This is a genomic window from Isoptericola luteus, from assembly GCF_020297055.1.
Classification (GTDB): domain Bacteria; phylum Actinomycetota; class Actinomycetes; order Actinomycetales; family Cellulomonadaceae; genus Isoptericola; species Isoptericola luteus.
Map to the genome: position 1 here is coordinate 182,911 of NZ_JAIXCQ010000003.1, position 56,214 is coordinate 239,124.

The window sequence follows — 56,214 nt, forward strand, 5'->3', positions numbered from 1 at the left end:
CTGACGACGGGCGCGGCGCTGGCGTTCCAGCTCTACGCGCGCGGCCTGCTCGTGCTGCACGCGAGCGCCGTCCAGGTGGGCGACGCCAGCGTGGGCTTCGTGGGGCGCTCCGGGATGGGCAAGTCGACGATGGCGGCCCTGCTGTGCAGCGAGGGCGCGGGCTCCCTCATCACGGACGACGTGCTGCGGGTCGACGTCCACGACGGCGAGCACGTGTCGCGTCTCGGGGCGACGGAGCTCCGCCTGCGCAAGGGCGCCGACGAGCTGAGCTCGCGCTTCGCCACGGGCACCCCGAACCGCCGCACCAGCGCCGACGCGCGACAGATCCTCGCCCCGGGCGCCGGTGCCCGGGACCGGGCCCCGCTGGCCGCCCTGGTCGTCCCCCTGCCCGACCGGGAGACGCACGAGCTCCGGCTCGAGCCGCTGACGGGCAAGGACGCCCTGCTGACCCTGCTGTCCTACCCGCGGCTGGTCGGCGTCGTCGACCCGGCGATCTCCACGGCGCAGCTGGCGCTCACCGCCGCCCTCGTCCGGGACGTCCCGGTCGTCGCCGCGCACGTGCCGTGGGGCCCGCCCTTCGCGCCCGACCTCGGCTCCCGGCTCGCCGAGGGCCTGGAGGCGATCACCGGGCGCCCGCTCGGGCAGCCCGCGCCGGCCCGCGCCGGGGCCGCGGCCTCACTGGCCTGACGTGAGGTAGGCGCTCGCCTGGAGTGTGAACATCTCGGCGTACTCGCCGCCGAGGGCCATGAGCTCGTCGTGGGTGCCCGACTCCACCACGCGGCCGCCGGCCATGACGTAGATCCGGTCCGCCGACCGCACGGTCGAGAACCGGTGCGAGATGAACAGGGCGGCCCGGCCCTCGAGCGTGGACCGCAGGGACTCGAAGAGCGCATGCTCCGCGCGCGGGTCGAGCGCCGCCGACGGCTCGTCGAGGATGACGAGGGCGGCGTCGCGGTAGAAGGCCCGCGCGATGGCGATGCGCTGCCACTGCCCGCCGGACAGGTCGCTGCTCTCGGCGAAGAGCTTCGACAGACGGGTGTCGTAGCCGTGCGCGAGGCCGCCGAGCGCGTCGTCGATCCCCGCTGCCGCCGCGGCCCGGCGCACCCGGGCGTCGACCTGGGCCGCCCCGCCCGCTCCCCCCGCTGTGTCGGCGTCGCCCAGCGCGATGTTCTCCCGTGCGGAGAACGCGTACCGCACGATGTCCTGGAAGATCACCGCGATGCGCGCACGCAGGTCGGACGGCCGCACGTCGCGGTAGTCCACCCCGCTCCACGTCACGGTCCCGTCCGACGCCTCGTAGAGCCCGGCGAGCACCTTGGCCGCCGTCGTCTTGCCGGAGCCGTTCTCGCCGACGAGCGCCACGACCTCGCCGGGACCGACCCGGACGGAGACGTCGTGCAGCGCGTCCCGTTCCGCCCCGGGGTAGCGGAACGCGACCGTGTCGCAGGCGACCCCCTCGAAGCGGTCGGGCAGCTCGCCGGTGCCCTCCTGGCTCCGGTCCGACCGGCCGAGCGCCATGAAGGCGTCCACGTCGTCCAGGTAGAGCCCGGACTCGAAGACCTGCTGGACGCCGCCGAGCATCGCCTGGATCTGGCCCTGCAGCATCCGGATCGCCACGATGGCGGCGCCCGCTCCGGCGACGCTCACGTCGCCGGACGCGATGAACCACACGAGGACCAGCATCGTGAGGGTCAGGGTGAGGCCGCTGACCACCTGGCCCAGCACCGTGAGCCGGGCGCGGCGGCCGAGGTGCGCCCGCAGGTCGACGAGGTAGCGGTCGTAGAGGTCGCGGTAACGGCGGTACAGCCAGCCGGCCGTCTCGAAGGCGCGGACCTCCTTCGCCTCGTCCCTGCCCGTCGCGACCATGTTCACGTAGAACCGCTCGCGCTGGTTGGGCGTCTGGTCGAGGCTGAACGCGAACTCGAGCCTGCTCTCCCGCCGGCTCGTGAGGAGCAGGGGCGCCGCGCCGACGGCGAGCAGCGGGAGCAGCAGCGGGTGGATCGCGACGAGTGACGCGCCGACCCCGATGCCGGCGGCCACCGCACCGAAGAACGTGAACAGGCCCTGCGTCACCTGGAACGGGCGGGACAGCGCGTTCGACTTGACCCGTTGCAGCCGGTCGAAGAACGCCGGCGACTCGAACCGGTGCAGAGGGACGCCTGTCGCGACCTCCTGGACCTCCTCGGTCATCACGCGCGCGACCCGCTCGCCCAGGAGCCGCCGCACCATCCCCTGGAGCGCCGTGATGATCGACGTCAGGGCCATGAGGCCGGCGAGCGCGGCCACGGGCCACACCAGGGTGGTGAACGACTCCCCGCTGCCCGGCAGCGCGATGATGGCGTCGAGCAGGCGGGCGACCACCAGCACCTGGCCCGCGAGCGCGGCCGCCGCGACGAGCTGCAGCACGACCATCGCGACGAACAGCCCGCGCCCGCTCTGCCACACCAGGGAGGTCGACCGCACGACGAGGCGCCGGAGCCTCCCGAGCGACTTGCGCTGCGACCTGGCGGCGCGGGCGATCACCGCGGGATCGCTCGGGTCGACCCGGTCGACCGGCTCGGACGTGCGGTGCTGCGCCATCGTCGCTCCATCACTTGCTGCGGACCGCCATGCTCGCTGACCACGGTATCCGCGCACGGCGCGGCGCGAGCCGTGCGAGCGGGCGATCCTGCGCCACCGGCGGGTGAAAGTCGCCGCACGGCCCACGCGCGCTCGACGGCGTGGCGCACGAACGGTCATCATCGAGCCACGGACCCTCGGAGGCGAAGGAGGCCCTCGTGCACGCTGCATGGCCTCGCTCGGTCCACTACCGCGGCGCGCACTGGGCGCTGGTGGCCGCCGGCAGCGTGGCCGCCGTCGCCGTCCTGTACCTCGGGCTGGTCGTCTGGGAGACGGGCCAGCGGATCGACCACGGCGTCTACCTCGCCGTCCTGCGGACCGGGCCCGTGCTGGGACCCGTGGCCGGCGTCGTGCGGCCGTACGCCCCGCAGGTGCTGCTGGTCGCCGCAGCGGTGCTCACGGTGCTCGCCCTGCGCCGCGGCCGCGTGCGCGCCGTGGTCGCGAGCGTGCTCGTGGTGCTGCTGTCGGTGCTGGCGACCTGGACCGTGCGCGACCTGCTGCCGCGCCCCGCCTACGGCCTCGACACCTTCGCCGAGAACGGCTTCCCCAGCGGCCACGTCGCGGCCGCGCTGTCGCTCGCGGTCGCGTGCGTCCTGATGTGGCCGTCGCCCGACCGTCGGCTCCCCGCAGTGGTGGGCGGCGGCGTGGCGGGCGCGACGGCGCTGGCGTCCGTCGTCGTGCACGCCCACCTGCCCGTGGACGTGGTCGGCGCCCCGTTCGTGGTGGTCGCGGTGTGCTGCGCGGTGCTCTGGGTGGTGCGACCGCTCGAGGCGACCGCGGAGCTCAGCCGCCCGGGCCCGGGGCGAGCCGGGCGAAGTACTCCGCCCGGGCGGTGACGTCCGCGACGTCGCGCTGCAGCGGCCGCTCGGGGCTCCCGTCGGTGCCGCGCGCACGGTGCTGCCGCCCGACGCGGCGAGCACGCAGCGTGTACGCGAGGAGGCAGGCGGCGCTGGCCGCGGTGCCGGGCCGTGCCGCGCCGTAGACGTTCCCGCCGAGCCGGTCGTCCCCCGGCAGCCCGGGGAACGGGTGGTCGCGGTCCCGCCGTCGGGCGAGCGAGCCCCAGGCTCCGCGGCGCGCGCGGTCGAACGACGTGCCGTGCGGCAGCTCGAGCCCGACCGTCCGCACCGCGCGGTCCAGGACGAGGGCGACCGGGACGGTCGTCCGGGCGGCCGCGGCACGGCGCGCGAGCTCGTCCCAGTCGAACCCCGGGTCCTGGACGGCGTAGCGGACGTCGGCGAGCCACATGAGCCGGTTCGCGCCGTCCTGGGCCGCGTGGAACGCGACGTGGTGCACGGTGTCCACAGGGTCGAACGTCGGCATCGTGACCCCTGGCGCGATCGTCACGGGACGCGCCCGGCGCAGCATCCCGGCCATGTCCACCGGGAACTGACGGCGCAGCCGCTCGGGCACCGCGACGTGCCAGTGCAGGTCCAGGTGGGTGCCGTGCCGCGCCGTCATGGCGATCTCGGCGCGCATGCTCCTGCGGAGCTCGGGCCAGTTGCGGTCGAGCTGCTCGCCGCCGGTGGACAGCACCACCCGGATCGCCTCCTCGAACCGCGCGGCGTCCACGAAGAGGTCCAGGTCGTAGTACTCGCGCATGTCGGGCGAGGGCCAGACGACGGAGGCCAGGACGGGTCCCTTGGCCACCGCCCACGGGATGCCGGCCGCGTCGAGCGCGGCACCGGTGACCTTGAGGTCCTCGACGGCGCGCAGGTGACGCAGGGTCTGCGCGTGGCGTGCGGCGCCGAGCCCGGCGAGCCAGGGGTCCGGCGCGTCCGCCGCCGCGAGCGACCTCGCCATCGCCGGGGTGACCCGGTGCAGCACCCCGGCGGCGAGGACCCGGCCCAGGTCCTCGGCGAACAGCTCGTCCGGGGCGTCGTGCGGCCGGCCCGCCGCGGCGTCCACCAGCAGGCGCGCGAGCGGACGCAGCCCGAGGGGGGCCGTGGCGCGGCCGGCACGGGTGGGAGCGCGCAGGGACATGGGACGAGCATGCCCCGTCCCGTGGACGGCCGACCGCCGTCGCGCGGGTTTTCACCCTGGCGTCACCCGGCCGGGGCGGCGTCACCGGGCGGGGACGCCCGCTGCCCCGTAGAGCTTCGCGTAGCGGTCGCCGACGGCTCGCCAGGTGTAGGCCCCGACGGCCTGCCCGCCGGTCTCGCCCAGGCGACGGGCGAGGGCGTCGTCATCGAGCACCCGGCAGATCGCGGCGGCAAGTGCCGGCGTGTCCGCCGGGTCGACGAGCAGGCCGTTCTCGCCGTCGGCGACGAACTCCGGCGGGCCGCCGCGGGTGGTCGCGACGACGGGCACCCCGGCGCGCCAGGCCTCCAGCACGACGATGCCGAACGACTCGACACGGCTCGGCACGACGACGAGCGCGGCGGACCGCATCGCGGTCACCACCTCGGGGCGGGAGAGCCGCCCCGGCAGCACGACCCGCTCGCGCAGGCCGAGCTCGTCGGCACGACGGCGCAGGCCCTCGCGGTCGGGGCCGTCGCCGGCGATCACGAGCGAGACCCCGCCGGGGTCGGCGTGCGCGTACGCGTCGACGAGCAGGTCGAACCCCTTGACCCCCACCATGCGGCCCACGGCGAGCACGTAGCGCCCGGGCAGCCAGGCGGGCCGCGGGGCGGCCGGTTCCGCGGGGTCGATGCCGTTGGGCACGACGACGCCGCCCCCCGGCGTGAGACCGAAGCGGCGCACCAGGTCGTCGAGGGTGTACCGCGACGGCCCGGTCACGGCGGCGGCGCGGCGCAGCGAGCGCCGCAGCGCGGACGCGAGCAGCCGCGAGCGGTCGAAGACGCCGTGCGCGTCGGCGAACGTCTCGCCGTGCGAGCTGAGCACGAGCGGCACACCCGCGCGCCGGGCGGCCAGGTCCGCCCAGGGCCCGTTGGGCCCGTAGCAGTGCACGTGCACGACGTCGGGCCGGTCCGCGCGCGCGGCGGCCCGCCAGGCGCGCAGGGCGCCCGGGGCACCGGCGGCGAACCGGGCGAGCGCGCCGAGGTCGCGCGCCGGCATCGGGCACGGGAGGTAGCGCAGCCCGATGCCGTCGACCTCGTCGGGCGTCTCGTCCCCCTGGTCGACGGCCCACACGACCACGTGGTGCCCGCGGCGGCGCAGGTCGCGGGCCACGTGGAGCACGTGCTCCTCGACCCCGCCGAAGCGCGGCAGGAAGCTGCTCGTCACGAGCGCGACGCGGACCATGCAGCCCCCCTCCTGACCGGTGCACGGCCCGCAGATCATACGTAGCCCGGCGGCGGACCCGCCGGGTGAAGTCCGCCCGGTTCACCCGCCGCTCGCCCTGGCCGTGGCGGGCCGCCGGGTCAGAATGGCCGGACGACCGGGCACCACGGTGGGACCGCACGACGGACGGAGCAGCATGGCACGACTGACGCTGGCGACGGTCGCCGTGGGCACGCCGATGGGTCAGCAGGTGTACGAGCGCGAGGTCGCGGCCCGGGCCGCGGGCGCACTGGGCGGCGACGTCGAGGTGACCCGCTCGGTCACGCGGTCGCTGCGCTCACCGCTGCCGGGGACGGCGCGCCTGCCGCACCGGCTGCTGCACGACGCCCCCACGGGGCTGCGCCGGGTCGTGGGCGCCGCCATGTACCGCGGCGCCGACGTGGTGCACCGGATGGGCCTGTCCCTGCCGCCGGCCCGCGTGCCGGAGATCGTGACCGTGCACGACACGGTGGCGTGGCGGTTCCCGGACGAGTCCCGGCCCGAGACGTTCGCCGCGGCGGAGCTGCGGCGGGCGCGGGCGGTGGTCTCGGTGTCGCAGTTCGCGGCGGACGACGTCGCCGAGCGCCTGGGCCTGGAGCACGTGCACGTCATCCACAACGGTGTGGACGAGCGCCTGCTGGGTGCCCGCCCGGCGACGGCGGAACGGCTGCGCGAGCTGGGGGTCGAGGGCCCGTACGTGCTGCACGCCGGCGGCTCCTCGACGCGGAAGAACCTCGAAGCGCTGGCCGCCGCGTGGCCCAAGGTGCGCTCCCGCTTCCCCGACGTGTCGCTGGTGCTCGCCGGGCCGCCGTCGCCGCGGCGCGACCGGCTCTTCGGCCCCCTCGACGGCGCGGTCCGCGTCGGGCGCGTCCCGGACGAGGACGTCGCGGGCCTGCTCGCCGCGGCGTCCGCCGTCGTGGTGCCGTCCGTGTACGAGGGGTTCGGCCTCCCAGCCCTGGAGGGCCTCGCCGTCGGGACGCCGGTGGTCGCGGCGGCCCGGTCGTCGCTGCCCGAGGTGTGCGGGGACGCCGCGGTGCTCGTGGAGCCCGACGGCCCCTCGATCGCGGAGGGCCTCGAGCACGTGCTCACCGGCGGCGCCGAGGTGGACCTCCTCGTCGCGCGCGGCCGCGAACGCGCCGCACGCTTCACCTGGGACGCGACGGCCGCCGCGCACGCCCGCCTGTGGCGTGCCGTGCTCGACGGCCGCCAGTGAACAGTTCCGGTGACACGACCATCGCCGGGGGATCGGCGATTTCAGGGCTGGCCCTTGTACCAGCACGGTTCTAGATTGTCCAACAAGCGAAAGCCCGTCAGACGGGACGAGAGTTGTTGGAGGGCCGATGGCCGTTGACGTGGTGGATCTCTTGCGGGAGCTCGACTTCACCATCGCCGAAGGAGCCTCACCTGACTCCTGGTTGCTTCGTGCACCCGACGGCGCGTCTTTCGAGGTCTCGCTGCCATCACCGGTACCGCGCCTCGACGCCCACGCAACACGCCACCTCGTCGCTCACCAACGGGCCGGACGAAGGATCCTCGCCGTCGGCGAGTCCGTCACCGAGAGGGTGTTGCAGCGCGCGGTGAAAGGACAGATCGACATCCTCACCGCAAGCCCCGCCAGGCTCGTCCACGCCGGTGTCACCTATACGGCGGAGGAAGACCCCGACCTGCAGCAAGCCAGACCGGCGACGAAACGACCGGCCTGGACGCGCTGGGCGGTCGAGCGCTATCTTCTGCTTGCTGCGGAGCCAGCGCGCCAGTCGCTTATCGCGAGCGTCCTCGGCACCAGCCAGCAGTCCGTCTCCAACGCCGCCCGCCATCTCGCGGGTCTGGTCGCCGATCACGGCGACGGACTCATCGTCACGGATCGGGCCGGCCTGCTGGAGCACTGGCGCGACGAATACGCGGGCCCCGGGGGCCAGGAGTTCGGGTGGTACAGCCTGGATCCCGTCACCGATCAGGTCATCAGCGCCGTCCGAGCGGCAACCCTCCTCGACGTCAGGCCGTTGGTGAGCGGAGATGTCGCGGCTGACCTGCTCGCGCCGTGGAAGCTCCCGACCCAGGGAAGGATCTATGTCGACGGCCCCGTCGACCTCGCCGAGGAGGGATTCGTCCCTGCACCGGTCGACGACGCGACGCTTGTCACCTGCGTCCCGCGCGACCCGAGCATCTGGCGACTTGCAGACCCCCCTGCTGTGACACCGTCGACGCACGGGGAGGTGCGACTGGCTGATGCGGCGATCATCTACTGGGACGTGGCGGAAAGCACGGATCTCGACAGCGGGCCGGCCGCCGAGCAGCTCGCCCTCCTCGTTGCGCAGGGGAAGCGATGAACGATGCGACCGAGATCCATGTCCACGCGCTGAGCAACGCTGATTCCCTGGGCTATCTCGGGCAGCAGGCAGTCGCGAAGGCGACGGGCGATCATGAATACCGGATCGTCGGCGGCCACATGGTCCGGCTCCTGTTGCAGGTTTACCCGACGCGCAATGCCACGCTGCGCTCCACCCTGGATGCCGACGCAGCCGTCGGCGACGTCGAGGTCATCGGACCCATCCGCGACCAGTTGATCGCACAGGACTCCGAGCAGGAGGGCGGCAACGTCTTTTCCAAAGTGCTGGACACCGATCAACGCGTCGAGATCAACCTGTTGCTCGCCAGGCACGGGAGTTCGCAGGGCATCCGGCCTCAGGACGTGCCCGGCGTCGGGCAGGTCGACACACTCCCTTCGTTCTGGCTTCACCAGGCCTTGCCCTGGCCGTGACTGCCGAGCCCAGGGACGGCCGAACCATCGAGTACTCAGCCCGTATCCCCGACGTGGAAGCCGCGGTCGCCCTCAAGGCGCACAGCTGGAGGGGACGCTACTTCGAGAACGACCTTGCTGACCTGCATTCGCTGCTGGAGATCCGAGACGCCCATCCGGACACCTCGTGGCGTCTCGAAGAGCAGAACCTTGCCGGGTTCCGAAAGGACGCCGCGCAGATCCTTCACGAGCTCGCCAAAGGAATCGTCCGGAAGAACTTCCGGGCTCCCGGCAATCTCGACCGGCGGAGGATGGCCGCTCTGATCACGCGGCACGTCTCCAGGCCATGGCGTGTCAGCCCACGGGACCCCACGCCCGGATCGCGCTGATGGCGACCTGGTAGTCGCTCGCGGTCTCGAGGTCCATGAAGGACGGGTGCGGCCCGCCCAGGACGCCGGAGTAGTTGAGCGCCAGCACCGGCACGTCGCGCTCGGTGGTCATCGGCACGGACACCCGCACGGCGGTCGCCGTGACGGGCTCGACGTCGAACAGCACGACCCGGTCGTAGAGCTGGGCGGCCTGCTCGGCGACGACGGACCAGTCGCCCGCCTCGTCCCGCACCTCCACGGTGTAGTCGCGCAGGCCCGCGGTGCAGCACCGGATGCCTGCCGTGGCCACCGCGATCCTGTCGATCTCCACCGGCCCGTCCGTCTCGACGGTCAGCGCGGGCGCCTCGTCCGTCGACCCGTCGGCGAGCAGGCCGGAGTGCCAGGGGTCGCGCACGTCGAAGGTCCCGGAGGTCACGACGGACGCGTCCGCCGCTCCGTCGGCCTCGTGCGTGGACGTCGCGGTGACCGGCCGACCCTCCAGGAGGTCCGGCCCGAACTCCCGCGTCGCCCGGGCCGTCAGAGAGGTCCCTGCGGGCGCGACGACGAACGTGGGCGCCCCGCCCACGGGGACCTCGACGCCGCCGGCGGGCACGTCGAGCGCGCGCCGGTCCCCGTACTGGTCCACCACCTCGACGGTGACGTCGCCGTCCGGGCTCGCCAGCGTCAGCGAGGTGGCGAGGTCGTCCGTCCACAGGGCGAGCAGGGTGCCGTCCGGTCCGGTGCCGTCGACGGCGTACGTGCCGGGGGCGGGAGGGTCGCGCAGCTCCAGCTCGGTGAACCCGTCGAGGAGCGCGCTGGTGGCCGCGGCCGCCGCGCCGAGGGGCTTGACGTAGCCGTCGTGCTGCACGGCCGACCACGAGTTGCCGGTCTCGCCCCACCCGCCCTCGGAGAAGAAGTACGTCCACTCGTCGATGCCCTCGAGCCGGTACCACAGGAGCTTGCGCGCGACGTCGGAGCCGCCCGACCAGAAGTTCACGACGCCGTCGGACCACCAGCCGGTCTCCGTGTCCCACAGCGGCAGGTCCCCGCACGCCGCGAGGGTGTCGCGCAGCGCCTCCAGCTCGTGGCCGGGCAGGGAGAACCCCTCCTCCTCCCACGACCGGTTGAGGCCCGTGTAGGGGTGGATGCCGACGACGTCCATCGTGTCGCACGCACCCGCCGCGACGGCCTGCTCCCACCAGTCGAGGGCGAACCCCAGGGAGTTGCCGCCGATGACGCGCGCGTCCGGGTCGGCGGCGCGGGCCGCGGCGGCGAAGGGCACGGCGACGTCGCGCACGTAGTCGGCGCCGTCGTCGAAGCCGGTGGCGTTCGGCTCGTTCCACGGCTCCCAGTCGGTGATCTCGGGGGCGGACCGCGCGAACTCGGCGACGATCTCGCGCACCCAGCCCTCCCACGTCCCCGCCTCGACGGCCGTCTTCTCCGAGCCGCCGGACCCGACCTGCACCACCAGGACCACCCCGAGCTCCCGGGCCAGCTCCCCAGCCTCGCGCAGCTCCGTGAACGGGTCGGCGGGCGCCGTCCCGTCCTCGGCGAGCACCCCGGCGTGGGGCAGCGAGCTCCAGTCGAGCGCGGCCGCGTCGGGCTCGGCGGCAGGGTCCGGCACGATCTTGGCGAAGTCGAGCTGCACGCGGTGGCTGCCGAAGCCGAGCGCGGCAGCCAGCTGGACGCCACGCAGCGCGCTCGCGCCGCCCCACCCCGCGCCGTCGGCCATCGCGTCGAACCCGAGGTCCACGCCCTGGGCCCCGACGGTGTACCGCAGGCAGTCCCCCGACAGCGCCTCGCCCGTGGCCGCGTCCACGAGGTGCGCGTCCACCTCGTACACCCCGGGGCGAGCATCGGGCAGCATGAGCGGCACCTGCCCGCCCTGCGACGGCAGCGGCACCTCGCGCCAGTCCGTCACGACGGGCCCGCGCACCCGCGGGTCGCCGCGCACCTGGTACCGCACGGCGTACCGGTCCGCCGACGCCGACCACGCGTCGTCGACCGAGAGCGCGACGTGCGGGTCGGTCCCGGCGGCGAAGTAGCCGAGCTCGACGCCGGTCTCCAGCCCCAGCCCGACGCCCATCCCCGACAGCATCGACTCGGTGCCCGCGTTGTACTTCACCGGGGCACGGAGCTGGTACGCGAGGCGGTCGTCCGAGATCCGCACCAGGGACGTGCCCGCCTGCGTGCCGGCCAGCACGTACGTGGCGTCGTCGGCCCGGACGACCCCGGCCTCGACCTCGAACGTGACGTCCTGGTCCAGGTCGCCGCGCGCCGCCGGCCAGATGCCGAGACGCACGCCCGAGGTGTCGAACCACTCGAGCCCGGTCCCCTTCTCGGCGACAAGCAGCCCGTGGCCCCCGGGGCCGCTGGTCACCGCGGTGACGTCCCCCGGGGCGCGCTGGCCGCCGTGGCCCAGCCCGCCACCGCCGCTCGTGGCGCCCAGGCCGAACGTGGCGGCCCCGTCCACCGTGCGGCCCACCACGTCGACGGCGTGCCCGTCGGGGCCGTCCTCGTCGTGGACCAGCACGACGGATCCGTCGTCGGTCTGCCCCACGATCCCGCCCGGGAACGCGTCGCTCATCGGCTGGACCGTCCCGTCGGCGGCGACCTCGTGGAGTCCCGACGGCCCCTCGTGGACCCCGATCACCGGCTCGCCGCCCGGCTCCTGCCACAGCACGGTGCCGTACAGGTCCAGCAGCCGGCCCTCGGTCTGGTCCGACTCCGGCAGCGTCGCCGTCCAGACCTGCTCGCCGTCGCGGTCCAGCCGCACCAGGTCGCGCCGCCCCATGAGGGTGTCCAGCAGGTAGACGTTCCCGTCGTCGTCGACCTCGAAGTCCCCCACCCCGAACGACTCCGCCCCCTCGACCAGCCGCAGCTCGACGTCGAACCCGCCGTCGTCCGAGCCGTCGGCCAGGTCGTAGCGGTCCACGCGGTAGGTGGACTCCCGGTCGAACGAGAGCACGTACGCCGTGCCGTCCCGGACCACGAAGTCCACGAGCAGGCGGTCGCCGGGCGGGGCGACGTCCGGCACGACCACCGAGAGCCCACCGAGCTCTTCGGCCTGCCGCCCGTCCGCGCTGATCGGGCCGACGTCCGGGAACCCGCACACCGCCGTCGGCCCCGGGCCCACGCCCCCGACGGCGGCGAGCGGCGCGTTGGCGCCGTCCGCTCCCGCGACCTCGCCCGGCACGGCCCCCGAGACCGCGAGCATCGTGGTGACCACCACCGCGGCGCCGGCGACCGCGGCCACCACAACCGTCCGCACGCTCCGCGCGCGCACCCCACGACCCGTCTGCTGCTCGCTCATGGGGCACCTCGCGGCTCGACGACGGCTGGTCCTCCCATCGTGGCGAGCATCCGCCGGAACGCGGGGGGCCGGCCCGGGTGAACCGGGCCGCCGAGGGGCAATTCACCCGCTGACGCGCGGGCCGCCAGGCGCCGTCAGACGAACCGCTTGGCGTAGCCCAGACGGTAGGTGAGGTCCCGGTTGCGCTCGCGGACGAACCTCGCGGGGTTCCCCGCCACCATCGCGAACGGCGGCACGTCCTTGGTCACGACGGCCCCCGCCGCCACGACCGCCCCCTCGCCGACGGTCACCCCGGGCAGGACGATCGCGTGGCTCGCGACCCACGCGTGGTCACCGATCTCGACGGGCGCGCCGACCTCCGCGAAGTCGGGCGAGTCGACGTCGTGCTGCCGGGTGTAGACGCTCACGTGGCTGCCGAGGTTCACCGCGTCGCCGATCACCAGGCCCGACCGTCCGTCGAGGAACGCCGAGTCGCCGATCGTGCAGTGCTCGCCCACGACGATGCGCTCGGGCGCGTAGAACTCGGCGCGCCAGTGGATGCTCGACGTCGGCGGCAGCGTCAGCCCGGCGCGCCGGTAGAAGAACCCGCGGACCGCGTGCGACGGCACGTGGCCGACGTCGGCGAGCAGCCGCAGGCGCAGGTCCTGCCACATGTCGCGACGCCAGCGCACCGCCCCGACCAGCGCCGGCGGCGCCAGACCCTTGACCCGGTCCCGGACCACGACCACCACGTCCCTCTCGCCGATCCCGCACCCGAGGGGCGGTGCTCCGTCATCCCACGGGTTGCTCCTCGCGACGATACGGCGAGGGCGACCGAGCCGGGGAGCCCAGGGCACCGATTCACCCGCTGACGCGCGATCTCACCCGTCGACGGAGCGATTTCCTCCTGTCGCGGGCACCGGTGCCCCCAGATACTGGCGTGGTGACCCACCGCACCTACGGGGCCTACGTGCTGCCCGGCGATCCCACCTGGCTCGAGCGGACCCTGCCGCGGTACTACCCCCTGCTCGACGACCTGGTCGTGCCCGTCCCCCGGGACGGCCGCGGCTGGACCGGGACGCCGATCCAGGTCGCCGAGTGCCTGGAGATCGTGCGCCGGGTGGACACCCGCGGCCTGCTGCGGGTCGTGGAGGGGTCGTGGACCGACCCGGCCGACCCGCTCGCCGCCGACACCGCCCAGCGCCAGGCCGCGCTCGACGCCCTGTCGGGCTCCGTCGACTGGATCGTGCAGATCGACAACGACGAGTTCCTCCCGGAGGCGAGCACCCTCGTCGAGGCGATCGACCTGGCCGAGGAGCGCGGGCTCGGAATCGTGGAGCTGCCGATGCGCGTGCTGTTCCGCCGCACGGGGCGCACGGTCCTCGAGGTGGTCGCGTCCGACGGCGGCCCGCGGTACGAGTACCCGGGCCCCGTCGCCGTGCGCGCCGGGTCCACGACCGTCAACGCCCGGCGGGCGGTCGGGCCGTTCCTGCGGATGGTCGTCGCCGGCGACGAGCGGTCGCTGCAGGTCAACCGGCCTGCTGAGCCGGGCGAGACCCGGCTCGCGACGCTGCGGCCCGACCAGGCGATCGTGCACAACTCCTGGGCGCGCACGCCCGCACAGATCCGCGCCAAGGTGAGCTCGTGGGGGCACGCCGACGCCTCGCTGGGCCGCTACTACTGGACGGTCTGGTGGCCGGCACCGCTCACGTGGTGGCTGCTGCGCGACTTCCACCCGTTCTCCCGCGGCCTGTGGCCGCGCCTCGCGCGCCGACCGGTGGCGGACACCGAGCCGGCCCCCGCACCCGCGAGCTCCACCGTGGGACCGGCCGATGCCTGAGCACCCGCGCAGCCTGGTCGTCGTCCTGAACTACCGCGGACGCGCGGACACCCTCGAGTGCGTCGCCTCGCTGGTCGAGGGCTCGCCCGCGCACACCGTGCTCGTGGTCGACAACGGGTCCCACGACGGCGTCCTGGACGCCGTGCGCGACCGGTGGCCCGCCACGGTGGCGACCCTGCAGAACGGGACGAACCTGGGGTTCGCCGGCGGTATGAACAGCGGGCTGCGCTGGGCGCGGGAGCACGGCTACGACGTGGTGACGGTGCTCAACAACGACACCGTCGTGCGGCCGGGCACCCTCGACCTGCTGGTCGCCCGCGCGCTGGCCGGCCAGGTGGCCGTGAGCCCCGCGGTCCGCTACCGCGACGGCGTGCGCGTGTGGTTCGCCGGGGGCGGCCTGGACCCGGAGGACGGGCTCCCCCACCACCTGTCGGACGACGCCGTCGCACGACTGCACGGCACCGACCCCGACGGCCCCTACGCGACCGACCTCCTCGCCGGGTGCTGCGTCACCGCGAGCGCCGCCACGTGGGCGACGGTCGGGGACTTCGACGAGCGCTTCTTCCTCAACTTCGAGGACTCCGAGTGGAGCGTGCGGGCGCGGCGGCTCGGCACCCGGCTGGAGGTGGAGCCGCGCGCCACGGTCCTGCACAGCGTGTCGGCCTCGTTCGTCGGGGCGTACTCGTACCTCGGCGCGTTCTACTACGCGCGCAACAGCCTGCTGTACACGCGGCTCGTGGGCGGGGGGCGCACCCGCACGCTGCGGCTCCTGCGCCGCCGCGTGCTGCCCTCGCCGGTACGGATCGCCCGTGCCGAGGGCTGGCGCGAGGGCGCCCGCAAGGGCGCGATGGTCGTCGCGGGGATCGCGGCCCACTCCACCCGGCGGTACGGGCGCGCCCCCCGCTGGGTCGAGGCGCGGGCGGGTCGATGGACCCGCGGGTGAAGCCCGCCCCCGCGGCGGGTGAATTGCGCTCCGGACCGTCCTGAGGCGCGGTGGCCCCGGTCTACTGTGACGAGGCCTGAACAAAGGGGGGGACGAACGAATGAACGGTGCCATCCGGGTCTCCGGGCTCGGCAAGACGTACCGCATCGCGCGCTCAGGGCAGCACGTCAACCGGGCGACCGAGGCGGTGCTGCAGCGGTTGCGTCACCCCCTGCAGCGCACCGAGTACGAGGAGTTCGAGGCCCTGCGGGACATCGACCTCCAGATCGGCTGGGGCGAGGCCGTCGGCATCGTCGGCCGCAACGGCGCGGGCAAGAGCACGCTGCTCAAGGTGCTCACCCGCATCACCGCGCCGTCCACCGGGCGGATCGAGCTCGGCGGCCGCGTCGGCAGCCTGCTCGAGGTCGGCACCGGGTTCCACCCCGAGCTCACCGGGCGGGAGAACGTTTACCTCAACGGCACGCTCCTGGGGATGCGGCGCAAGGAGATCCAGCGCCGGTTCGACGAGATCGTCGACTTCGCCGGGGTCGATCGCTTCCTCGACACCCCCGTGAAGCGCTACTCGTCCGGCATGTACGTGCGGCTCGCGTTCTCCGTCGCCGCGCACCTGGAGACGGAGATCCTCGCGATCGACGAGGTGCTCGCCGTCGGCGACGCCGAGTTCCAGGCGAAGTCCATCGCGAAGATGCGCGAGGCCGCCCGGTCGGGCCGCACCGTGCTGTACGTGAGCCACCAGGCGCAGACGGTGTCCGCGCTCTGCGACTCGGCCCTGTTCCTCGACCGTGGCACCGTCACGTTCCAGGGGCCGGTGGAGGACGCCCTCGCGGAGTACCGCCGCACGTTCTCGTCGTTCCAGGCGTCCCAGCAGGACCCGTCCCGGCGGTCGGGCACCGGTGAGCTCCGGTTCACGCGGGCCCAGATCACCGAGGAGACGATGGACCCCACGGCCGACAAGGTCGTGGAGTTCGACGTCGACGCGAACGACGAGGTCGTGGGCAGCTACTTCGTCTCCTGCCACGTCAACGACGCCGACGGCAACGTCGTCGTGCAGTGCGACTCGCGGCTGGTCGGCATGTGGCTCGACCCGTCGACGCCGCAGAGCGCCGCGCTGCGGATCAAGGACCTGTGGCTCAAGCCGGGTCGGTACACGTACGACCTGTACCTCTGCAAGGCCGGGATCCTCGACGCGTGGGAGGGCGCGGGCGCGTTCGAGGTGCTGCCCAAGGCCCCCTACCCGGCGGTGACCTCCGACGAGGCGCTGACGCACGGCCAGGTGCTGGCCGACTTCGAGTACGAGAGGCGCTGAACCGGATGTCCACGATCGTCATCACCCCGCCCGGACGCCTCAACCTGCCCGCCTGGCGCGAGCTGTGGGAGTCCCGCGAGGTGCTCTACCGGTTCGGGGTGCGGGACATCGTCCTGCGCTACCGGCAGACCGCCGTCGGCGTCGCCTGGGTGATCCTGCAGCCCCTGGCCGCGGCGGGCATCTTCGCCATCGTCTTCGGGCAGGTCGCGAACCTGTCCAGCGGCAACGTGCCGTACTTCGTGTTCAGCCTGGCCGGCATGCTCGTGTGGAACCTGTTCAACGGCATCGTCGGGCGGTCGTCGTCCTCGCTGGTGGCGAACCAGGCGCTCGTGTCCAAGGTCTTCTTCCCCCGGATGCTCGTGCCGCTGTCGTCGGTGCTGTCCGTGCTGGTGGACTTCCTGGTCGCGACCGCGCTGTTCGTCGTGCTGCTCTTCGTGTACGGCATCAACCCGGGCTGGCAGGTGCTCACGCTGCCCCTGTGGGTGGCCGTGGCGGTGGTGTTCGCCTCCGGCATCGGGCTGGCGGCGTCGGCCGTGATGGTCAAGTACCGCGACGTGAACTACGCGCTGCCGTGGGTCATGCAGATCCTCCTGTACGCCACGCCTGTGGCGTACACGCTCGACTCGGTGCCGCGCGACCTGCTGTGGCTGTTCAACCTCAACCCGCTGACCTGGCTGCTCGAGTGCTTCCGCTGGGCCGCCCTCGGCAGCCCCGCGCCGCCCGCCTGGCAGATGTTCGGCATCGCCGGCGTCGCCGTGCTCGTGTTCGCCGCCGGGACCCTCGTGTTCCAGAAGATGGAACGTGGCTTCGCGGACGTGATCTGAGATGGCGCTGCCCCACGTGCACGTGATCACCCCGGGTGACCACTTCTCGCCGCGCACGGGCAGCGCGATCCCGACGGTCGTGCACGGGCTGGCGACGGCCGGTCGCGTCGTCGGCACGCGGACGAGCGTCGTGGTGGCGCGAGGCACCTACCCCGACCGGTACGACAGCGCCGAGGTGCTCGAGTACGACGAGCGCCCCCCGGGCCGCTTCGACCGGTTCGTCGACGCCGCGGCGAGCCGGCTCGCGCTGACCCGCCCGCGCGCCCGCGACCGGTACGCCGCGACCGTCGCCGACCAGGGGTCGTGGGAGCCGTCCGTGGTGCTCGCCCACAACTCCCCGCAGCTCGTCGGCGCGGTCGACGCGGACCGGCACCTGCCGGTGCTCTACGCCCACAACGAGCTGCTGCGCACCTACTCGCAGCGCGAGGCCGGCCGGGCGCTGGAGCGCGCGCACCGCGTCGTGTGCGTCAGCGAGTTCCTGGCCGAGCGCACCCGCGACCGGCTGCCGCCGTCCCTACGCGACCGCGTCGTCGTGGTGCGCAACGGCGTGGACACCGCGTTCTTCCACCCCGCCGACGACGGCCCGCATGACGGCCTGCGCGTGGTCTTCGTGGGCCGCATGATCCCGGACAAGGGCGCCGACGTGCTGGTGGACGCGGTGCGTCGCCTCGGCCGCGACGACGTGACCCTCACCCTGATCGGCTCGACCGGGTTCGACCCGCGGGCCGAGCTCTCGTCCTTCGAGCGCGCCGTGCGGGACGCCACCGCCGCCCTGCCGGGGACCGTGCGGCTGCACCCGTTCCTGCCTCGCGCGCGCGTCGCCGCTGAGCTGCGGGACGCGGACGTCGTCGTCGTACCGTCCCGCTGGCCGGAGCCGTTCGGCCTGACGATCCTCGAGGGCATGGCGAGCGGTGCGGCCACGGTCGCGTCGGACGTCGGCGGCATCGCCGAGGCGACCGGAGACGCGGGCGTCCTCGTCCCCCCGGACGACCCGGCCGCCCTGGCCGAGCAGCTCGCCGACCTCGCCCGCTCGCCCCGCCGTGTCGCCGAGCTCGGCGCCGCGGCGCGCGCACACGCGCTCTCGCGCGACTGGAGCACCGTGCGGCCCCTGCTGGCCCGGGCGCTCGACGCGGACGCCCGCTCGGCGGCCGGCAGCGCACCGGGTGAGAAGGGGATGAAATGACCCGCCTCAGGTTGGCCCCCCAGGAGCCGCGCGCCAGCATGGCTGGTATTCCGACCGAACCGATGGAGGGGCAGTGGGCATGAGTGCAGGCACCGTGGACCGACCGCTCGTGAGCGTGGTCGTCGCCACCAACCGAGGCGGCCCCTTCCTGGCCGAGGCCCTCGACTCCGTCGAGGCCCAGACCTACCCCCGCATCGAAGTGGTGCTGGTCGACGACGGCTCCGAGGACCCCGAGGCGATCCGGCGGATCGTCGCCGGCCGCCCGACCACCACCGTCGTCCGGCAGTCCGCCGGCGGAGTCTCCACCGCGCGCAACGTCGGGGTCTCGCACACCCGCGGCGAGCTGCTCGTGTTCCTCGACGACGACGACCGCTGGCACCCCCAGCGGATCGAGCTGCAGGTCGAGGCCATGGCGGACGGCTCCGTCGTCGCGAGCTACTGCGGCATGCGCACCGTGGGCGTCGACGGCGAGGAGCTCGTCGCCGCCGACCAGCACCAGGTCCGCGACGTGCACGACGTGCTGCGGCGCACCATGGGCATCATCCTGCCGAACCTCATGACGCGTCGGGACACGTTCGTGCGCGTCGGGGGGTTCCACCCGGCGTTCCGGCGCGCGCAGGACCTCGACCTCGTCATCCGCCTCGCCCTCGCAGGCGACCTGCGCTTCGTGGACCGCACGCTCGTGGACTACCGGCGGCACGGGAACAACAACACCCGCCGATACCGGGAGCTGTGCCGCAGCATCGACCACGTCGTGCGCCTGCACGCGTGGGCAGCGTACGAGCGCGGCCGCGAGGACCTCGTGGCGGACTACCGCGCGAGCCTCGCCCGGAACCGTCGCTACGCGGCGTGGCGGGCCACGGCCTCCGCCCGCGAGCACGCGCGCCGCGGGCGGCCCGGCGCGGCGGTCGGTGACCTCGTGTGGCTCGCGCGGTTCGCCCCGAGGGCGCCCGTGGACTGGCTCGCCGAGCGGACCCGCCGCCTCCGGGCCGCCTCGGAACGCGGGGTCGCTGCACCCGACGTCCCGGCACCCGGTGCCTCCGCGGCGGACGTCCCCGCAGCCCAGGTCCGCGCCACCGACGGCACGACACCCGGAGTGACGGCACCCACGCCGGCGGCCCGGCGATGACCCCTGTCGCGCGGGACGCCCCCGCCCGTCCCCCGGCCGCCCCCGTGCGCCGGGTCGGGCTGCTCGGCGCGTTCGGCATCGGCAACCGCGGCAACGACGTCACCCTGAGGGCGTTCGCCGACGCGCTGACGACGGCGGACGTGGGCGACGTGGTGGAGCCGGTCGCCGTGTGCCCTGCCCCCGCGACCGTCGAGGCCACCGGCGTCCGCGCGGCCGCGTGGACCCGGCCGCGCTCCGGCAGCTCGCTCCTGGCCCGGCTGACGGCCAGGCTGGGCGACCTGGTGTGGACGTGGCGCACGGTGCGCGGCCTCGATGCCGTCGTCCTGGCCGGAGGCGGTCTGCTCGAGGTGACCCGGCTGCGCGCCTCGACCACGGCGTGGACGGTCGCGGCCTACACCTGGGCGGGGCACCTGCAGCACAAGCCGGTGGTGTTCTGGTCGGTCGGTGGCGACGAGCTGCCTCACGGCCCCGCTCGCCTCCTCGTGCGTGCCGCATTGCGCGGAGCGACGACCGTGGCCGTGCGCGACGACCACTCCCGGCGCGCGGTCGAGGCGCTCGACGGCCGGGCTCCCGCCACGGTGCACGACGTCGTCCTCGCCCTGCCCGTCGAGGACGAGCCGCGCCCGAGCCCCACGGGACCGCTCGGTACCGGCGCGACGGTCGCCGTCGGCGTCTTCAACGCCCGGGGCGCCACCGCCGCCGACGGCGCGGCGCTCGACGCCGACCGCTACGAGTCGGAGCTGTGCCGCACCGTGTGCGGCCTCGTCGACCAGGGCGACGACGTCGTGCTGCTCGGCGGTGCGGCGATCGACGCGGCGGTCATCGACGACATCGTGGCCCGCTGCGAGCACGACCTCGGGCCCCGCGCCTGCCAGGTGCACCGCGGCGCCTACGACGACTACCCGACGGCGCACCGGACCCTGGCCGGCGCCGACCTCGCCGTCGTCGCCCGGTACCACAGCGCCATCGCCGCACTCACGGCGGGGACGCCGACGGTCAGCGTCGGCTACGGCCCCAAGAACCGCGAGCTCATGGCCCAGTTCGGTCAGGAGGAGTACTGCGCCGACCTCCCCCGGGCGCGCGCCGACGAGGTGCTCGCCCTGGTCGAGCGCCTGCGCCGACGCGTGCGCTCCGAGGCGACGGCCATCGCCGGCGCGCACCGACGCCTCCAGGCGACCACCCGCGCCGAGCTCGACACCCTCGCCGCACTCCTCGCACACTCACCCACCACGATCCGGAGATGACCGTGCCCCAGCAGGACCGGCCCACCGTCACGGTCGGCGTGCCCGTCTACAACGCGCAGCGCTACCTCGAGCGCACCCTGACCGCCCTGCGCGACCAGGACCTGACGGACATCGAGGTCGTGATCTCCGACAACGGGTCGACCGACGCCACGCGCGACATCGTCCGCCGGTTCGTCGAGGCCGACGACCGGTTCTCCCTCCTCACGGTGGACCGCAACGTGGGCATGCCCCGCAACTACAACCGCGTCCTCGACGCGGCCCGGGCACCGCTGTTCATGTGGAACGCCTCGGACGACACGGTGCGCCCCGGCCACCTGCGTGCCTGCGTCGCGGCGCTCGCCGACCACCCGGACGCGGCGCTGGCGTTCTCCCAGGTCGTCTACGTGGACGAGCACGACCGGATCAGCGGGCGGATGGACGACGACGGCCTCGACTTCCGCACCGTCGGCCCGGCGGAGCGGGTCCGGACGTTCCTGGACCGCGACGTCTACCAGGCGATCGGCTACGGCGCGGTGATCCGCACGGACTTCCTGCGCCGCGTCGGTGGCATGCCCGTCTACTTCAGCAGCGACATGGCGCTCGGGGTGCGCATGGCGCTGCGGTCCACGTGGCTGCAGGTCGACGAGCCGCTCTACCAGGCGCGCCGGCACGAGGCGCAGAGCAACAAGCTCCGCACCGCCGACATCGCCGACCAGTCGCGCATCATCGACCCGGACCGGCCGCGCCGGTACGGCTTCCCCGAGTGGTACCTGACCTATCGGCTCGTGCGGGAGGTCGTCACCGCGCCTGTGCCCTGGCCGGAGCGCGGGCGCGCCCTGCAGGCCGTGGCGCAGGGCTGGAGCCTGCCGAACTGGCGGCTGCTGGGCTTCGATGTCAAGCGCAACCTCGTCCGGCTGACCCGCGGCAGGTACGTGGGCACCCACGAGGTCAGCCCCAGCTGAGAGGCCCGGGAGTGCGCCCACCCGACCCGATCTCGCCGTTGTCGGCTTTCCGGTGCACGATCAGGAAAGTCCGAGGTGGAGCAGCAGTGCCTCGTCGAGAGCGGCGACCTGAGGTGTGGTCAGGGCTCCGCGCCGGTCCCCGAAGCGATCCACGTCGATGGAGCGAACCCGCTCCGCCTGCGCCTTGGAGTCGACGGTGAGCCCGTTCGCGACGTCGGCAGGGACGAGGACCTGGAACGGCAGGATTCGAGACGTGTTGCTCGTGAGCGGCACCACGGTCAGGACGCCTCGGCCGCTGCGCTGAGTGATCCGGTTGCGGGCGTCGTTCGACACGATCACCACCGGGCGCCGCTTGTCCGCCTCGGAGCCACGTACCGGCACCAGGTCGACGTCCCAGATCTCACCGCGGCGCAACAGGGGGCTCCATGCCGTCGCCGGTCACTGCATCCCACGCTTCGGCGTCGCCGGAGCCGTACCACTCGTCGTCAGCGACCTGGTAGGCCGCTTCCAGGTCTCGCTCACGCAGGGCGCGCACCGCTGCCTGGAGTGCGGCGGAGCGCGACGGGAGGCCGGAGCGGTCCGCGTACTCGTCCAGGAACGACAGATCGGGCTCTGGCAGGCTCACGCTGACCTTCATGACTGTGATCGTACGCCTGTTCCTACCGCTGTTCCCACCCCAGGTGGCAACGTGACGAGCGAGTGTCAGGCCACAACCGGAGCACGGTCAGCGGCCGCCGAGGTCCAGCACCACCTTGCGTGCCACGAAGGCCTCGGCGTACCGGGACCGCGACTCGATCCCCCGCAGCCGCATGAGGCCGAGGAACGTCTCGTGGTCCCACCAGTCGCGCTCGTGCTGGGACGGGTACGCCTTGTCGAGCAGCTCCACCTTGCGCCGCGCGTTCTCCTCGCTCACGGGCACGTAGTGGGTGACCCGGTCCAGGTCGCCGTCCCATTTGGGGATTTCGTACTCGAGCACCAGCGCGTCGCGCCACACCTGGGTGGTCATCTCCGCGACCAGGGCGTGGTCCTGGTGCAGGTCGGTGCGGCGCGGGCAGAGCACCACGTCCGGGGCCACGGCGTCCCGCACGCGGCACAGCCCGTCCTTGAGCTCGGCCCAGCGCGCCGGCAGGCTCCCGTCGTCGAGCCCGAGGAAGCGGACGTCCGCACCCGGAGCGAAGAGGTCGGCCGCCACCCGCGCCTCGGCCTCGCGGACCGGGCTGCCGGAGGCGACGACCACCGTGACCTGCACGTCGGGACGCACCCCGAGCTCGAGCAGCGTGCCGCCGCACCCGATCTCCACGTCGTCCGGGTGCGCTCCGAGCGCCAGCACCGACAGCGGGCCGTCGGCCCGGGGACCCAGCGCGATCATCGTCGCCCCTCGCCGGTGCGTCGCCAGACCTCCCACGGCGCCTCACCGGAGTGGTGCATCGCCTCCAGCGTGGCGCGCTCCTTGAGCGTGTCCATCGGCGCCCAGAACCCCTTGTGCTTCCAGGCGAGGAACCTGCCGTCGGCCGCCGCCCGGGGCAGCGCGTCGCCCACCAGGTCCTCGCCGGCGTCGAGGTAGTCGAAGATCCCCTGGCTGAGCACGAAGTACCCCCCGTTGACACGCAGGTCGAGGTCCGTGGCGGACCGCACCCCCTCGACCCGGTCGTCGGCGTCGATCGCGACCGTGTGGAACGAGTCCGGCGGGCAGACGGCGAGCAGGGTACCGACGGCGCCGGCGTCGCGGACCTGGTCGACCATCTGGTCCAGCGGCGCGTCGGAGAGGACGTCGCCGTAGTTCGCGAAGAAGTACTCGTCGCCGTCGAGGTGCTCGCGCACCCGCCGGAGCCGCTCCCCGATCGGGACGTCCAGGCCCGTGTCGACGAACGTGATGGTCCAGTCGGCGATGTCCGTGCCGAGCAGCTCCACCTCGGCGCCGCCCCGGCGCAGCACGAAGTCGTTCGTGTGGGTCTCGCGGTAGTCGAGGAAGTAGTCCTTGATCGTCGTCGCGCCGAACCCCAGGCACAGCACGAACTCCGTGTGCCCGTGCGCCGCGTAGTAGCGCATCATGTGCCACAGCACCGGCCGGTCGCCCACCGTGAACATCGGCTTCGGCACCGGCTGGTCGTAGGCGCGGATGCGCATCCCGAGCCCACCGCAGAACAGCACGACCTTCATCTCGTCCCCCTCGTCGTCCGGCCGACGGCCTCGACCTCGGCCCGTCCCGCTACCACGTCCACCGCCACGTCCACGTCCCGTGCCCCGCCGCCCACGGGCGGCACCTCGACCGGGTGCGGGTCGAGCACCACCCAGCGCCCGCCCCGCGCCTCCACGAACGGGCACGCCCGGCGCACCTCGTCCAGCAGCTCGGGCACGAACAGCACCACCCGGTCGACGCCGAGGCCCTCGAGCGCGCCGGGAGCGACCACCGGCACCCGGCCCACCGGCAGGCACCGGCCCTGCTTGCCGGGCGACGCGTCGGCGACGGCCACCACGTCGTCGGCCCCGAGGCGCGCGAGCGTGAGGATCACCGGCGTCCGCGACGCCGCGCCGTACCCGCCGACCCGCAGGCCTCGCGCACGGCACCGGGCCACGTACTCGCGCAGGGCCGCGCCGGCACGGCCGGCGACCGCGTCCAGCGTCGCGACCACGCGCGGGTCCTCGACGCCGGCGACCCGCTCGGCCTGGACCAGGGCCTCGAACGAGGGCGCGGCGCCGGCGTCGGCGCCCAGGTCGGCGGCCGTGCCGTCGACCGGACGCTCGAACGCGAGCACGCCGGTCCCGCCCTGCAGGTCGGACGTCCAGGCCGCGCAGGGCCGCAGGCCCCTGGCCCGGGCCATCGCGACCAGGACGGGCGCGCTGAGGTACCCGTAGTGCCCGGGCCGCAGCGTGTGCCACGCCCCCGCGGCCAGGTCGCCGGCGAGCGAGTGGTACTGGACCACCAGCACCGACCCGGGGGCGAGCCTCCGGACACGCTCGTCCCAGGCGGTGGCCACGTCCGCGTCGTGCATCAGGCCGAAGATGTCGAGCACCAGGTCCGGGTGGCCGCCGCCCGAGGTCCACGGCACGGCGCCCGCCGCCTCGAGCAGCCCGCCCCAGTCGCCCCCGTGAGGGCTGGGGAACTGCGCGAACGTGGCGCCAGGGGCCAGCAGGCCCGCGTCGGCGAGCGCCCGCACCACCGTGCGGCCCTGCGCGACCATGGCCTGCGGCTCGACGCCGGCCTCCTCCCGGGCAGCCGGGCCGTCCTCCTCGAGCTGGGCGAGACCGCACGACGCGCACAGCACCAGGCGCAACGGGTGGGTGGGGTCGGGCAGGGGGTCGCCGGGCAGCGGGAGCAGCCCCGCGGGAGGCTGCGCACCGAGGTCGAGGACGACCTCGCCGTCGGCCGACCGGCACCATCGGCAACGCCAGGCCGCGACCGGCGCACGGGACCCGGGCGGGAGCGGCACGTCAGGCCCCCGGCTCGAAGACCTCGAGGTGCGGGAGCGCGACGACGAGCCGGCCGCCCCAGCCGGCGACGTGCGCGAGCTGCGCCGAGATCTCCTTGCGCAGGTTCCACGGCATGATCACGACGTAGTCCGGGCGAGCCTCGTCCAGTGCCTCGGGGGCGTGCACCGGGATGTGGGTGCCCGGCAGGAACCGCCCGTGCTTGTAGGGGTTGCGGTCCACGGCGAACTCGAGGAGGTCGGCCCGCACCCCGCAGTGGTTGAGCAGCGTGTTGCCCTTGCCGGGAGCGCCGTAGGCCACCACCCGCTTGCCCTGCCGCCGGGCGGTGAGCAGGAACGAGACGAAGTCGTCGCGGACCTGGGCCACCTGCTGCGCAAACCCGTCGTGCCCCTCGAGGGTGTGCAGCCCGAACTCGGCCTCCAGGGCGAGCACCCGCTCGACCTCCGGGCTCGGGGCGGGTGCGTGCTCGGCCGGCGCGGACCACGTGCGCAGCGAGCCGCCGTGGCTCGGCAGCTCCTCGACGTCGACGACGGCCAGCCCGGCCGCCGCCAGGACCCGCTGCGTCGTCAGGAGCGAGAGGTAGGAGAAGTGCTCGTGGTAGATCGTGTCGTACTCGTTGCCCTCGATGAGCCGCAGCAGGTGCGGGATCTCGATGCTCACCCGGCCGTCGTCCGCGACCAGGGCGCGCAGGCCCTTCGCGAAGTCGAGGATGTCCGGCACGTGCGCGAAGACGTTGTTGGCGACCACGAGGTCCGCCGGGCCGCGATCGTCGGCCACCTCCTTGCCCGTGGCCTCACCGAGGAACTCCACGAGGGTGGGGATACCGCGCTCGACGGCCGCCGCCGCCACGTTCTCCGCCGGCTCGATGCCGAGGCAGCGGATGCCGCGGTCGCGCACGTGCTGGAGCAGGTAGCCGTCGTTGCTGGCGACCTCCACGACGAACGAGTCGGCCCCGAGGGGCAGGCGCTCGACCGCGCCCTCCACGAACCGCCGGGCGTGCTCCACCCACGAGTCGGAGAACGACGAGAAGTACGCGTAGTCCGTGAAGATCTCCTCCGCGGGGATGTACGTGGGCAGCTGCACCAGCAGGCACCGGGTGCACACGCGCACGTGCAGCGGGTAGAACGTCTCGCCCTGGTCGATCTCGTCCGCACGCAGGATGCGCTCGCACGGCGGGGACATGCCGAGGTCGACGAACGTACGCGTCAGCTCGGTGCCGCACAGCCGGCAGGCCGGGGTGCTCATGCCGCCTCCCGCATCCGCAGCGTCGCGAGGTCGAGACGCCCCGCGTCGGCGAGCGCCTGGATCGCCCGCAGCCGCACGTACCGCGGCCCGTCGAAGTCCTGCGCGGTGAACCCGCGCTCCTGTGCGTGCGACCAGATCTCCCGGATGCCGTCCGGCACCGTCCAGCGGGGGGCGAACGCCGTGAGCAGCGCGCCGATCTTGCCGAAGTCGACCTGGTAGTTGCGGGTGTCCGGGCCCGCCCCCGCGGCGAACGTCACCGGCGCGCCGGTGATCTCGCTGACCTGCTCGGCGATGGTGCGGATCTGGACGACGTCCTCGTCCCGACCGACGTTGAACGCCTGGTCGTGCACGACGTCGCGGGGCGCCTCGAGCGCCGCGAGGAACGCGTGCGAGATGTCGTCGACGTGCACGAGCGGCCGCCACGGGCTGCCGTCGGACTGGAGGCGGACCTCGCCGCGGGTGAACGCCGTGCCCGTGAGGTTGTTGACCACGATGTCCGCGCGCAGCCGCGGGGACGAACCGTACGCGGTCGCGTTGCGCAGGTACGACGGCGAGAAGGAGTCGTCGGCCAGCGCCGCGATCCCCCGCTCCGCCAGCACCTTCGACTCGCCGTACGGCGTGACCGGGTGGAACTCGGCGTCCTCCGCCACGGGCGCGTCGCCCGCCGCCCCGTACAGGGAGCACGACGACGAGAAGAGGAACCGGGAGACGCCGGCAGCCTTCGCCGCCTTCGCGACGTGCACGGCGCCCCGCGCGTTGACGTCGTACGTCGCCTCGGGGTTCAGGTGGCCGATCGGGTCGTTCGAGATCGCCGCGAGGTGCACCACCGCGTCGAACCCCTCGAGGTCGGCGGGCGTCACGTCCCGGACGTCGCCCGTGCGCTGCTCGTAACCCCCGGGCTGCGGGCCGAAGTCGCAGCCGTCGTACCAGCCGACGTCGAGACCGACGATCTCGTGCCCGGCACGCTGCAGGACGGGGACCAGCACCGCGCCGATGTAGCCACGGTCGCCGTCGACGAGAACTCGCATGCTTCCTCACAGGGTCGTCCGGTCGTGTGGTCCGGCACGTTCGTCCGGTCAGGACGTCCGGAGCTGGATCGTGCCGTCCGCTCGAAACTAATGCCCGTGCGCGCGGCACGGCAGGCCGGTAGCGGGTGGATTCGCCCGGGCGACGGGTGAAAGTCGCCCGGGGCCCTCGGTTTGCCTCGCCGCGCCGTGGAGAATCGGCCGCATGAGGGTCCTGCGCATCTCCCACAGCGCGGTCGTGGCGTCGTGGCGCGAGCGCGAGGCCGCCCTGCGGCGCGCCGGCCTCGAGGTCCGCCTCCTGTGCGCGCGGTCGTGGGACGTCGGCGGGTCCGCCGTCGCCCTGTCGCCCGCGCCGGGCGAGGACGTCACCGGGGTCCGGACCGCCGGGCGGCACCCTGCGCTGTTCCTCTACGACCCGCGCCCGCTGTGGCGAGCGCTCGGCGAGCGCTGGGACGTGCTGGACCTCCACGAGGAGCCGTTCGCCCTCGCCACCGCCGAGGTGCTGCTGCTGCGCTGGGCGCGCGGCCTGCTGGACCGGCGACGCGGTCGCGTCCCGTACGTCCTGTACTCGGCCCAGAACCTCACGAAGCGTTACCCCTGGCCGTTCCGCGCCCTGGAGCGGCGCGCGCTGCGCGGGGCCGCCGGGGTCTCCGTGTGCAACGAGGGGGCGCGCCACGTGCTCCGGGGCAAGGGCGCGCGCAGCACGGTCGCCACCGTGCCGTTGGGGATCGACACCCGCGTGTTCTTCCCGGCGGACGGCGGGCCGACGACGGGCGACGGTCCGACGGCGGACGGCCCGGTGCTGCCCGACGACGGCCGCCTCGCCGTCGTCTATGCCGGCCGGCTCGAGCCGCACAAGGGTGTCGACGTGGCGATCGCCGCCGTCGCGGACGATCCGTCGATGACGCTCACCGTCGCAGGCCGCGGGTCGGCGGAGGCAGACCTGCGGGCCCGGGCCGCGAGCGCCGGGGGGCGCGTCCGGTTCGCGGGCGCCCTCGACGCCGCTGGGCTCGCCGCCCTCTACCGGTCCGGCGACGTCCTCGTCGTCCCGTCCCGGGCCACCGCGTCCTGGGTGGAGCAGTTCGGCCGCGTCGCCGTCGAGGCGATGGCGTGCGGCACCCCGGTGGTCGCCGCCGCCACCGGTGCGCTGCCCGACGTCGTCGGCGGCGCGGGGCTGCTCGTGCCGCCCGACGACCCTGGCGCGCTGCACGCGGCCCTGCGCCGCGTCCGCGACGAGCCCGGCCTGGCCGCCCGGCTCCGCGCGGACGGCCTCGTGCGCGCGGCGACGTGCCGCTGGGACGCCGTCGCGCAGCAGTACCTGGACCTGTACGCGGGCGCCGTGCGGCCCCCCGCGCGCTCGACCGCGACGTGCGGGCACTCCCCCGCCGAGGTGCTCCTGGTGGCGTACGGCGCCCCCGACCTCGTCGCGCAGGCGCTGGAGCCGCTCGCGGGCAAGCACCCGCTCACCGTCGTGGACAACTCCTCGCTCCCGGCGATCCGGGAGGTCGCCGCGAGGTTCGGCGCGCGCTACCTCGACCCGGGGCGCAACGGCGGTTTCGCAGCGGGCGTCAACCACGGCCTCGCCCACCGCCAGGACCCCGGCGCCGACGTGCTCCTGCTCAACCCGGACGCCGTCGTGAGCGCCGACACCGTGACCCTGCTCCAGGACGCGCTGGCCGCAGCCCCCGACCTCGCGACCGTGGGGCCCCGGCAGGTCGACGCCACCGGCACGCCGGCGCGCGTCGAGTGGCCGTTCCCGTCGCCCGGCCGCTGCTGGCTCGAGGCGGTCGGGCTCGCGCGCCTGGCAGGTCCCGGACGCCGCGGCAGCTTCGTCATCGGCTCGGTCCTGCTGCTGTCCGGCCGGGCGCTCGGCGAGATGGGGCCGTTCGACGAACGCTTCTTCCTCTACGCGGAGGAGACCGACTGGGCGTACCGCGCCAGCCGGGCCGGGTGGCGGCACGCCGTCGTCCCCGGCGCCCACGCCCTGCACCTGGGCGGTGCCACCAGCACCGACGCCACGCGCCGCGAGACCACGTTCCACGCGTCGCAGGAGACGTACCTGCGCAAGCACTTCGGCCCTGCGGGCTGGGCCGCGGCCCGCGCCGCGCAGGTCGTCGGCTCCGCCGGCCGCGCCGTCGTCCTGCGCGGGGACCGTTCCGCCGCCGCCCGCCGGCGGCTCGGCCTGTACCTGCGCGGCCCCGTCGCCGCCGCCCGGGCGACCGCATGAGGCGGGTCGGCCGGTCGACGGCCTTCCTTCTGGTCATGGTCGGGGTCGCGGGGCTCCTGCTCGCCCTCGGCGCCGCGTCCGTCGTGGACTCCAGGTCCGCGACCATCGCCGCGCTCGCCCTGTTCGGGGCCGGGCTGCTCATCTACGACCCCATGTCGGTGCCGGTGATCGCGATGCCCGTGAGCATCGTCGTCGAACGCGTCGGGGCGGGCAGCATCGACCTCACCATCTCCGACGTCGTCCTGTTCGCCGCGTTCTGGGTCGCGCTCCTGTTCGCCCCCCGGCCGTTCTCCCGGCCCATGCGGGCGATGCTGTGGCTCAACGCGTTCTACCAGGCGGCGACGCTGTTCACGGTCGTCGCGAACCCGTACCAGGCCAACACCGTCGAGTGGTTCCACGCCTGGCTGCTCGTGGGCGGCGCCCTCGTCGTGGGGTGGGCCGTCGGACGCAGCGGGCGCGCCCGGATCGGCATGAGCCTCTTCCTGGCCGCCTGCGCGGTGCTGGCCCTGTCGACGTGCCTCGACTGGCTGATGGCCGCGGCCCAGGGGGACTTCGGCCCGGTCTACCCGCAGTTCCCGTTCCCCATGCACAAGAACTTCGTGGGCGACGTCGTCGCGTTCGCCGCCGTCGTGGCGTACGCCCGGCCGAGCTGGCTCGGGTGGCACCGCCGCTGGGCGCTGAGCACGTTCTGGCTGTGCTCGCTCGCCGTCCTCGCGTCACAGTCCCGGCAGGCTCTCATCGGCCTCGCGGGCGCGCTCGTGCTCCTCGCGCTGCGGCCGGAGCCCGGGCGCAAGCGGTCCCTGACCATCCTGCTGGCGATCATCCCCGCCGTCGTGTTCGTCGGCACGATGGTGTCCGAGCAGCTCGAGTCGGACAACCGCTTCAACTCCGCGCATCAGCGGCTCACCTGGTACGAGCAGGCCCTCACCGTCTGGAACCAGAACCCCGCCGTCGGGGTCGGGCTGCGCTGGTGGACCGCCGGGCGGACCGAGTACGGGTTCCAGCCCCCGAACGCCGAGCTCGAGATCCTCACCTCGGCCGGCACCGTCGGGCTGATCGGGTTCCTCACCATGGTGGTCGGCATGACGATCGTCCTGTGGCGGATGGACCGCCGCTACGGCACCCTCGCCGTCGCCCTCCTGGGCTCACGGCTCGCCCAGGGCCAGTTCGACCTGTTCTGGGTGTCGATCCAGGTCTCCGTGCCGTTCCTGCTCATCGGCGTCTGCCTCGGCGCGCAGGCGTTCCAGGCCTCGCAGGAGGCGGCGGACCCTCCCCCGGACGCCGAGGCCCTGGCTTCCGGCGGCACCGCGCCCGGCGGCACCGCGCCCGAGGCGCCGGGGTCGGCGCACAGCTCCGTCGGGGTGCGCGCATGAGGATCCTGCACGCCGTCGTGGCCGAGCAGCTCGCCGGCGTCGAGCGGTACGTCGCCCGCCTGGCCGCAGCGCAGGCACGGGCGGGCCACCACGTCCTGGTCGCCGGCGGCCCCGCCGCCGGGATGGTCCCCGAGCCCGTCCGCGGAACCGCCTTCGCGGACGCCGGCGGCGCGGCGTCCGGGCCCGTCGGCGGCGCCGGCACGCTCGCGCACGTCCCCGCTGCGACCACCCGGGCGCTCGCCACCGAGCTCCGGCGCCGCGCCGGCCAGGTCGACGTGCTGCACGTCCACATGACGGCCGCCGAGGTGGCCGCCGCCCTCGCCCTCACGGCGCTGCCGGGGCACCGGCCGCTGGTGGTCAGCACGCGCCACTTCGCCCGGCGGCGGGGGCACGGCGCCACCGGGCTGGTCACGGCAGCCGTCGCACGCCGCGCCGTCGACGTGCAGATCGCGATCAGCGACCACGTCGCCGCGGCCGTCGACGGCGCCTGCACGGTGGTCCGGACGGGCATCGAGGACCGCCCCGACGCGCCCGGTGCCGACGGCCGCCACCGCACGGTGCTCCTCGTGCAGCGGCTGCAGCCGGAGAAGCGCGGCGACGTGGCCGTGGAGGCCTTCGCCCGCTCCGGCCTCGCCCAGGCCGGCTGGCGGCTCGACGTCGTCGGCGACGGCGCCGAGCGCGCCGCCCTCGAGGAGCTGTCCACGGCGCTCGGCCTCGGCGCGGTCACCAGGTTCCTCGGCACCCGCGACGACGTCGCCGCCCGGATGCGCACCGCCGGCGTCCTGCTGGCGCCGTGCCCCGTCGAAGGCCTGGGGCTCAGCGTCCTGGAGGCGATGGCGTCCGGCCTGCCGGTGGTCGCCGCCGCCGCCGGGGGCCACCTCGAGCTTCTCGACGGCGTCGACGACCTCTGCCTCGCGCCCCCGCTCGACGCCGGCGCCACCGCACGGGCGCTCGCGGCGCTCGCGGCCGACCCGCTGCGCCGGGACGGTGCGGCCTCCCGCGCCCTGGCACGCCAGCGCGAGCGGCTGACGCTGCGCGCCCAGGTGGACGGCGTCCTCGCCGTCTACGACACGGCGCTGCACGACGCCCGGGCGGTGGCCGCATGAGCTCCCACGACCTCGTCGTCATCTCCCTCGAGCAGTGGGACCAGGTCTGGCGCCGCAACCAGTACCTGGTCGCCGAGCTGCTGCGTGCCGACCCGTCGCTGCGGGTGCTGTTCGTCGAGCCGCCGTCGGACCCGGTCCACGACGCCCTCCACGGGCGCCTGCCGCGCTGGCGACGCGGCGTCCGGGACGCCCCCCGGATCGACGGGGTCGAGCCCGGCCGGGTGCACCTGCTGCGCCCCACGAAGGCGCTGCCCCGCCGGCTCGACCCGGGCGGAGACCGTCGCCGTGCCCTGGGAGTCGCCCGGGCGGCCCGTGACCTCGGGCTCACGGAACCGACGCTCTGGCTCAACGACCTCGGCGGGGTCACGCTGCTCGACGTCACCACCTGGCCCGTGCTCTACGACATCACCGACGACTGGCTGGCCGCCGCGCGGAGCCCGGCCGCCCACGACCGCCTCGCGGCAGCCGAGCGACGGGTCCTGCGGGACGCCGACGTGGTCACCGTCTGCTCGCCGACGCTCGCTCGCCGCAAGGGCAGGCACCGGCCGGTCGTCCTGGTGACGAACGGCGTCGACGCCGAGCGGTACGCGCGCCCCGCACCCCGACCGGACGACCTGCCCGCGGGCCGCACCGCCGTCTACGTCGGCACCCTGCACGGCGACCGGCTCGACGTCGACCTGTGCGTGCGCACCGCCCGCCGGCTCGCCGACGACGACGCCACGCTGGTGCTCGTGGGCCCTTCCGCACTCGGCGCCACCGACCTGGGCCTGCTGCGCGACGCCGGCGTGCTGGTGCTGGGGGCGCGGCCCTGGGACGCCGTCCCCGCCTACCTGCAGCACGCCGACGCCCTCGTCGTGCCGCACGTCGTCGACGCATTCACCGACAGCCTGGACCCCATCAAGCTGTACGAGTACCGGGCCGCGGGCCGGCCCGTCGTCTCGACTCCCGTGGCGGGCTTCCGGGAGAGCACGGACCCGCTCGTCCTCGTGACCGAGCCGGCCACGCTGCCCGACGAGGTCGCGGCCGCCGTCGCCCGCCCGACCGCCCCGCGCCCGACGCCGCGCGACCTGCCTACCTGGTCGAGGCAGGCCGGGCTGCTCGCCGGAGCCCTCGAGGGGCTCCGGAGCCGCCGGTGACGGCGGTGTCCGCCGTGCCCGCCGTGCCCGCCGTGCCCGACCCCGGAGCACCGTCCGAGCCCTTGGCGGGCTGACCGGCCGGGTCGGCGGCGTCCCTGCCGTCCTTGACGTCGCCGACCACCGCGCCGCGCTCGCCGTCGCCGTAGCGCGTCGCGTACTGCGTGCGGCGGTCGCCGCGCACCCCGGACAGGGCGAGCCCCGCGATGGGCACGTCGTTGATGTGCAGCCGCTGGATCGCCTCCCCGAGCACGTACCGGTCGGTCCTGCCGGCGGTAGCGAGGACGACGACCCCGTCGGCGTACCCGCCGAGGATGGTCGCGTCGGCGGCGGCGAGCACCGGGGGCGCGTCGATGACGAGCATGTCGGCCCGCTCGCGCAGCCGCCCGACCATCTTGCGGACCACCTCGGTGGCGAGGAAGTCCGCCGGGTCCATCATCACGTCGGGGACCGGCTGGAGCTCGAGGTTCGGCACGGTCGTGGGGCGCAGCTCCGTGCCCACCCCCGACCACCCCTCCGGCGCCGGCAGCCAGGAGTCGAGCTCGGCCTGACGCATGTCGGCCGAGAAGGCAACCGTGCGCAGCCCGCTCAGCGCCCACGACGCCGCGAGGTTGGCGGCGATGAACGACCGCGGCGCCGCCGGGTCTGCGGACGTCACGACGACGACCCGGTGCGGCTCGTGGCCCAGCGACACCCGGGTCGCGGTGCGCAGCTCGCGGATCGACTCGGTGAACGGGGACGCGGCACGGCTCGTGATGGGCAGCCGCCCGCTGGACCCGGCCTTCTTGGCCGCGGCCTTGACGCCGTAGAGCTCGGCGAGCACGTTCACGCCACCCACCGCCGCGGCCTCCTCCGCGGAGCGGACGTGGAAGTCCAGGCCGCGGCGGGCGAACGCGGCGCCGACGCCCGCGACGAGGCCGAGCAGCACCGCCATCGCGAGCACGCTCGCCCGGGAGAGCCCCAGCGCCACCGCGGGGTTCGCGGCGGAGAGCAGGGTGCCGGGCTCGACGATCGACTGCATGGTGCTGCGCAGCGCCGAGACCGCCTGGTACTGGGTGATGATCGTGTCGCGCTCGGCCGCGGCCAGCGGGTCGTCCTCGTCGCCCTTGAGCTGCTTCTGGACGGTGGCGAGCTGTTTGCGCAGCGCGTCACGACGCTCGTCGAGCTCCGCGATCTGCTGGTCGCGGACGGTCGGCAGGTGGTCCACGTAGGAGCGCGCGAACGCCCCGGCGATCGCCTGCGCCCCTTGCGGGGAGCCGGCGTCCGCGATCACGGACATCGTCTGCGCGTCGGTGTCGTACTCCGGCGTCACCCCCAGGGCAAGGACGGCCGGGTTCCCGGCGTAGCCCAGCTCCTCGGCCGCGGCGGCGGCGACCTCCTCCGACGTCACGAAGTCGGGGTCCACGTCGACCGACGCGGCCTGCGACGTGTCCGCGCCGATGACGGACTGGGCCGAGTTGATCTGGACGACTGCCGTCGACTGGTAGACCGTGTCCTGCCGGTCGAGGTACAGCCACGCCCCGACCACCACCAGCAGCGTGGTGGCGAGCACGTAGTACTTGCCTGCCCAGACGACCTGCAGGAAATCGCGGACGGTCACCGGCTCACCTCGTGCTCTTCGGTACGGGCACCACGACCGGGCGTCGCTGCCTCGTCCACCACCGCACGGAGCCGCCGCGCGAACGACTCCTCCGCGAACGATCTCACGTGCTCGGTGAGCACGCCCTCGTCCCACCGGGTCCCGAGCGCCACGGCGAGCGCCTCGGCGAACGCCGCCGGATCGGGCGCGGGGACGTGGACGCCCGTGCGCCCGTCCACGACGGTGTCGAGGTACCCGCCGGCGCCCAGCACCACGGACGGGCGCCCGAAGGCCCCCGCCTCGAGGGGGGACAGCCCGAAGTCCTCGTACGACGCGGCCACGAGCAGGGCGCTGGAGCGGTAGAGCCAGCGCAGCTCGGCGTCGTCGACCCGCCCCAGGAACGTGACGGGGGCGCCCTGCGCGAGCCGTGTCAGGCGCGCGCGGTCGGGACCGTCACCCACCACGACGAGGCGAGGCCCGCCGAGCCGGCGTGCGGCCTCGACGAGCACGTCGACGTTCTTGTACGGCAGCAGGCGCGCCACGCACAGCAGGAAGCCGGGTTCGAGACCCGCCACGGCCCGCTCCTGGCCGGCCGGCAGCATGGCGGGCGGCGGCGGCAGGATCTCGGCCTCGATGCCGTAGACCGCGCGCACCGCGTCGCGGGTCACCGTGGAGTTCGCGAGGTAGACGTCGGCGCGCTCGGCGGCGGCCCGGTCCCAGGTGCGCAGCGGGGAGCCCAGCAGGCCCAGCGCCGCGCGGGCCACCCACGCCCGGCCCCGGTCCGTGGCCGACCGCGCCTCGGCGCCGGAGAGGTACCGGTCGCGCTGGTACAGCCAGCGGGCGGGGGCGTGGCAGTAGACGACGGTGCGGCGGGCACCTCGGTACCCGTGCGCCCAGCCCGTCGAGCTCGCGAGCAGGACGTCCGCCTCGACCGCCTGCGCGTCGACCGCGGCGGCGAGCAGCGGGAGCGCCAGCCGGTGCCGGCGGCGCAGCAGCGCCCAGCGGTCGAGCCGCGAGGTCCGCAGGTCGACGTCGGCGAACTCCGGGAACGTGCCGGCCGGGTCGTACAGCGTGGTGTACATCGGGGCCTGCGGGAACGCCCGGGCCATGGCGAGCGCCACCCGCTCCGCACCACCACGCTGGGTGGCGTAGTCGTGCGCGAGAGCCACCGTGGGCGCCATGTCTCCTCCTCGTGCGGACGGTCGTGGACCGCCCGTCGAGCGTACGGAGACGGGGCCCGGAAATCGGGGCTTCCGGGTGTTTTCCACCCGGGTGAAAGGACCCCCCGGGCAACTGCTCAGACCTTCGCGTGGAACCTTCCCTGCGCGGCGAGGAGGCCCTCGACCAGCACCATCTCGACGGCGTCCGCGGCGTCGTCGACGAGGATGGGCAGGTCTTTGCGCTCGGTGGCGGAGAAGTCCTTGAGCACGTGGTCGGCGGTGTCCGTGCGGCCGGGCGGGCGGCCGACGCCGACGCGCACGCGCGTGTAGTCGCGCGTGCCGAGCGCCTTGCTGATGTCGCGCAGGCCGTTGTGCCCGCCCTCGCCGCCACCGGTCTTGAGCTTGATGGTGTCGAACGGGATGTCGACCTCGTCGTGCACCACGAGCACGTGGTCGGCGTCGATGCCGTAGTACTGCGCGAGCCCGGCGACCGGGCCGCCGGAGACGTTCATGTACGTGCTCGGCTTGGCCAGCACGACGCGCGGTCCGGGGACCCCGCCGGGCAGGACGCCGAGGCGTGCCTCCGCGACGGCCGCCTGCGCCCGCGGGTGCCGGGTGAACCGTGCTCCGACGCGCTCGGCGAGCAGGTCGAGCACCATGTGCCCGACGTTGTGGCGGTTGCCCGCGTACCGGGGGCCGGGGTTACCGAGCCCGACGACGAGCCACGGGGAGTCGGTCATGGGTCTCGATTCCTCTCCTGAGCCGGCCCAAAAACGCTGTGAGCGTGATTCTGGCCCACTTCCGCTGTCGAAAGTGGGCCAGGATCACGCTCACAGCGGGTGGGGACTCAGCCCTCGGTGGACTCGGCCTCGGTCGACTCGGCCGGCGCGGCAGCGCCCTCGGCCTCCTCGGCCTCGTCGGCGACCTCGCCGCGCGGCTCGGAGACGGCGACGACGGCGGCGTCCGGGTCGGTCAGCAGCGTGGCGCCCTGGGGCAGCTCGACCTGGCCGGCGGTGACGTGCGAGCCGGCCTCGAGACCCTCGATGGAGACGTCGACCGACTCGGGCAGGTGCGTGGCCTCGGCCTCGACGGAGAGGGTCTGCGCCTCGACGAAGTGGATGGTGCCGGGGGCCGACTCGCCCACGACGTTCACGTTGATGTCGACGGCGATCTTCTCGCCGCTCTTCACGAGGAGCAGGTCGATGTGCTCGATGGTGCCGCGGACCGGGTCGCGCTGGACGTCCTTGGCGACGGCGAGCTCGTTGGTGCCCTCGAGCTCGATGCGGAACAGGGAGTTCGCCTGGCGCAGCGCGAGCATCGTCTGGTGGCCCGGCAGCGTGATGTGCACGGGGTCGGTGCCGTGGCCGTAGAGGACCGCGGGGATCTTGTTCTCGCGGCGGATACGGCGGGCGGCGCCCTTGCCGAACTCGGAACGGGCCTCGGCGGCAAGCTTGATCTCGGACACGTGGATCACTCCTGGAAGGTCTGTGCGTGCCGACGACCAGAGGGAGCCGTCGGCTGGTCCATGGGGTGGGGGTGCCCCGCAGACCGGCGGCTGCGTCGGCGTGGGACACATGACGGACGCGATCGAGGACGCGCCGCGCTGCTCACCGCGCACACGCACGGAGGCATCGAGGCCGCCCAGTCGATCACGGAAATCCGACGGATCCTGCTCTGAGGTGCAGCTCTGGCCCGCAATGTTCCGCGTGGCCGGCGCCCGTCAGACGTCCCTCGCCGAGGCAACCGGACGAGTATAGCCTCTCCGGCCCCGATCGGTCAGGCCCCGGGCCCCCGCCGTCGGGAGGGATCCGTCACGCTCTGCGGCCCGACGGCCGAGCCCCGCCCGGTGCCGTCGCCCGCCGGCCGGTAGACCACCTGCGCCTGGAACACGAACCGCACGACGAACGCCACCAGGATGAGCAGCGCCTGCACGATCTCCGGGTGCCACAGGGCGTTCTCGACGATCCACCACAGCACCACGGTGCGGGCCACCGCCTCGGAGCCGTTGAACGCGAACGACCGCACGAACCGGCCCCAGAAGCCGTGCACGCCGTCGCGCAGGTCGGGGAACACGTAGTGCTCCTGAAGGAGGAAGTTCGTCACGATCGTCAGGCCGTTCGCCACCACGACGGCCGGCAGGTAGTGCACGCCGAGCCCCTGCAGCCCGGCGAGGATGGCCAGGTTGAGCACCGCGCCCGCTGCCCCGATGACCGCGAACGGCGACAGCCGCCCGAACCGCAGCAGCGTGAGCTGCTGCACGTACCGCACGCCGTTCGCGACGGTCGCCTTGGACCGCCCCGCGAACCGCTCGCCGAACACGAACGGCTCCTCGACGACGCTCAGCCGCTGCCGGGCGAGGATCTCCAGCAGGATCTTGAAGCCGCGCGGCCGCAGGGACCCCAGGTCGACGGCCGTCGGGCGCACCACGAAGAACCCCGTCATCGGGTCGGACACCTCGCGGAGCTTGACCGGGAACATGGACCGCGCCAGGAGCCCGGACACCTGGGACACGAGCCTGCGCCACCGCCCGTCGAGGCCGCCTGCGTCGCCGCGCCCGGTGTACCGGGAGGCGACGACCACGTCCGCCCCCGACTCGTGCGCCCGGGTCAGCAGCACGGGGACCATCTCCGGCGGGTGCTGCAGGTCGCCGTCCATGACGACCACGTGCTGCCCCGTCGCGGCGCGCAGGCCCTCGACGACGGCGCCCGACAGGCCGCCGTCGGGACGCTCCCGGTGGATCAGCCGGACCGGCAGCGCCGAGGCGGCCGCGACCGCGGCGATCACGGCAGGGGTGTCGTCGGTCGAGTCGTCGACGAAGAGCACCTCGCCCCCGCCGGGCGCGACGTCGTCGTCGAGCACGTCGCCCAGCCGGCGGACCAGCTCGGCGACGTTGGGTCCCTCGTTGAACGTGGGGACCACCACCGTGACGTCCACTCGTGCCTCCTTCGCCCCGAAAGCCTACGACCCGTGCCGCGTCGCGCGGCACGGGTCGTCATCAGGCGGCTCGACGGCCGCCGTCGGTCGGCTCGGCCCGCCTCAGACGTTGCCGTCGAACAGGCTCGTGACGGAACCGTCGTCAAACACCTCGCGGATGGCTCGGGCGAGGAGGGGCGCGATGGACAGCACCGTGAGCTTCTCGAACGACTTGTCGGCCGCGATCGGCAGCGTGTCGGTGACGACCACCTCGGCGGCCTCGCACTCCTGCAGGCGCTGCGCGGCGGGGTCGGAGAGCACGCCGTGCGTGGCCGCCACGGTGACGGAGCGGGCGCCGCCCTCCATGACCACCTTGACCGCCTCGGCGATGGTGCCGCCCGTGTCGATGAGGTCGTCGACGAGCACGCAGTCGCGCCCCTCGACGTCACCGACGACGCGGTTGGCCACGGCCGAGTTCGGGCGCGTGACGTCGCGGGTCTTGTGCACGAACGCCAGCGGGCAGCCCCCGAGCTTGGCGGCCCACTGCTCCGCGACGCGGATCCGCCCGGCGTCGGGCGAGACGACCGCGACGTTCGACAGGTCCACGCGCGTGCGCACGTAGTCCACCAGCACCGGCATCGCCCACAGGTGGTCGACCGGGCCGTCGAAGAAGCCCTGGATCTGCGCCGTGTGCAGGTCGACGCTCATGATGCGGTCGGCGCCGGCCGTCTTGAGCATGTCCGCGACGAGGCGGGCCGAGATCGGCTCGCGGCCGCGGCTCTTCTTGTCCTGGCGCGCGTAGGCGTAGAACGGCGCGACCACGGTGACGCTGCGCGCCGACGCCCGCTTGGCGGCGTCGACCATGAGCAGGTGCTCCATGAGCCACTGGTTCACCGGCGCCGTGTGGCTCTGCAGCAGGAAGATGTCGGCACCGCGCACCGACTCCCCGAAGCGCACATACGTCTCGCTGTTCGCGAAGTCGTACGCCGAGACGGGCAGCAGCTCGATGCCGAGCTCGTCGGCGACGGCGTCCGCGAGCTCCTGGTGCGCCCTCCCGGACGCGAGGACCAGCGTGCGCTCACCGGTTCCCGGGATGAAGTTGTTCATCGCTGCGTGCTTCCTTCGTTCTCGGTGGCGGAGCCGTCGGCCGTGCTGCCGGTGGTGCTGTCAGGAGCCGGGACCACCGGGATCGTCCCGGTGAGTGCATTGTGGTCGGCGAGCTGGCGCTGCGCCTGCGCGCCGAGCTGACCGGCCTCGCCCGAGGGTGCCTGGGCGCGCGTGGCGGCGTCCGCCGCGGGCGTGCCGGGCCAGCGCCGGGCGACCCAGCCCTCGACGTTGCGCTGCTGGCCACGGGCCACGCCGAGCGAGCCGGCGGGGACGTCCTTGACGATCACCGAGCCGGCCGCGGTGTACGCGCCGTCGCCCACCGTCACAGGCGCGACGAACATGTTGTCGGCGCCGGTGCGGGCGTGCGACCCGATGACGGTGCGGTGCTTGGCGTGACCGTCGTAGTTGACCGTGACCGACGCCGCGCCGATGTTGCTGTGCTCGCCGATCGTGGCGTCGCCGACGTACGACAGGTGCGGCACCTTCGAGCCCTCGCCGATCTGCGCGTTCTTCGTCTCGACGAACGTGCCGATCTTGCCCTTGCGGCCCAGCTCCGTGCCGGGACGCAGGTAGGCGAACGGGCCCACGGAGGCCTTCTCCCCGATGACCGAGAGCGACCCGTGGGTGCGCACGACGGTCGCGCCGGCGCCCACCTCGACGTCGGTGAGGGTGGTGTCCGGTCCGATCGTGGCGCCGGTGGCGACGACCGTCGCGCCGTGCAGCTGCGTGCCCGGGAGCAGGGTGACGTCCGGCGCGAGCTCGACGTCGACGTCGATCCAGGTGGTCGCCGGGTCCACGACCGTGACGCCCGCCCGCATCCACTCGGTGACGATGCGGCGGTTGAGCTCCGCGCCGAGCGTGGCGAGCGCGAGCCGGTCGTTGACGCCCTCGACCAGCGTCGGGTCGTCGCTGAGCAGGGCGCGCACCGCGCCGCCCTCGGCCCGCGCCGAGGCGACGACGTCGGTGAGGTAGACCTCGCCCTGCGCGTTGTCCGTGCCCAGGCCGCCGAGCCCGCGGCGCAGCACCGCGGCGTCGAAGACGTAGACGGAGCTGTTGATCTCGCGGATCTCGCGCTGCCCGGGCGTGGCGTCCTTGTGCTCGACGATGGCGAGCACGTCGCCCGTACCCTCCTCGCGCACGATGCGGCCGTAACCGGTGGCGTCGGCGACCTCGGTGGTGAGGATCGTGACCGCGTTGCCGTCGGCGTGGTGCGCGGCGAGGAGCTGCGCGAGCGTGGCGCCGTCGAGCAGCGGGATGTCGCCGGCGAGCACGACCACCGCGCCGTCGAGCCCGTCGCCCAGCGGGTGCGAGTCGCCGTCGTGGATGGTGTCGTCGACGGCGTCGTCGTGCACGAGCTGGGTGGCCCGGCCGGCGTGCGCCTTGGCGTCGAGGGCGTCCAGCGCGCACTGCACCGCGCGACCGGTGCCTGGGATCTCGTCCTGGTCCACGACCAGGGCCCGCGGGTCGAGCTCCAGGGTCGCGGCGGCGACCTGCTCGCGCTCGTGACGGACCACGACGGCGACGTGCTCGGGCTCCAGCTCGCGCGCGGCGGCGACCGCGTGCCCCAGCATGGTGCGGCCGCCGACGGCGTGCAGCACCTTCGGCACCGCGGACTTCATGCGGGTGCCCTGACCGGCAGCGAGGACGATGACGGCAGCGGGACTCTCACCGGTCCGTCCTGCGCCGTCGGTCGTTCCTGCCGGGACCACGTCTTCCGAGACCACGTCTTCTCCGTATCCGTCGGGTGTGAAGCGTGCTCCGCCCCCAGGACTCGAACCTGGACCAAGGGCACCAAAAACCCGTGTGCTGCCGATTACACCAAGGCGGACCGGTGCCCCGTCAGGCACCCGGTCCTCAGTCTGCCAGGTCCCGGGAAGCGCCTTGACGCAAGTCCGCCCCACCGTGGCCAGCGCCACAGGCCGCGCCCGTGCCCCTCGGTGCGGCCCGCCCGGCCCTGCGCGACCCACCGGTCCCGGCCCTCGCGGACCGTCGCGAGGCACAATGGGGCCCATGCCCTCCGACCCGCGCAGCTCCAAACGCCCTGCCCGCGCCCGGATGACGGCCACCCAGCGCCGGGAGCAGCTCATCGAGGTGAGCCGCGGCCTGTTCGCCGAGAAGGGGTTCGAGGGCACCAGCGTCGAGGAGGTCGCCGCCCGCGCCGAGGTCTCCAAGCCCGTCGTCTACGAGCACTTCGGCGGCAAGGAGGGCATCTACGCCGTCGTCGTCGACCGCGAGGTGCGGGCGCTCACCGACGCCCTCACCGGTGCGCTCGCCGAGGGCGGTCACCCCAAGGTGCTGGTCGAGCGCACCGCGCTGGCGCTGCTGGGCTACATCGAGGCGTCGGAGGACGGGTTCCGCATCCTCGTGCGCGACTCCCCCGTGGCCCAGGCGACCGGCACCTTCTCCAGCCTCATCGGCGACGTCGCCACGCAGGTGGAGCACATCCTGGGCGACCAGTTCACCGCCCGCGGCCTCGACCCGCGGAGCGCGCCCCTGTACGCGCAGATGCTCGTCGGGATGGTGGCGCTCACCGGTCAGTACTGGCTCGACGCCCGCAGCCCGAAGAAGGCCGAGGTCGCCGCACACCTGGTCAACCTCGCCTGGAACGGCCTTGCCGGGATGGTCACCAAGCCGACGCTGACCAAGCCCCAGCCCCGCTGACCGGAGCGGGAGCCAGTCCGGCGCGGGCCGCGCTCCGTGGCCGGCGCCGGGTTCCGGCGCCTGGTCGAGCGCTTGGTCGATGCCCTCCTCCACGGATCCGCACGGATCGGCACGGATCGGCGAGAGGCGGCCGTCAAGAGTCTTGATGTCGAGAGAACGGGAGTACTCTCGCGCCATGGACGCCACCCCACCGGCCGGCCCTTTCGCCGGCACGGACGAGGTCGACCGCATCGTCACCGCGTGGCGCCGCGAGCGGCCCGACCTGGACGTGGAGCCGCTCACCGTCTTCTCGCGGGTCAGCAGGCTCGCCCGGCACCTCGACCGCGCGCGGCGGGGCGCGTTCGCGCGACACGCTCTCGAGACCTGGGAGTTCGACGTCCTGTCCGCGCTGCGCAGGTCCGGCGAGCCCTACCGGCTCTCGCCCGGCGTGCTGGTCGCCCAGACGCTCGTCACCAGCGGCACGATGACGAACCGCATCGACCGCCTCGAGCAGCGCGGGCTCGTGGAGCGTCACCGCTCCCCCGACGACCGGCGCGGCGTGCTCGTGCAGCTCACCGGCGCCGGCCGCCAGCGCGTCGACGCGGCGATGAGCGACCTGCTCGACGTCGAGGCCCACGTCCTCGACGCGCTGCCGCCCGCGGTCCGACCCCAGCTCGCCGACCTGCTGCGCACCGTGGGCGCCCAGTTCGACGAGTGACGTCCCGTCCGAGGCCCGCCGACGGGCGCGAGCACGGCGGCGGGCGCGCCGGCTGGCTGCTCGTGGCGCTGATGCTGGTGGCGCTCAACCTGCGCGCCCCCATCACGTCCGTCCCGCCCGTGGCCGACGAGCTCTCCGCGGGCCTCGGCCTGTCGGCGGCCGGGGTCGGCATGCTGACGTCGGTACCCGTCCTGTGCTTCGCCGTGTGCACGCCGTTCGCGTCGATGCTGGTCGCGCGGCTCGGTCCACAGCTCTCGGTGGCCGCCACGCTCGGCGGCATCCTGGCGGGGACGGTGGTCCGGTCGGCAGGCAGCGTGCCCGCGGCGTTCGCCGGGACGGTCCTCATCGGCGTCGCCATCACCATCGGCAACCTCGCCGTCCCCGTCATCATCGCCCGGGACTTCCGGCGTCGTGCGGCGGCGGTGACCAGCGGCTACACCGCCATGATGAACGTCGGGTCCACGTTCACGACGATGCTGACGGTGCCGCTCGCGACGGCGTTCGGCTGGCAGTGGGCGCTGGCGGGCTGGGGCGTGCTCGCCGCGGTCGGGCTCGCCGCCTGGGTGCCGGCGAGCCGCACGCTGTCGGCGCGTGAGGCCGAGGCGGGCCGGGCGACGTCGGGCCCTCGCAGGTCGGGTGCCCAGGAGCTCGCCGCCCTCGACCCGGCGACCCGCGCGCGGGCCCGCCGGCTCGCCGTCCTGCTGTCGGTGGCGTTCGCCGGGCAGGCCAGCGGCTACTACGCGGTGACGGCCTGGCTGCCGGAGATCCTGCAGGACCGGCTCGGCATGGGCGCCGCCGCGGCGGGCGGGGCGGCCGCCCCGTTCCAGCTGTGCGCCGTCGCCGGCTCGTTCCTGGTGCCGATGGCGTTCGCGCGCGGCCTCTCCGCCCGCACCACCGCCATGGGGATGGCCGCGATGTGGCTGTCGCTCCCCCTAGGGCTGCTGCTGGCGCCCGGGCTGTGGCTGCTGTGGGTGGGGCTCGCGGGCGCCGCGCAGGGCGGCAACTTCACCGTGATCTTCACGCTCGTGGCCCAGCGCAGCCCGAGTCTCGCCGTCGTGCGCCGCAGCTCGGCCGCCATCCAGACGGCCGGCTACGCCTGTGCCGCGCTCGCGCCCACGGCGCTCGGCGCGGTGCAGGGCGCGACCGGCGGCTGGACCGCGCCGCTGCTGCTGATCACCGGAGCCCTCGCCGTCATGACCGTGGCGATGTGGGTGGCGTCGGCCCGGCCGCGGCACTGACCGCGGGGACGGGGGCCGCCGCCCCGGTCACGTCCGGCGCCAGCGTCAGTGCCAGCTCCCCCAGCGCGCGCAGGGTCTCCTCGGCGTCCTGCACCGCGTAGCCGCGCGTGCAGACCGCCACCACCAGGGTGTCGGCGCCCGGCTCCCCGACGAACGCGACATCGTGCCGGATGCCGTCCACCCAGCCCGACTTCGAGCCGTGCGGCACCCCGGCCGGCACCGCGGCGGTGAGCTGGCGGTCGCTCTGGAGGCCGAGCAGCTCGAGCGCCCACCTCGTCCACACCGGGCCCGCCAGCCGGCCCGTGACCAGCGCCGCCATGAGCGCGGCCAGGTCGGCCGCCGTCGTCCGGTGGCTGGCGCCGAGCTCCTCGGCCGCGAGGTCGCTGTACTTGCGCCCCACCGTGCTCGACGACGCCCCCGCGTCCGCCAGCACGCGGTTGCTCGCCTCCAGGCCGACGAGGTCGATGGCCATGTTGGTGGCCTCGTTGGACGACACGACGACCATCCTCGTCAGCACGTCGCGCACCGGCATCGGCGTACCTGGTGCGGGCATGCCGCCGTCCAGGTCGTCCGGCTCGATGCGGTAGTCCGGCGCGCCGGGCACCTGCGAGGCGAACGTGTCCGTGCTGACCACCTCGTCGTCGAGGGTCAGCGCGCCGGCCTCCAGCGCCCTCGCGGCGGCCACGAGCACCGCCAGCTTCACCGTCGAAGCGGCGTAGAAGGACTCGTCCGCCGCCCGCGCCGCGAGCACCCCGCCGCCCGCACGCCGCACCTGGTACGCGACGAGGGGCACGCCGTCCGAGTGCGTGCCGACCGCCGGCATCAGCACCCACCCCCACCGCTGTGAGCGGGCGTTTGGCCCCCCTCGGCGGCGCCGACCTGGCCATCTGCCCGCTCACAGCGTTCGTGGACGACGGCGGCGAAGGCTCGGGCGAGCGCGCGGGACTGCCGCTCGTTCACCGGCGCCAGCTCCAGCGCGGCCGCCAGCAGCTCGTCGCGGTCGTAGCCCAGACCCGCCAGCTCGTCGACGTCCCACGTGCCGATCCGCTCCGGCGCCGCCTCCGGGTGGAACTGCAGGCCCCAGGCCACCTGCCCCACCCGGAACGCCTGCACCCGGCACGCGTCGCTCGTCGCCAGGTGCACCGCCGACGGCGGCAGCCCCGTGATGGAGTCCACGTGGCTCTCCACCATGCGCAGCACACCGTCCTGACCCGGCTCGCCCAGCGCCCCCAGCGCGCCCAGGAGCGCGTCGTGGGACGCGTCCGGGAGCAGCCGCACCGGGCACACGCCCTTCTCCGTCTCGCCCGACGTCGCGGTGACCTCGCCGCCCGTCACGTGCGCGAGCAGCTGGCCGCCCAGGCAGATGCCGAGCACCGGCACGCCGGCGTCCAGCGCCTCGACGACGATCCGGCGCTCGCGGGCCAGGAACGGCGCCCGCTCGTCGTCGTCCGGCAGCAGCCCTCCGCCCAGCAGGACCAGCCCCGCGACCGGGCCGGTGGCCGGGGCGGGCCAGCCGGCGAGGTGCTCGGGCAGGTCGGCGCCCGGCACGACGTGGGCGTCCAGACCGTCGGCGGACAGCCAGTCGGGGAACCGGCCGGGTCCGCTGCCCGGCGAGTTCTGGACCAGGATCACCTGGGGTCGGGGCACGAGATCAGCTCCTCACGCTCTCGTCGGCGGGGTCCTGCCGGTCGGCGGGGTCTTGCCGGTCGGCGGGGTCTTGCCGGTCGGCGGGGTCTTGCCGGTCGGCGGGCTCCTGCCGGTCCGCGGGCGCCGACCGGTCCACGGGCTCCCGCAGGTCCGGTGGCTCCTGGGGCACGACCGGCACGGTCGCGAAGTGGCACGCGACCGTGTGCGGCACGTCAGGGCCGCCCGCGGCACCCACGAGCGCGGGCGCGCCGAGGCGCACCAGCACCGGGTCCTGCGTGCGGCACCGCTCCGGGACGACGGGGCCGTCGCCCTCGGCGGCACCCCCGGCCTCGGTTCCGGCCCCCGGCCCGGCCAAGGACTGCTGAGCGATCTGCCGCGCCAGCCAGCACCGGGTGTGGAAGCGGCAGCCGGACGGCGGGTCCGCGGGCGACGGCGGGTCGCCCTCGAGCACGATCTCGCCCGGCAGGTCGCGGGCGGTCGGGTCGGGCACGGGCACGGCGGACAGCAGCGCGCGCGTGTACGGGTGGCGGGCGTCGTCGTAGACGGCGGCGTCGTCGCCCTGCTCCACGACCCGGCCCAGGTACATCACCGCGACCTCGTCCGCGATGTGCTGCACCACCGCGAGGTCGTGCGCGATGAACAGGTAGGACAGGCCGAGCTCGTCCTGCAGGTCCTCCAGCAGGTTGATCACCTGCCCCTGGACGGACACGTCGAGCGCGGAGACCGGCTCGTCGCACACCAGGACGTCAGGCTTCACCGCGAGCGCCCGGGCCACCCCGATGCGCTGGCGCTGACCGCCGGAGAACTGGTGGGGGTAGCGGTTCGCGTGGTCGGGGTCGAGCCCGACCAGCTCCAGCAGCTCGGCGACCGCCGCGCGCCTGCCCCGCGCGGGCACCGCGTCGGGGTGGATCCGGAACGGCTCGCCCACGATCTCGCCCACCGACATCCGGGGGTTGAGCGACGTGTACGGGTCCTGGAACACCATCTGCACGGTGCGCCGCAGGTGCCTGCGCTCCGCGCGCGACATCGTCGAGACGTCCTGCCCGCCGACCAGCACCTGGCCGCGCGTCGGCTTCTCGATGCCGACCAGCACGCGGGCGAGCGTCGACTTGCCCGACCCGGACTCCCCCACCAGGCCGAGCGTGCGGCCGCGGCGCAGCGTCAGGGACACGCCGTCCACGGCCTGCACCTCTCCGACGGTGCGCTTGAGCAGCACGCCCCGGCGCACGGGGTACGACTTCGCCAGGTCGCGCACCTCGAGCACGACGTCGTCACCGCCGGTCCTCGTCACGACGGCCCTCTCAGCCACGGGCACCTCCCAGCACGTCGAGCGCGAAGTGGCACGCGGCAGCCCGCGGCGCGGCGGTCGTCAGGGCCTCGGCGGGAATCGCCGCGAGCGGCGGCGGGTCCGTGCGGCAGACGTCCTGCGCCACCTCGCAGCGCGGGTGGAACGGGCAGCCCGACGGCACCTGCCCCGGGCTGGGTGGCCGGCCGGGGATCACGTCGAGCCGGCCCCCTGCGGCTTTCGCGTCGGCCCGCGCTCCGGCGCCCGCGGCGGCGCCGCGGGTCGCGAGGCTCGGCACCGAGCGGAGCAGTGCCCGCGTGTACGGGTGGGCGGGCGCGGCGAAGATCTCGCGCACGGGCGCCTGCTCCACCGCCCGCCCGGCGTACATCACCGTGACGTCGTCGGCGACGCCCGCGACCACGCCCATGTCGTGCGTGATGAGCACCAGGGCCATCGTGCGCTCCGCCTGGATCTCGGCGAGCAGCCGCAGCACCTGCGCCTGCACGGTGACGTCGAGGGCCGTCGTCGGCTCGTCCGCGATGAGCACCTCCGGGTCCATGGCGAGCGCCGAGGCGATCATCACGCGCTGCCGCATGCCGCCCGAGAACTGGTGCGGGTACTCGTCCACCCGCTGGCGCGCGTTCGGCACCTTGACCAGGTCGAGCAGCTCGACCGCCCGACGGCGCGCCTCGCCCCGCGAGACGCCGTGCCGGGCTCGCAGCGCCTCACCGAGCTGGTAGCCCACCGTGTGCACGGGGTTGAGCGCCGCGAGCGCGTCCTGGAACACCATCGCCACGTGCTCGCCGCAGTACCGGCGGTGCTCCTTGGGTCGTAGGGCGAGCAGGTCGGTGCCCCGGAACCGCGCGGCGCCCTTCGTGATCCGTGCGGTGGGCGCCAGCAGCCCCATGACCGCCAGCGAGCTCACCGACTTGCCGCAGCCCGACTCGCCCACGATCGCGAGCGTCTCGCCGGCCCGCACGGAGTAGCTCAGGCCGTCGACGGCGCGCACGGTGCCGTCCGGCGTACGGAACTCCACCGCGAGGTCCTCGACCTCCAGCAGGGTCTCGCCCGCCGCCGCGCGCAGGGCCGTGCCGCCGGTCGGAGCGCTCGTCGTCATCTGTCCCACCGCCGTCACCGGAGCCTCGGGTCGAGCGCGTCGCGCAGGGCGTCGCCGAGGGCGACCAGCGCGAGCACGGTCAGGACGAGGCAGCCGAGGGGGAACAGCAACAGGTACGCGTACCCGCCGGTCACCCACTCCGAACCGTTGCTGATCATGATCCCCCAGGAGATGGCGGGCGGGCGGACGCCGATCCCGAGGAACGCCAGCACCGCCTCGGCGCTGATGACGCCCGCGATCGCCGTCGGCACGAGCGCCGTCACCGGGCCGATGGCGTTCGGCAGCACGTGCCGGGTCATCACCCGCAGGTCCGACGCGCCCAGGGCCTTCGCCGCCGTCACGTAGTCGAGGTTCTTCGCCTCCAGGACGCTCGCCCGCACGTACCGCGCGTACCCCATCCACCCGAACATCGTCAGCACCAGCGCGGGCAGCAGGATGACGTCGAGCGAGCCCGACCCCACGTGCACGTTGCGGAACAGCGACAGCAGCAGCAGTGCCGCCAGCAGCAGCGGCACCACGAGGAACACCTCGACCGTGCGCGACACCACGGCGTCGACCCAGCGCAGGTAGTACCCCGCGAGAAGGCCCAGCGTCACACCGATGACCACCGACGCCGCGACCACGAGGAACGCCAGCATCAGCGACGGCCGCGACCCGTGCACCAGCTGGGCCAGCACGTCGCAGCCGTGCGGGTCCGTACCGAACGGGTGCGGGGCGCCGAACCCCTGCGGGCGGATCTTCGAGTCGCCGATGATGCAGCTCTGCGGGTCGGTCGACGTGAACACCCCGGGGAACGCCGCCATGAACGCGAAGAACGCGATCACGAGCGCCGCGACCACGACGTCGGGCCGACGGCGCAGCGTGCGCCAGGCGTCCGAGACGACGGTGCGGGACGCCGCGACGTCGGGCACCACCCCGGCGGTCGCCTCCTTGGCCGCGGTCGCGTCACTCATAGCGGATCCTCGGGTCCAGGGCCGCGTAGGCGACGTCGACGACGATCATCACGACCACCGTGACGATCGCCAGGATGGTGACGACACCGATCACCAGGCCGATGTCGCTGCCCCGCACGGCCTCCCACAGGACGCCGCCCATGCCGTAGATGTTCATCATCCCCTCGGTGATCACCGCGCCCGCGAGCGCCTCCGTGAACGTCAGGCCGACCGCCGTGACCACCGGCACCGACGAGTTGCGGACCACGTGGTGCAGCAGCACGTGCCGCTCGTGCAGCCCTTTGGACCGGGCCGTGCGCACGTGCTCGCCGGCGTAGCTCTCGAGCTGGCTGGCCCGCACCAGGCGGATGAACGCGGCCGACCCCGCCAGGCCCAGCAGCAGGCCCGGCACCAGGACGCTCGCCCACGCGTGGTCGGCGTCGAACGACGGCCGGAACAGCTGCGCCGGCAGGCTGTCGGAGCCGAACGTGGAACGCGCCCATTCGCTCAGCGGCACGGAGAACACGTACCGGTAGACCAGCAGCAGCACGAAGATCGGGAACGCGTCGATGAGCACCGACGTCATCCGGATGCCGTGGTCCGCCGGGCGGCCGCGCCACCGTGCCGCCATCGACCCGAGGAACATGCCCATCACCAGCCAGGTGACGGTCACGACGGCGAACAGCTTGAGCGTGTTCGGCGCCGCCGTCGCGACGATGTCCGTGACCTCGCGGCCGCGCAGGTTCGTGCCGAAGTCGCCCTGGGCGTAGCCCGCGAGGCGCTCGGCGAACGGTCCCAGGCACGGGTTGCCGACCTGGTCGAAGCACGGGTCGTCGAGGCCGAAGCGTGCCTCGACGGCCGCGACCTGGCTCGCGCTCGGCACCCGGTCGCCGAAGAACGCGAGCGCCGGGTTGCCGTTGAGCTGGATGGCGAACGTGGTGAGCAGGTGCAGCACGAACACCACGAGGAACAAGGTGCCGACCGCCTGGAGCGACCTGCGGAGGATGTAGCGACCCATTCACGGACTCTCTGGTGGTGCGGATCGACGACGCCGGCCGGGCTCGCCGAGACCACTCCTGGGTCTCGACGAGCCCGACCGCGGTGAGTCACATGGCGTCGCTGACCTCCAGGATGCGCAGCTTGGGCTCACCGCTGAACGGGTCGAGGACGACGTTCGACAGCCGCTCGCTGTAGTAGTACGAGTTCACGGAGAACACGAGCGGTACGGTCGGGAAGTCGGTGGCCAGCGCGGCCTCGGCCTCCTGGTAGCGGGTCACCGCCTCCTCGAGCGTGGGCGCCTCGTCGCCGGCCTTGATCGCGGCCTCGAACTCCTCGCCGTAGTAGCCGAAGTTCGTGTTGCCGTTCTCCGCGTCCCCGCTGGCGTAGACCGGTGCGAGATAGTTCTCGTTCAGCGGGTAGTCCGGGAACCAGTTGGACCGGAAGGCCCCGGTGAACGCCCGGTCGCTGCGGTTCGCGAAGAAGTCCGGCGTCGGGTCGAGGGTGTACGGGATGCCCAGGACCTGCTGGATGGAGTCGCCGACCGCCTTGAACAGCTGCTCCTCCGTCTCGTCCTGGCCGAGGTGGATGGTCAGCGTCTCGCCCTCGGGCCAGCCGCCGGCCTTCTCGAGGGCCGCCTTCGCCGCGTCGGCGTCGAACGTGCACCACTCGCAGGTGCCGGCCTCGCCGCCAGGGACGCCGTCCGGCACGACCCAGCTGTCGGCGGGCACGCGCTGGCCGGGGAGGAGGGCGTCGATGATGCCCTGCCGGTCGATCGCCATCGAGATCGCCTTGCGGAACTCGATGTCCGTCCAGGGGCCGTCCTTGTAGAGCGGGAAGGCCAGGTAGGTGAGCGCCGCGCCCGGGCCCTCCAGGTAGCGCTCCTGCAGGTCGGGGTCGGACTCGGCCGCGGCCTGCTCGGCCGGCGGCGGGCTGCCGAGGTCGAGCACGCCGGCCTGGAAGTCGGGCCAGCTCGACTCGCCCGCGTACTCGGTCCACTCGATGGTGTCGTAGGTGGTGGGCGCCTCGTCGAGCGTGTAGCCCTCCCACAGGCTGGCCGTGAGGTTCTGCCCCTGGTTCCACTCGGAGACCTGGAACGGGCCGTTGCCGATGGGCTTGACGGAGCACGCCTCGATGTCGTCGAGGCACTCCTGCGCGATCGGGAAGAAGCCCGTGTAGCCGAGCATGGTCGCGAAGCCCGCGAACGGGCCGATGAGCGTGACCTCGAGGGTGAGGTCGTCGACGACCTTCAGGCCGCTGAGCTCCTGGGCGGCCGGCTCCTCGACGACGTTGCCGTCGTCGTCCGTCTCGCCCTGCATCTCGTCGTAGCCGGCGACGCGCTCGAAGAAGTAGTTGTTCGCCATCGCGTTGGGGCCGTAGGCCGCGTAGTTCCAGGCGCGGGCGAACGCGTTCGCGTCGACCGGCTCGCCGTTCTGGAACGTCAGGTCCGGCTTGATCTTGATGGTCCAGACCGTGTTGTCGCTCGACTCGACGCTCTCGGCCACGTAGTTGTACGGCTCCGTGGTCTCCGGGTCGTACCGCACCAGGCCGTCGTAGACGACGTCGAGCACGGAGATGTTGTCCCCGACGTTGGAGTCCATCGGCAGCAGCGTCTCGACGTCCTGCCCGAGCGACAGGTTGACCGTGGCACCCTCGCCACCGCCACCGCCGCCGTCGTCCTCGTCGCCGCCCCCACCGGAACAGCCAGCCAGGACCAGCGTCATCGTCGCCGTCGTCGCAGTCACGACGGTCCATCGCCCCATCTTCACCGGCGTCTCCCCACTCGTCACCGCTCCACGGCGGCATTGCCGTGGAACATATCGCCATCATGATGCCTCGTGGTGAAAATCACTGTTAAGGATGTGTAACGATCGCCCGTGTCGCCGTGCGCCGCGGCTTCCCGGCGATCACGGCGGCAGTTCGTGATCGGTGCGGCAGTTCGAGCTGCCGCCCTGATCACGAAGTGCCGCACTGATCAGCCTTCGACGCCGTCCACAGCGCTGGGCCGTCCACAGACGTGCCCGACCAGGGCCCGAGCCCGGCCGGCCCCGGGCACGCTGCAGCCCATGAACGACGCCGCACGCCTCCTCATCTCCCGCGAGCACGACCGCGCCGCACTGCGCCGGGCCATGGCCGACGGCGCGCTCGAGCGGGTGCGGCGCGGCGCCTACCGCCCCTCGGACGGCGACCCGCCGCGCGGCCGGGCGCATCGGCTGGCCCTCGACCACGTCCGCGCGACCCACCAGCAGCTCGGCGCGCGGCACGTGTTCAGCCACGTCAGCGCCGCCCTGGTCCGGGGGGTGCCGCTCTGGTCCGCGCCGACGACGACGCACCTGCTGCAGCGCTCGAGCGCGAGTTCCCGCTCGGCCCGGGACATCGTGCGGCACCGCGGGCTGCCCGACCGGTGGGTGGAGGTGGACGGCCTGCCGGTCACCGACCTCGTCCGGACGGTCGTCGACTGCGTCACCACCCTGCACCCCCTCGAAGGCCTCGTCGTCGCGGACTGGGCGCTGGCACACGGGCTCGACCGGGACGAGGCCGTCGCCGCCGTGCTCGCGCGGCGACGCCGCAACGGTCGGGCCCGCGGGCTGCTGGTCCTGAGGTCCGCCGACGGCGGCGCCATGCCACCGTGGGAGACGTGGCTGCGCTACCTGGTGCTGCGTCTCGGGCTGCCGCGGCCGGAGACCCAGTTCGAGGTGCGCACCCCGGTCGGGAAGTACTTCGTCGACCTCGCATGGGTGGAGCACCGGGTTCTCGCCGAGTTCGACGGGCGGATCAAGTACCGCGACGGGGAGTTCGGGCCGGGCTACGACGCCGAGCGCGCCCTGTTCGATGAGAAGGTGCGCGAGGACGCGATCACGGAGCACCTCGGTGTGCGACCGCGGCGGTTCGTGGCGCGCGACGCCGTCGACCCCCGACGTTCCGCCGAACGCCTCCTGGCCCTGTTCCCGCCGGACGTCCGCCGCGCGGCACGCGTCAACCCGCTGCTGCCCCTTCCGCCGGCCCGCCGCTCCTGACCCGGTCAGGGCGGCAGTTCGTGATCAGTGCGGCAGTTCGAACTGCCGCCGTGATCACGAACTGCCGCACTGATCAGCCGGTGTCAGCCGACGACGCGGTCGAGGGCGGCGACGGCGGCGTCCAGCACGGACTCCTCGACCGTCAGCGCGGGCCGGAACCGCACCGACCGCTCGCCGCACCCCAGGATGAGGAACCCGGCGTCGTGCAGTCCGGCGAGCGCCGCGTCGCGTGCCTCGCGCGACGGCAGGGACACCGCGCACATGAGCCCGCGCCCGCGCGGGTCGGTGACGACGCCGGGGTGCTCGGCCGCCAGGCCCTCGAGCCGGGCGAGCAGGCCCGCTCCGACACGGGCGGCCCGTTCGATCAGGCCCTCCGCCTCGACGACCTCCAGGATGCGGCGCGAGCGCACCATGTCGGCGAGGTTGCCGCCCCAGGTGGAGTTGATGCGCGACGAGGTGTGGAACACGTTGTCCGGCACCTCGTCCACGCGCCCGCCGGCCATGACGCCGCACACCTGCGCCTTCTTGCCGAAGGCGACGACGTCGGGCTGCACGCCGAGCTGCTGGTAGGCCCACGCGGTGCCGGTCATGCCGACGCCGGTCTGCACCTCGTCGAGCACGAACAGCGCGTCGTACGAGTGGCACAGCGCCTGCATCGCCTGCAGGAACTCGGGGCGCAGGTGGTGGTCGCCACCCTCGCCCTGGATCGGCTCGGCGACGAAGCACGCGATGTCGTGCGGGTGCGCCTCGAACGCGGCCCGGGCCTCGGCGAGCGCGCGGGCCTCCAGGGCCTCGACGTCGCGGGGCGTGCCGTCGGCGTCGTGCCCGGGGTAGGGCGAGCTGATGCGCGGCCAGTCGAACTTGGGGAACCGGGCGACCTTGCCAGGCTCGGTGTTGGTCAGCGACATCGTGTAGCCGGAGCGACCGTGGAACGCGTGTTGCAGGTGCAGCACGCGCGTGCCGAGCTCGGGCGAACGGCCGTGGGCCTCGTTCCACCGCGACTTCCAGTCGAACGCGACCTTGAGCGCGTTCTCGACGGCGAGCGCTCCGCCGTCGACGAAGAACAGGTACGGCAGGGCGGGGTCGCCGAGGACGCGCGCGAACGTGTCGACGAAGCGGGCGAGCTCGACGGTGTAGACGTCGGAGTTGGACGGCTTGTTGATCGCGGCGCGGGTGAGCTCCTCGCGGAACATCGGGTCGCGGAACAGTGCCGGATGGTTCATGCCCAGGGGGTTGGAGGCGAAGAAGGTGAACAGGTCGGTCCACTCGCGGCCGTCGCGGGCGTCGACGATGGTCGAGCCGTGCGAGTGCTCGAGGTCGAGCACCAGGTCGAACCCGTCGACGAGCAGGTGCTCGCGCAGCGACTCGAGGACGGCGGTGGCCTCGATCGGGCCACCGACGCTGGAGGCAGGGCGCTGAGAGATTGTCTCGGTCATAGAGCGACCGTAAAGGAAATTCTCCGGTAGAACCAGGGTTGCACCGCAAACGTTCCGCTACTTGAGGGTTGCGTGTCCCTCGAAGTACGTCCGCAGCACGATCGTGGAGCGCGTGGACACCCGCGCCTCGCGGCGGATGACGCCGAGCAGGTCCTCCAGCGCGCTGGGCGACGGCACGCGCACGAGCAGCAGGTAGTTGGCGTTCCCGGCCACCGACCAGCACGCCTCGATGCCGGCGACGCCCCGCAGCCGCTCGGGCGCGTCGTCCTCCTGGGACTGGTCGAGCGGCGCGATCTCGACGTACGCGGTGATGGGCAGCCCCACCGACTCCGGGTCGACGACGGCGCGGTACCCGGTGATCACGCCGCGCGCCTCGAGCTTGCGCACCCGCGCCTGCACGGCGGACTGGGAGAGCCCGGACGCCGACGCGAGCGCGGAGAGCGTCGCACGGCCGTCCGTCTGCAGGGCGCGCACGAGCACCCGGTCGACGTCGTCCTGGAGCATCGCACGACCTTTCATCCCCGGTTCACCCGACCGTCGGGTCCGGAAGCCGCCTGGCGCACGTCTCTCCCAGTGGCGGCATCCTGCCGCCCCGAGCGCGAGGCTTGGAGGAACACCATGCTCACACACGCGATGTGGGTCCACGGTCACCAGGTGCGGATCGAGAACCCGGAGCGCATGGCACAGGTGTGGCGTGCGGGGTTCTTCTCCCGCCTCGTGGGGAGGCCGGGCACCACCAACTGGCTGCACCTGCCGGTGCCCACCCCGGTGATCGTCGACGACAAGAGGCAGATGGTGCACTCCGCACTCGTGCGGCTCCGGTGCGGCTCGCGACGTGCGACGGTGACCAACGTGCACGTGTTCGACGGTGCGCGACGCATCGCCGCCCACGACGGGCTGTCGCTGTCCCCGTCCGCCTTCGGCATGGAGCGCTTCGACGTCCCGGAGCACCCCGACGTGGTCGAAGGGCTGGGGATCACGCTGGGCGTGCGCTTCGCGGGCCACTCGGACGCGGAGAACACGATCGAGATCGCGTCGGCGGGCTGCGACCTGACCCTCATGGAGACGGTGCGGCTGCACGTCAAGACGCTCACCGCCCCGACCCGGTTCACGATCGACCAGATGGTCGCGGGCATGCAGCAGGTGTACGCGGACGCGGGGATCCGCGTCGTCCGGGCGTCGGACGAGACGCTGAACCTGCCGGACCTCGACGTCGTCGATACCGGCGAGTGCCGGCGCGGCC

The 56,214-nt window shown here is 73.9% G+C and carries 51 protein-coding genes and 1 tRNA gene (2 of these 52 cut by a window edge); 23 read left to right on the plus strand and 29 right to left on the minus strand.

What is annotated here, in order from left to right; all coding sequences use genetic code 11:
• On the plus strand, positions 1 to 687 hold the 3' portion of the coding sequence (locus LEP48_RS05820; protein ID WP_225564633.1) for a hypothetical protein. Its footprint begins 318 nt before the window's first position; 687 of the gene's 1,005 nt are visible here — the last part of the coding sequence; its start codon lies beyond the left edge, outside the window; the stop codon is at positions 685 to 687.
• Here LEP48_RS05820 and LEP48_RS05825 read toward each other — a convergent pair.
• Entirely contained in the window at positions 676 to 2,580 is a 1,905-nt protein-coding gene (locus LEP48_RS05825) for an ABC transporter ATP-binding protein (RefSeq protein WP_225564634.1), read from the minus strand. The genes LEP48_RS05820 and LEP48_RS05825 overlap by 12 nt on opposite strands.
• A gap of 197 nt (positions 2,581 to 2,777) precedes the next feature.
• Between LEP48_RS05825 and LEP48_RS18725 the strand changes: the two genes are divergently transcribed.
• Complete coding sequence (locus LEP48_RS18725; RefSeq protein ID WP_225564635.1) at positions 2,778 to 3,455, plus strand: phosphatase PAP2 family protein; 678 nt, start codon at positions 2,778 to 2,780, stop codon at positions 3,453 to 3,455.
• Here the strand turns inward: LEP48_RS18725 and LEP48_RS05835 are convergent.
• Entirely contained in the window at positions 3,403 to 4,599 is a 1,197-nt protein-coding gene (locus tag LEP48_RS05835; RefSeq protein WP_225564636.1) for a nucleotidyltransferase family protein, read from the minus strand. The two genes, LEP48_RS18725 and LEP48_RS05835, sit on opposite strands and share 53 nt — an antisense overlap.
• Before the next feature lie 81 nt (positions 4,600 to 4,680).
• On the minus strand, positions 4,681 to 5,820 hold the full coding sequence (locus tag LEP48_RS05840; RefSeq protein WP_225564637.1) for a glycosyltransferase family 4 protein: 1,140 nt from the start codon (positions 5,818 to 5,820) through the stop codon (positions 4,681 to 4,683).
• Positions 5,821 to 5,995: 175 nt separating this feature from the next.
• Between LEP48_RS05840 and LEP48_RS05845 the strand changes: the two genes are divergently transcribed.
• The 4 genes from LEP48_RS05845 (at position 5,996) to LEP48_RS05860 (ending at position 8,967) form a co-directional block, all read left to right on the plus strand.
• Positions 5,996 to 7,051: a glycosyltransferase family 4 protein gene (locus tag LEP48_RS05845; protein WP_225564638.1), complete on the plus strand. Its 1,056-nt coding sequence runs from the start codon at positions 5,996 to 5,998 to the stop codon at positions 7,049 to 7,051.
• A gap of 127 nt (positions 7,052 to 7,178) precedes the next feature.
• Positions 7,179 to 8,168: a helix-turn-helix domain-containing protein gene (locus LEP48_RS05850; protein WP_225564639.1), complete on the plus strand. Its 990-nt coding sequence runs from the start codon at positions 7,179 to 7,181 to the stop codon at positions 8,166 to 8,168.
• Positions 8,165 to 8,599 (plus strand): hypothetical protein, encoded by a 435-nt coding sequence (locus LEP48_RS05855; RefSeq protein ID WP_225564640.1) that lies wholly within the window; start codon positions 8,165 to 8,167, stop codon positions 8,597 to 8,599. Before LEP48_RS05850 ends, LEP48_RS05855 begins: the two co-directional genes overlap by 4 nt.
• Positions 8,596 to 8,967, plus strand: a complete 372-nt coding sequence (locus tag LEP48_RS05860; protein ID WP_225564641.1) for a hypothetical protein — start codon at positions 8,596 to 8,598, stop codon at positions 8,965 to 8,967. The genes LEP48_RS05855 and LEP48_RS05860 overlap by 4 nt, the downstream gene beginning before the upstream one ends.
• On the opposite strand, the gene LEP48_RS05865 is transcribed toward LEP48_RS05860, so the two are convergent.
• Both LEP48_RS05865 and LEP48_RS05870 read right to left on the minus strand, forming a co-directional pair.
• Positions 8,933 to 12,259 carry a galactose-binding domain-containing protein gene (locus LEP48_RS05865; protein ID WP_225564642.1) on the minus strand — a complete coding sequence of 1,109 codons (3,327 nt, stop codon included), beginning with the start codon at positions 12,257 to 12,259 and terminating at the stop codon, positions 8,933 to 8,935. The genes LEP48_RS05860 and LEP48_RS05865 overlap by 35 nt on opposite strands.
• A gap of 134 nt (positions 12,260 to 12,393) precedes the next feature.
• A complete protein-coding gene (locus tag LEP48_RS05870; protein WP_225564643.1) occupies positions 12,394 to 12,990 on the minus strand; it encodes an acyltransferase in 597 nt (198 codons plus the stop codon).
• Positions 12,991 to 13,181: 191 nt separating this feature from the next.
• Here LEP48_RS05870 and LEP48_RS05875 point away from each other — a divergent pair, with 191 nt between their 5' ends.
• The 8 genes from LEP48_RS05875 to LEP48_RS05910 all read left to right on the plus strand — a co-directional run bounded on the left by LEP48_RS05875 (position 13,182) and on the right by LEP48_RS05910 (position 21,648).
• Entirely contained in the window at positions 13,182 to 14,078 is an 897-nt protein-coding gene (locus LEP48_RS05875; protein ID WP_225564644.1) for a hypothetical protein, read from the plus strand.
• A complete protein-coding gene (locus tag LEP48_RS05880; protein WP_225564645.1) occupies positions 14,071 to 15,021 on the plus strand; it encodes a glycosyltransferase in 951 nt (316 codons plus the stop codon). The genes LEP48_RS05875 and LEP48_RS05880 overlap by 8 nt, the downstream gene beginning before the upstream one ends.
• A 100-nt stretch (positions 15,022 to 15,121) precedes the next feature.
• A complete protein-coding gene (locus LEP48_RS05885; protein ID WP_225564646.1) occupies positions 15,122 to 16,327 on the plus strand; it encodes an ABC transporter ATP-binding protein in 1,206 nt (401 codons plus the stop codon).
• Between the two features lie 5 nt (positions 16,328 to 16,332).
• The gene (locus LEP48_RS05890) at positions 16,333 to 17,151 is read left to right on the plus strand and encodes an ABC transporter permease (RefSeq protein WP_225564647.1); all 819 of its coding nucleotides are present in this window, start codon (positions 16,333 to 16,335) and stop codon (positions 17,149 to 17,151) included.
• Position 17,152: 1 nt separating this feature from the next.
• On the plus strand, positions 17,153 to 18,334 hold the full coding sequence (locus LEP48_RS05895) for a glycosyltransferase family 4 protein (RefSeq protein ID WP_225564648.1): 1,182 nt from the start codon (positions 17,153 to 17,155) through the stop codon (positions 18,332 to 18,334).
• Between the two features lie 79 nt (positions 18,335 to 18,413).
• Positions 18,414 to 19,463, plus strand: coding sequence for a glycosyltransferase family 2 protein (locus tag LEP48_RS05900; RefSeq protein WP_225564649.1), 1,050 nt, complete (start codon positions 18,414 to 18,416; stop codon positions 19,461 to 19,463).
• Positions 19,460 to 20,707 (plus strand): polysaccharide pyruvyl transferase family protein, encoded by a 1,248-nt coding sequence (locus LEP48_RS05905; RefSeq protein WP_225564650.1) that lies wholly within the window; start codon positions 19,460 to 19,462, stop codon positions 20,705 to 20,707. The genes LEP48_RS05900 and LEP48_RS05905 overlap by 4 nt, the downstream gene beginning before the upstream one ends.
• Positions 20,704 to 21,648 (plus strand): glycosyltransferase family 2 protein, encoded by a 945-nt coding sequence (locus LEP48_RS05910; RefSeq protein ID WP_225564651.1) that lies wholly within the window; start codon positions 20,704 to 20,706, stop codon positions 21,646 to 21,648. The genes LEP48_RS05905 and LEP48_RS05910 overlap by 4 nt, the downstream gene beginning before the upstream one ends.
• Before the next feature lie 60 nt (positions 21,649 to 21,708).
• Here LEP48_RS05910 and LEP48_RS05915 read toward each other — a convergent pair whose 3' ends face one another.
• From LEP48_RS05915 to LEP48_RS05945, 7 genes are all read right to left on the minus strand, one after another.
• Entirely contained in the window at positions 21,709 to 22,062 is a 354-nt protein-coding gene (locus LEP48_RS05915; RefSeq protein WP_304608324.1) for a type II toxin-antitoxin system PemK/MazF family toxin, read from the minus strand.
• Positions 22,049 to 22,285 carry a ribbon-helix-helix domain-containing protein gene (locus LEP48_RS05920; RefSeq protein ID WP_225564652.1) on the minus strand — a complete coding sequence of 79 codons (237 nt, stop codon included), beginning with the start codon at positions 22,283 to 22,285 and terminating at the stop codon, positions 22,049 to 22,051. The genes LEP48_RS05915 and LEP48_RS05920 overlap by 14 nt, the downstream gene beginning before the upstream one ends.
• Before the next feature lie 87 nt (positions 22,286 to 22,372).
• Positions 22,373 to 23,017, minus strand: a complete 645-nt coding sequence (locus LEP48_RS05925; protein WP_225564653.1) for a PIG-L deacetylase family protein — start codon at positions 23,015 to 23,017, stop codon at positions 22,373 to 22,375.
• Positions 23,014 to 23,808: a sugar phosphate nucleotidyltransferase gene (locus tag LEP48_RS05930; RefSeq protein ID WP_225564654.1), complete on the minus strand. Its 795-nt coding sequence runs from the start codon at positions 23,806 to 23,808 to the stop codon at positions 23,014 to 23,016. The genes LEP48_RS05925 and LEP48_RS05930 overlap by 4 nt, the downstream gene beginning before the upstream one ends.
• Positions 23,805 to 25,079 carry a class I SAM-dependent methyltransferase gene (locus LEP48_RS18730; protein ID WP_225564655.1) on the minus strand — a complete coding sequence of 425 codons (1,275 nt, stop codon included), beginning with the start codon at positions 25,077 to 25,079 and terminating at the stop codon, positions 23,805 to 23,807. Before LEP48_RS18730 ends, LEP48_RS05930 begins: the two co-directional genes overlap by 4 nt.
• A gap of 1 nt (position 25,080) precedes the next feature.
• Positions 25,081 to 26,322 carry a class I SAM-dependent methyltransferase gene (locus LEP48_RS05940; RefSeq protein ID WP_225564656.1) on the minus strand — a complete coding sequence of 414 codons (1,242 nt, stop codon included), beginning with the start codon at positions 26,320 to 26,322 and terminating at the stop codon, positions 25,081 to 25,083.
• Positions 26,319 to 27,350, minus strand: a complete 1,032-nt coding sequence (locus LEP48_RS05945) for an NAD-dependent epimerase/dehydratase family protein (RefSeq protein WP_225564657.1) — start codon at positions 27,348 to 27,350, stop codon at positions 26,319 to 26,321. Before LEP48_RS05945 ends, LEP48_RS05940 begins: the two co-directional genes overlap by 4 nt.
• Positions 27,351 to 27,552: 202 nt before the next feature.
• Here LEP48_RS05945 and LEP48_RS05950 point away from each other — a divergent pair, with 202 nt between their 5' ends.
• The 4 genes from LEP48_RS05950 to LEP48_RS05965 are packed head-to-tail and all read left to right on the plus strand — an operon-like array spanning position 27,553 to position 33,189.
• The gene (locus LEP48_RS05950) at positions 27,553 to 29,574 is read left to right on the plus strand and encodes a glycosyltransferase (RefSeq protein ID WP_225564658.1); all 2,022 of its coding nucleotides are present in this window, start codon (positions 27,553 to 27,555) and stop codon (positions 29,572 to 29,574) included.
• A 35-nt stretch (positions 29,575 to 29,609) separates the two neighbouring features.
• Complete coding sequence (locus LEP48_RS05955; RefSeq protein ID WP_225564659.1) at positions 29,610 to 30,947, plus strand: O-antigen ligase family protein; 1,338 nt, start codon at positions 29,610 to 29,612, stop codon at positions 30,945 to 30,947.
• On the plus strand, positions 30,944 to 32,053 hold the full coding sequence (locus LEP48_RS05960) for a glycosyltransferase family 4 protein (protein ID WP_225564660.1): 1,110 nt from the start codon (positions 30,944 to 30,946) through the stop codon (positions 32,051 to 32,053). The genes LEP48_RS05955 and LEP48_RS05960 overlap by 4 nt, the downstream gene beginning before the upstream one ends.
• Positions 32,050 to 33,189 (plus strand): glycosyltransferase, encoded by a 1,140-nt coding sequence (locus tag LEP48_RS05965; protein ID WP_225564661.1) that lies wholly within the window; start codon positions 32,050 to 32,052, stop codon positions 33,187 to 33,189. Before LEP48_RS05960 ends, LEP48_RS05965 begins: the two co-directional genes overlap by 4 nt.
• On the opposite strand, the gene LEP48_RS05970 is transcribed toward LEP48_RS05965, so the two are convergent.
• The 8 genes from LEP48_RS05970 to LEP48_RS06005 form a co-directional block, all read right to left on the minus strand.
• Complete coding sequence (locus tag LEP48_RS05970) at positions 33,125 to 34,786, minus strand: tyrosine-protein kinase domain-containing protein (RefSeq protein ID WP_225564662.1); 1,662 nt, start codon at positions 34,784 to 34,786, stop codon at positions 33,125 to 33,127. The two genes, LEP48_RS05965 and LEP48_RS05970, sit on opposite strands and share 65 nt — an antisense overlap.
• Positions 34,783 to 35,946, minus strand: coding sequence for a glycosyltransferase (locus LEP48_RS05975; protein WP_225564663.1), 1,164 nt, complete (start codon positions 35,944 to 35,946; stop codon positions 34,783 to 34,785). Before LEP48_RS05975 ends, LEP48_RS05970 begins: the two co-directional genes overlap by 4 nt.
• Before the next feature lie 116 nt (positions 35,947 to 36,062).
• Positions 36,063 to 36,665, minus strand: coding sequence for an aminoacyl-tRNA hydrolase (gene pth, locus LEP48_RS05980; protein WP_225564664.1), 603 nt, complete (start codon positions 36,663 to 36,665; stop codon positions 36,063 to 36,065).
• Between the two features lie 107 nt (positions 36,666 to 36,772).
• Positions 36,773 to 37,390: a 50S ribosomal protein L25/general stress protein Ctc gene (locus LEP48_RS05985; protein WP_225564849.1), complete on the minus strand. Its 618-nt coding sequence runs from the start codon at positions 37,388 to 37,390 to the stop codon at positions 36,773 to 36,775.
• A 311-nt stretch (positions 37,391 to 37,701) separates the two neighbouring features.
• A complete protein-coding gene (locus LEP48_RS18735) occupies positions 37,702 to 38,859 on the minus strand; it encodes a glycosyltransferase (protein ID WP_225564665.1) in 1,158 nt (385 codons plus the stop codon).
• Positions 38,860 to 38,961: 102 nt separating this feature from the next.
• A complete protein-coding gene (locus LEP48_RS05995) occupies positions 38,962 to 39,945 on the minus strand; it encodes a ribose-phosphate diphosphokinase (RefSeq protein WP_225564666.1) in 984 nt (327 codons plus the stop codon).
• Entirely contained in the window at positions 39,942 to 41,564 is a 1,623-nt protein-coding gene (glmU, locus tag LEP48_RS06000) for a bifunctional UDP-N-acetylglucosamine diphosphorylase/glucosamine-1-phosphate N-acetyltransferase GlmU (protein ID WP_422723804.1), read from the minus strand. The genes LEP48_RS05995 and glmU overlap by 4 nt, the downstream gene beginning before the upstream one ends.
• Before the next feature lie 137 nt (positions 41,565 to 41,701).
• Positions 41,702 to 41,773 (minus strand) — tRNA-Gln (locus LEP48_RS06005).
• Positions 41,774 to 42,000: 227 nt separating this feature from the next.
• Between LEP48_RS06005 and LEP48_RS06010 the strand changes: the two genes are divergently transcribed.
• The 3 genes from LEP48_RS06010 (at position 42,001) to LEP48_RS06020 (ending at position 44,541) form a co-directional block, all read left to right on the plus strand.
• Complete coding sequence (locus tag LEP48_RS06010) at positions 42,001 to 42,606, plus strand: TetR/AcrR family transcriptional regulator (RefSeq protein ID WP_422723805.1); 606 nt, start codon at positions 42,001 to 42,003, stop codon at positions 42,604 to 42,606.
• Positions 42,607 to 42,781: 175 nt separating this feature from the next.
• Positions 42,782 to 43,303: a MarR family winged helix-turn-helix transcriptional regulator gene (locus LEP48_RS06015; protein ID WP_225564669.1), complete on the plus strand. Its 522-nt coding sequence runs from the start codon at positions 42,782 to 42,784 to the stop codon at positions 43,301 to 43,303.
• Positions 43,300 to 44,541, plus strand: a complete 1,242-nt coding sequence (locus LEP48_RS06020) for an MFS transporter (protein WP_225564670.1) — start codon at positions 43,300 to 43,302, stop codon at positions 44,539 to 44,541. The genes LEP48_RS06015 and LEP48_RS06020 overlap by 4 nt, the downstream gene beginning before the upstream one ends.
• On the opposite strand, the gene LEP48_RS06025 is transcribed toward LEP48_RS06020, so the two are convergent.
• The 7 genes from LEP48_RS06025 to LEP48_RS06055 all read right to left on the minus strand — a co-directional run bounded on the left by LEP48_RS06025 (position 44,495) and on the right by LEP48_RS06055 (position 52,263).
• Positions 44,495 to 45,364 (minus strand): serine hydrolase, encoded by an 870-nt coding sequence (locus LEP48_RS06025; RefSeq protein WP_225564671.1) that lies wholly within the window; start codon positions 45,362 to 45,364, stop codon positions 44,495 to 44,497. The genes LEP48_RS06020 and LEP48_RS06025 overlap by 47 nt on opposite strands.
• On the minus strand, positions 45,364 to 46,188 hold the full coding sequence (locus LEP48_RS06030; protein ID WP_225564672.1) for a type 1 glutamine amidotransferase: 825 nt from the start codon (positions 46,186 to 46,188) through the stop codon (positions 45,364 to 45,366). The genes LEP48_RS06025 and LEP48_RS06030 overlap by 1 nt, the downstream gene beginning before the upstream one ends.
• A gap of 4 nt (positions 46,189 to 46,192) precedes the next feature.
• Positions 46,193 to 47,497 carry an ABC transporter ATP-binding protein gene (locus tag LEP48_RS06035; RefSeq protein ID WP_308009983.1) on the minus strand — a complete coding sequence of 435 codons (1,305 nt, stop codon included), beginning with the start codon at positions 47,495 to 47,497 and terminating at the stop codon, positions 46,193 to 46,195.
• Positions 47,490 to 48,590 (minus strand): ABC transporter ATP-binding protein, encoded by a 1,101-nt coding sequence (locus LEP48_RS06040; protein WP_225564673.1) that lies wholly within the window; start codon positions 48,588 to 48,590, stop codon positions 47,490 to 47,492. Before LEP48_RS06040 ends, LEP48_RS06035 begins: the two co-directional genes overlap by 8 nt.
• Positions 48,591 to 48,604: 14 nt before the next feature.
• On the minus strand, positions 48,605 to 49,543 hold the full coding sequence (locus LEP48_RS06045; protein WP_225564674.1) for an ABC transporter permease: 939 nt from the start codon (positions 49,541 to 49,543) through the stop codon (positions 48,605 to 48,607).
• On the minus strand, positions 49,536 to 50,540 hold the full coding sequence (locus LEP48_RS06050; RefSeq protein ID WP_225564675.1) for an ABC transporter permease: 1,005 nt from the start codon (positions 50,538 to 50,540) through the stop codon (positions 49,536 to 49,538). The genes LEP48_RS06045 and LEP48_RS06050 overlap by 8 nt, the downstream gene beginning before the upstream one ends.
• A gap of 88 nt (positions 50,541 to 50,628) precedes the next feature.
• Positions 50,629 to 52,263 carry a peptide ABC transporter substrate-binding protein gene (locus LEP48_RS06055; RefSeq protein ID WP_225564676.1) on the minus strand — a complete coding sequence of 545 codons (1,635 nt, stop codon included), beginning with the start codon at positions 52,261 to 52,263 and terminating at the stop codon, positions 50,629 to 50,631.
• A 321-nt stretch (positions 52,264 to 52,584) separates the two neighbouring features.
• On the opposite strand from LEP48_RS06055, the gene LEP48_RS06060 reads away from it, so the two are divergent.
• Positions 52,585 to 53,535, plus strand: a complete 951-nt coding sequence (locus tag LEP48_RS06060; RefSeq protein ID WP_225564677.1) for a hypothetical protein — start codon at positions 52,585 to 52,587, stop codon at positions 53,533 to 53,535.
• Positions 53,536 to 53,618: 83 nt separating this feature from the next.
• On the opposite strand, the gene lat is transcribed toward LEP48_RS06060, so the two are convergent.
• Both lat and LEP48_RS06070 read right to left on the minus strand, forming a co-directional pair.
• Positions 53,619 to 54,971: an L-lysine 6-transaminase gene (lat, locus tag LEP48_RS06065; protein WP_225564678.1), complete on the minus strand. Its 1,353-nt coding sequence runs from the start codon at positions 54,969 to 54,971 to the stop codon at positions 53,619 to 53,621.
• A 57-nt stretch (positions 54,972 to 55,028) separates the two neighbouring features.
• Positions 55,029 to 55,475 carry an Lrp/AsnC family transcriptional regulator gene (locus LEP48_RS06070; RefSeq protein ID WP_304608325.1) on the minus strand — a complete coding sequence of 149 codons (447 nt, stop codon included), beginning with the start codon at positions 55,473 to 55,475 and terminating at the stop codon, positions 55,029 to 55,031.
• A 114-nt stretch (positions 55,476 to 55,589) separates the two neighbouring features.
• On the opposite strand from LEP48_RS06070, the gene LEP48_RS06075 reads away from it, so the two are divergent.
• Positions 55,590 to 56,214, plus strand: partial view of a DUF6623 family protein gene (locus tag LEP48_RS06075; RefSeq protein ID WP_225564680.1) — the 5' portion only. The gene runs 329 nt beyond the window's last position; the window shows 625 of its 954 coding nt (coding positions 1-625); it begins with the start codon at positions 55,590 to 55,592; its stop codon lies off the right edge, out of view.

Coding starts and splice junctions, on each gene's coding strand:
- LEP48_RS05900 (WP_225564649.1), top strand. CDS start 18,414: ATGAGTGCAGGCACCGTGGACCGACCGCTCGTGAGCGTGGTCGTCGCC.
- LEP48_RS05825 (WP_225564634.1), bottom strand. CDS start 2,580: ATGGCGCAGCACCGCACGTCCGAGCCGGTCGACCGGGTCGACCCGAGC.
- LEP48_RS05835 (WP_225564636.1), bottom strand. CDS start 4,599: ATGTCCCTGCGCGCTCCCACCCGTGCCGGCCGCGCCACGGCCCCCCTC.
- LEP48_RS05905 (WP_225564650.1), top strand. CDS start 19,460: ATGACCCCTGTCGCGCGGGACGCCCCCGCCCGTCCCCCGGCCGCCCCC.
- LEP48_RS05865 (WP_225564642.1), bottom strand. CDS start 12,259: ATGAGCGAGCAGCAGACGGGTCGTGGGGTGCGCGCGCGGAGCGTGCGG.
- LEP48_RS05940 (WP_225564656.1), bottom strand. CDS start 26,322: ATGAGCACCCCGGCCTGCCGGCTGTGCGGCACCGAGCTGACGCGTACG.
- LEP48_RS05885 (WP_225564646.1), top strand. CDS start 15,122: ATGAACGGTGCCATCCGGGTCTCCGGGCTCGGCAAGACGTACCGCATC.
- LEP48_RS05890 (WP_225564647.1), top strand. CDS start 16,333: ATGTCCACGATCGTCATCACCCCGCCCGGACGCCTCAACCTGCCCGCC.
- LEP48_RS05965 (WP_225564661.1), top strand. CDS start 32,050: ATGAGCTCCCACGACCTCGTCGTCATCTCCCTCGAGCAGTGGGACCAG.
- LEP48_RS06025 (WP_225564671.1), bottom strand. CDS start 45,364: ATGCCGGCGGTCGGCACGCACTCGGACGGCGTGCCCCTCGTCGCGTAC.
- lat (WP_225564678.1), bottom strand. CDS start 54,971: ATGACCGAGACAATCTCTCAGCGCCCTGCCTCCAGCGTCGGTGGCCCG.
- LEP48_RS05930 (WP_225564654.1), bottom strand. CDS start 23,808: ATGAAGGTCGTGCTGTTCTGCGGTGGGCTCGGGATGCGCATCCGCGCC.
- LEP48_RS05855 (WP_225564640.1), top strand. CDS start 8,165: ATGAACGATGCGACCGAGATCCATGTCCACGCGCTGAGCAACGCTGAT.
- pth (WP_225564664.1), bottom strand. CDS start 36,665: ATGACCGACTCCCCGTGGCTCGTCGTCGGGCTCGGTAACCCCGGCCCC.
- LEP48_RS06045 (WP_225564674.1), bottom strand. CDS start 49,543: ATGAGTGACGCGACCGCGGCCAAGGAGGCGACCGCCGGGGTGGTGCCC.
- LEP48_RS05845 (WP_225564638.1), top strand. CDS start 5,996: ATGGCACGACTGACGCTGGCGACGGTCGCCGTGGGCACGCCGATGGGT.
- LEP48_RS06070 (WP_304608325.1), bottom strand. CDS start 55,475: ATGCTCCAGGACGACGTCGACCGGGTGCTCGTGCGCGCCCTGCAGACG.
- LEP48_RS05955 (WP_225564659.1), top strand. CDS start 29,610: ATGGTCGGGGTCGCGGGGCTCCTGCTCGCCCTCGGCGCCGCGTCCGTC.
- LEP48_RS05960 (WP_225564660.1), top strand. CDS start 30,944: ATGAGGATCCTGCACGCCGTCGTGGCCGAGCAGCTCGCCGGCGTCGAG.
- LEP48_RS05895 (WP_225564648.1), top strand. CDS start 17,153: ATGGCGCTGCCCCACGTGCACGTGATCACCCCGGGTGACCACTTCTCG.
- LEP48_RS06015 (WP_225564669.1), top strand. CDS start 42,782: ATGGACGCCACCCCACCGGCCGGCCCTTTCGCCGGCACGGACGAGGTC.
- LEP48_RS05920 (WP_225564652.1), bottom strand. CDS start 22,285: ATGAAGGTCAGCGTGAGCCTGCCAGAGCCCGATCTGTCGTTCCTGGAC.
- LEP48_RS05840 (WP_225564637.1), bottom strand. CDS start 5,820: ATGGTCCGCGTCGCGCTCGTGACGAGCAGCTTCCTGCCGCGCTTCGGC.
- LEP48_RS06060 (WP_225564677.1), top strand. CDS start 52,585: ATGAACGACGCCGCACGCCTCCTCATCTCCCGCGAGCACGACCGCGCC.
- LEP48_RS06040 (WP_225564673.1), bottom strand. CDS start 48,590: ATGACGACGAGCGCTCCGACCGGCGGCACGGCCCTGCGCGCGGCGGCG.
- LEP48_RS05850 (WP_225564639.1), top strand. CDS start 7,179: ATGGCCGTTGACGTGGTGGATCTCTTGCGGGAGCTCGACTTCACCATC.
- LEP48_RS05925 (WP_225564653.1), bottom strand. CDS start 23,017: ATGATCGCGCTGGGTCCCCGGGCCGACGGCCCGCTGTCGGTGCTGGCG.
- LEP48_RS05910 (WP_225564651.1), top strand. CDS start 20,704: ATGACCGTGCCCCAGCAGGACCGGCCCACCGTCACGGTCGGCGTGCCC.
- LEP48_RS05975 (WP_225564663.1), bottom strand. CDS start 35,946: ATGGCGCCCACGGTGGCTCTCGCGCACGACTACGCCACCCAGCGTGGT.
- LEP48_RS06010 (WP_422723805.1), top strand. CDS start 42,001: ATGACGGCCACCCAGCGCCGGGAGCAGCTCATCGAGGTGAGCCGCGGC.
- glmU (WP_422723804.1), bottom strand. CDS start 41,564: ATGAAGTCCGCGGTGCCGAAGGTGCTGCACGCCGTCGGCGGCCGCACC.
- LEP48_RS05945 (WP_225564657.1), bottom strand. CDS start 27,350: ATGCGAGTTCTCGTCGACGGCGACCGTGGCTACATCGGCGCGGTGCTG.
- LEP48_RS06050 (WP_225564675.1), bottom strand. CDS start 50,540: ATGGGTCGCTACATCCTCCGCAGGTCGCTCCAGGCGGTCGGCACCTTG.
- LEP48_RS05950 (WP_225564658.1), top strand. CDS start 27,553: ATGAGGGTCCTGCGCATCTCCCACAGCGCGGTCGTGGCGTCGTGGCGC.
- LEP48_RS05880 (WP_225564645.1), top strand. CDS start 14,071: ATGCCTGAGCACCCGCGCAGCCTGGTCGTCGTCCTGAACTACCGCGGA.
- LEP48_RS05995 (WP_225564666.1), bottom strand. CDS start 39,945: ATGAACAACTTCATCCCGGGAACCGGTGAGCGCACGCTGGTCCTCGCG.